We start from the raw sequence: 57671 nt of genomic DNA, 5'->3' as shown, positions 1-57671 counted from the left end.
TCACCTTCCCGGTGCACGACCCCTTCGACTCCGCGGCGAGCAGTCTGGGCACCGCCGTCGGCTCCGCCTCCTTCCAGAGCGGCGGCTGGCTCCGGCTCACCAGCGCGGCGGGAAACCAGTCCGGCGCCTGGGAGATGAACGACTCCTTCTCCACCGGCCTCGGCATCGTCGCCGAATTCACCTACGCCAGCTACGGCGGTGTCGCCTTCGACGGCAAGCGCGGCGACGGACTCGCCTTCTTCCTCGCCGACGGCACCGCCGCCAACGGCACCGGTGCCCCCGGCGGCAGCCTCGGCTACGCCTGCGGCGGCAACCCCTGCAATGTCAACGGCGTCCCCGGGGCCTTCCTCGGCATCGGCCTCGACGAATTCGGCAACTTCTCCTCCAACATGGTCGGCAACGGCGGCCCCGGCACCCAGGCCAACAAGATCGTGCTCCGCGGCGGCGGCAACGCGAGGACCGGCTACCGGTACGCCACCGGCGTCAACGGCCCCGGCGGCACCGTGGAGACCCAGGGGCGCGGCGACTACCGGACCGTGCGGGTGACCGTGGTGCCCAGCGGCGGCCAGCTGCTGGTGTCGATCTGGTCCGACACCGGCCCCGGCACCGTGATGAACAAGGTGGTCACCGACTTCAACGTCTCGACCATCGCCAACCAGCCCGCGCTCCCCGCCTCCCTGAAGGTCGGCTTCTCCGGCGGCACCGGCGGCGCCACCAACATCCATGAGATCGGCGATCTGACCATCAATGTCCCGGCGGATCTGTCGGTCACCAAGACCGCCAATGTCTCCACCGTCCCGGCGGGCGGCGGCCCGGTCACCTACACCGTCAAGGTCTCCAACAGCGCCGCCAACGATGTGATGGGCGCCCAGGTCACCGACACCGTGCCCGGACTGACCGGAGTGACCTGGACCTGCACCGCCACCACCGGATCGTCCTGCGGACAGGCGTCGGGGAGCGGGAACAACCTCAACACCTCCGTCAATCTGCTGCGCAGCGGCTCCGCCACGTACACCATCACCGGCACCGCGCCCGCCCAGCCGGCGACCCTCACCAACACGGCGACCGTCACCCCGCCGAGCGACCGCTCGGACACCGACAGGACCAACAACTCGGCCTCCGTCACCACCACGGTGACCGGACGCGCCGATGTGGCCGTGCTCAAGACCGGGCTGGGCACGGGACCGGTCTCCCCCGGCCAGCAGTTCGACTACCGGATCACCGCCCGGAACGCCGGACCGTCCGACACCACCAACGCACGGATCTCCGACACCCTCCCGGCGGGCCTCGCCTTCGTCTCCTCGCCCGACGGCTGCACCGCCTCCGGCCAGAACATCGGCTGCCCCGTCGCCACCAGTCTCCCGGCGGGGCAGTCCCGGTCCTGGACCATCCGCGTCAAGCTCAGCGACACCTACACCGGCAATGGCTCGGATCTGGGCAACACCGCCACCGTCGTCCACGATCTGCCCGACCCGAACACGGCCAACAACGTCAGCGCGGCGGCGTTCCCGCCCGGCGGGGTGACCGCGCCCAAGGCGGATCTGAGCACGGTCAAACGGACGGTGACCAGCACCCCCGTCGCTCCGGGCCAGTCCTTCGACTACACCGTCACGGTCACCAACAACGGCCCGTCGGCCGCCCGCCAGATCCGGATCACCGACCCGCTGCCGACCGGGCTCACCTTCGTCTCGTCGGCGAGCGGCTGCACCGCCGCCGGGACCACCGTGAGCTGCGGGCCGGCCGCGACGCTCGCGGTGGGGGCACAGGTGAGCTGGACCTTCCGGGTGCGGCTCGACGCCGGGTACGCGGGTGACGGCAGCGGGCTGCGCAACACCGCCACCGCCTCATCGGACACCGACGACCCCGACACCTCCAACAACAGCGGGACATCGGGGCCGCCCGGCGGACGGATCACCCCGCCCTCCGCCGACCTGGTGTTCACCAAGCGGGCCAACAGCTGATGCCGGTGGTCACGGTGCCGGCCGGTCCGCGGCCGGGCGCGCCCGCCCCTCAGACCTGTGGCCGCACAGCCGTTGTGCGGCCCCGGATCAGGAACGCGATCAGGAACGGAAACGATGCGAGATGAGATCGACAAAACGCCGGCCCCCCACGGTCCGGGCGGTGATCGTCGCGCTGGCCTGCGCCCTGCCCCTGTGCTCCGGTACGGCGCCCGCGGCCCTGGCCGCCCCCGCGCCCGCCGCCGTGTCCGCACCGGCGGCGGTGGTGACCCAGCTGACCCGGCAGGCCGCCGACACACCCCCCGGCGGCCTGGTCACCTTCACCCTCACCGCCAGGAACAACGGGCCGTCGGTGGCCCGTAACGTCACCGCCACCGACACCCTGCCCGAGGGGCTGGAGTTCATCTCGTCGGCCGACGGCTGCACGGCGCAGGGGCAGACCGTCACCTGCGGCCCGGAGCCCGAACTGACCGTGGGCCAGACCAAGGACTGGACCTTCGTCGCCCGGCTCGACCCCTCGTACCAGGGGGACGGAACCGACCTCGGCAACACCGTGGTCGGCACCTCCGACGCCACCGACCCGGACCCGGGCAACAACACCGGCGGCCCGGTCACCCCGACCGGCCCCTTCGACCCCGAGTCCAATCTGAACACCGTCAAGCGCGCGCTCGGCAGCGGCCCCACGGTCCCCGGAACGGAATTCGACTACGAGGTCACCACGGAGAACACCGGCCCCTCGGACGCCCGCAATGTGACGGTGACGGACAACCTCCCGCCCGGCATCACCTTCGTCTCGTCCGCCGACCCGTGCGCGGTCTCCGGACAGCGGGTGACCTGCGGACCGCTCGCCCGCCTCGCGCCGGACTCCAAGGTGACCTGGACCTTCCGGGTGAAGCTGGCCGCCACCTACAGCGGCGACGGCAGCGATCTGCGGAACACCGCCACCGGCACCTCGGACTCGACCGACCCGGACCCGACGGACAACACCTCGCCGCCGGTCCTGCCGCCCGGCGGGGTCACCGCGCCCCAGGCCGACCTGTGGACCATCAAGCGGCCGACCACGACCACCCCGATCTCACCCGGCCAGACCTTCGACTACGCGGTCACCATCACCAACGACGGGCCCTCCCAGGCGCTGGCCGTCCGCGCCACCGATGTGCTGCCCGCCCCGCTGGCCTTCGTCTCCTCGCCCGACGGCTGCACCGTCTCCGGCCAGACCGTCGGCTGCGGCCCGCAGGCCACCCTGGCCCCGGGCGCCGCCAGGACCTGGACCTTCAAGGTGCGGCTGGATCCGAACTACCGCGGTGACGGCTCCGACATCCAGAACACCGCCACCGCGACCTCCACCACCGAGGACCCGCTGCCCGGCAACAACACCAGCCCGCCGGCCGGACTCCCCGGCTCCGCGGTCAACCAGCCGTACGCGGACCTCGCGGTCACCAAGACACCGGTCGGCAACACCCCGCCCAAGCCGGGCGAGAGCTTCGACTACCTCATCACGGTGACCAACAACGGACCCTCGGCGGACGCGCTCAATGTCCGGCTCACGGACAGCCTGCCGACCGGTCTGATCTATGTCTCCTCCTCGCCCGCCGGGTGCACCGTCTCGGGGCAGGTCGTCAACTGCCGCCGGGCCACCCCGCTGCGGGTCGGCGAGACCATCGAGTACACCCTCACCGTGCGGGTCGACCCCGCCTACAGCGGCGACGGCAGCGATCTGAAGAACACCGCGAAGGTCACCGCCGACAACATCGACCCCAACAGCGGGAACGACACGGACACGGCGACGGTCCCCGGCGGCTCGGTCGACGCGGCCTCCGCCGACCTCGCCATCGCCAAGAAGCCGGTGACGAACACACCGATCGCCCCCGGCGAGTCCTTCGACTACTCGATCACCGTCACCAACAAGGGCCCCTCACAGGCCGCGCAGATCAAGGTGACCGACAGTCTGCCGACCGCACTGCGCTTCGTCTCGTCGGACGACGAGTGCGTGGTGCACGACACGGTGGTCTGCGGACCGCTCGACACCCTCGCTCCCGGGGCCTCCTACACCTGGGTCTTCCGGGTGAAGCTCGACCCGGAGTACGAGGGCGACGGCTCGGACATCAGGAACACGGCGAGTGTCGACGCCGCGACCGCCGACCCGGTCGAGGCCAACAACACCGTCACGGTGGCCGGCACCCCGGGCGGCACCGTCAAGGATCCGACGGCCGATCTCCAGGTGACCAAGAAGACCCCGTGACCGCGGGTCCGTCACGGACTCGCCACGGGTGACAGGGCAGGGGCGGACCGCTTCCGGCGGTCCGCCCCTCGCTGTGCGGCCGGGCTGTGCGGCCGGCGCTGTGACGATCACCGCTGTGTGCGGAAAGGCTGGTCAACACCCCTGCCACTGGCGCTACTCTGCCGCTGTGCCCATGACCTTTGATCGTGAACTGCCCCTCGCGCTGGCCGCCGCGGCCGAGGCCGAGTACGAGTACGACGACGGCGACGGAGTCGACTTCGAGCCGTACGAGGCGTTTCTCTCCGCCGACGACACCACCAGCTGGATCCGCTCCTGGACCGGCAACGGCGAACTGACCGGTGAGGAGTTCCTGGTCTTCGGCCAGGACGGCACCGGCGGCTTCGCTGCCCTCTGGCTGATCCGCCCCGGCGCCGACCTCGTCTCCCAGCCGGTCGTCTTCCTCGGCTCCGAGGGCGACACCGGAGTCGTCGCCCGCGATGTGGCCGCCTATCTGTGGCTGCTGGCCGACGGCTACGGCCCCTTCGAGGCGGTGGAGAGCCCGGGCGGCCGGAATCCCCGCCCGCACGAGGAGCTGCTCGCGATAGCCGAGCGGTACGCGCCGGGCGGGCGGCGCTCGGCGGAGGACGTGATCGCTGAGGCGGCGCGGGAATTCCCGGATTTCCAGGAGACGATTGAGGCGCTCTGTCGCTGAGGGGTTTCTCCCCGTTGTGGGGTGAAGTGGTTCTCGGTGCCGGCGGGAGTCGTGACGACTTCCGCCGGCATTGTCATGTCCGCGTTTATATTGAGGATTATCATGTGACTCGGTGCGGTCATCCTATTCACCCCGGAGGGTGAATTGAAGGGGCGGTCGCATCGGGGATTCAGCTTGAATAATTGCCCGATTTGAGTGTGATATGTCAGGGCGAATCTGGCGGTTGATTCATTCGAATCAGCGGATCTCGCATAAATGCGCGACGCTTGCGTGAGGTGTGCCGGGCGGGGATATGGTCGCTGCCAGTGACGACACCCGGGTGTGTGGTGTCGGTTTCCCGAAGGGAAGTGTTCGGTGACTTTATTGTTGGCTCCGCCCCAGCCGGTATACCGTGAGTATACTGTTCGGATGGCTGACACCACCGTCAAGGTTGACCCTGTCGTACGCGACCGTCTCATGGTTCTCGCCAGGGAGCGGGGACTGACCATGCGCGATCTGATCGCCGAGCTGGCCGGTGCGACTCCGACCAAGGCCGAGTTGGAGAGGCGCTACCGGGCGACCAAGGCTTACTGCGAGACGCACTTCGGCGTCACGCTCACCGATGAGGACCATGACCGGGCCGAGCAGGTCTGGAAGGACTTGGAGGCCGGCCGGCCCGTGGACAGTCTGTGAGCGGATCCGTGGCGGTGCTCTACGACGAGACCGCACTCCTCGCACTGGGCGCGGGCAACAGTCTGGCTTCCCAGTTCGTCGCCAACACCGAGCACGGCCCGACCAGGCATGTCTATGTGCCCGCGCTCTGCCTGCTGTCGGCGGACAGCCTCCGCAAGGGGCTGGCGGATCATGTCGGCGCGCTTCCGGCGGCGGAGATAGTCGAGCTCGATTTCTCCGGCCTCTCGGCCGTGGGCGCGCTGATGCGGGACGGGGTTGAGTGGCATCTGGGCCATGCGGTCCACCTGTCGCGCCCCACGATCGACTGGCCCGACGGCCGCCCCGTGGTGACTGTCCGGCCGGAGCTGTACGCGGACATGCCGCTGGTCCGGACTATCCGGCTGCCGGAGTAGCCGCAGGCCGGGTGTCCGGTAGGGGCCCGGGTCCTCGGACCCGGGCCCCGCGCCGGAGCCGGCCCGGCTCAGTGGTCCGTTCTCGTGTTCGTGAGCGGCGCGCCGCCCGAGCCCACCAGTTCGCGGACGATCGTCGCCTTGTCGTCCGAGATGGTGAGACGGCTCCTCTGGCCCGGGGAGCAGGACGCCGGGTCGCCGGAGGTCACCCGGGTCGGGCCCAGTTCGAGGGGTGGGCCGGGGGTGCGGAGGGTGGCCGTCCAGGAGCAGTCGTAGGAGGGGCCGGTGCCGGTCAGGGTCATCACCCGTTCTCCCGAGGCGCCCTGAGTGATCGTCATGGTGCGGCTGTTGGCGCCGCCCCCGGTGTCGAAGGAGGCCCGCCAGGTGCCGAGATACCGCTCGGGCACCTCGCCGGCCGGTTCCGGGCCGGGCGAGGGGCGGGTGGAGGCGGACGGGGAGCCGGACGGGGAGGCCGTCGTGCGGGCGGGCTCCGGGGCGCCGGCGGGTTCGGTGCCGTCGCCGCCGTCCAGCAGGGTGAAGGCCGTGGCGCCCGCGGCCACCGCGATCAGCAGGGCGGCGAGGGTCGGCACCACCGCCCGGCGGTCACCGCGACCGCCGCGCGCGGGAGCCGGGGCGGGCGCGGGTGCCGGCAGTGCCGGGGTCCGCACCGTCCGGGGGTAGGGCGCCGCCGCGCTGGGGCCCGGCGGGACCGGGGCCGGGCCCGGGGCCCGGTCGTATCCGCCGTACGCCGGAGTCTGCGGGGCCGACGGCCCGTACCCCGACGGCCCGTACGGCGGCGCGGCCGGAACCCGTGCCGGAGGCGGCCCGGGGACGGACGGCGTCCCGGCGGCACCCGGCTGTTCCGCCTCCAGGGACCGCACCGCCTGCCGCCCGAGCCGGGCGATGAGGGCCGCCGGCAGCCAGGGCTCCGCGCTCTCGCCCCGCTCCACCGCCGGTGCCGTGCGCGCCGCGATCTCCGCCGGTGACGGCCGCGCCCCGGGGTCCTTGCGCAGACAGTCGCGTACCAGCTCACCCAATTCCGGGGGCAGCGCGCTCAGATCGGGCTCACCCTGGGCGATCCGGAACATCACCGCATGGCGCCCGCTCTCCGCCGAGCCGAACGGAAGGCCGCCGGTCGCCGCGTACGCCAGTACCGAGCCCAGGCAGAAGACGTCGCAGGCGGCGGTGACCCGGGTGCCGAGCACCTGTTCCGGTGCCATGAAGCCCGGTGAGCCGATCACCGCGCCGGCCCGGGTGATCCCCGCCTCCGCCGCCGTACCGGTCTCCAGCGCGCGGGCGATCCCGAAGTCGATCACCCGGGGTCCGTCGATGGTGAGCAGCACATTCGACGGCTTGAGATCCCGGTGGATCAGCCCGGCCGTGTGGATGTCGGCCAGCGCATGCGCCAGCCCGGACGCGAGAATCAGTACGGAGCGCTCCGGCAGCGGCCCCCGGGGGATCACCTCGCTCAGCGGCGGCCCGGCGATGTAGCCGGTGGCGACCCAGGGCACCGGGGCCTCGGTGTCGGCGTCGAGCACCGGCGCCGTCCACTCGCCGCCGACCCGCCGGGCCGCCCGCACCTCGCTCCGGAACCGCTCGCGGAATTCCTGCTGTTCGGCGAGTTCCCGCCGGACCAGTTTCACCGCCACCGTGCGGCCCCGGTCGCTGCGGGCGAGAAAGACCTCGCCCATGCCGCCCGCACCGAGCCTGGCCAGCAGCCGATAGGCCCCGATGCGCTGCGGATCTCCGGTCGCCAGCTGTTCCATGGCCGCGTGTCCTCCCCCGATCGCGGCGGCCGTCGGCCCTCCCGGATCGCGCCGCCGCCCCCGCGAGGATAGTGCGCGCGGGGCGCTCCGGGGGCGGTCTCCTCCCGAACGGGGCGGCGGGGAAAGCGCGTTCGGGAATCGTGCGGCGCGCGAGGCCGGGGAGGCACCCCCGCTCACTCACCCAGCCTGGTCCGTGAGAGACGGCCTAGCCTTCCCCGTCCTCCCGCTGGATGGTCTCCATCGCGGTGATGAGCTCCTCCAGCACCCGCACCGTCTCCGCGAACCGCTCCGGCCCGAGGGCCCCCGCCAGCCGGCCCGCCAGCCGGGCGTGGCCCGGATCGAGCCGTTCGATCGTCTCCCGGCCCCGCTCGGTGGCGCGCAGCAGCTTGGCCCGGCGGTGGGCCGGATTGGGCTCGTACACCGCGAGTCCGTCCGTCACCAGCAGATCCGCGATCCGCTGCACGCTCTGCCGGGTGATGCCCATCGTCCGGGCGATCCCGGCGACCGGCTGCGGTTCCCGGTTGACCGCGCCGAGCACCTGCCACCAGGAGGCGGTGAGCCCGACCTCCCGGGCCAGTCCGTCGGAAACCGCGATGAACTGGCCGTTCAGCCGGAAGACACCGAGCGCGGTACGGGTGAGCAGATCCCGCTCCGCGCGGCTCACGCGCCGCCCTCCAGCACGGCGTACGCGCTCGCGTCCGAGTCGTGGAACAGCCGGTACCAGGCGTCCAGCCGCTCCCCCTCGTACACCCCCAGCCGGGCGAAGACCTCCCGGGCGAAGGCGACCGGCTCGGTCGGGCCCGCGGTGATCAGGTCGCCGTCGGTGACCGCGTCGGCCTCGCGGTAGCGGTCGCCGCCGGCGTATCCGGAGGCGGCGAGATAGAAGGAGACGGCGCTGGTGTGCGCGCGGTCGTCCAGCAGCCCCTCCCGGGCGAGTCCGAGCGTGGCGCCGCAGATCGCGGCGACCGGTGTCCCCGCGTCGAGGAAGGCGCGGGCCTTCGCGGCGAAGGGGGCGAGCTCGTCGCCGGTGTCCCAGGCGGACGCGCCGGTGAGGATCAGCAGACCGCTCTCTTCGGGGCCGACGTCGGCGAGTGCGAGATCGGGCCGGACACGCAGGCCGCCCATGGTGGTGACGGGGTCGGTGGTGAGGCCGACCGTGCGGACGGTCCAGCCGTTCTGCGCGAGATGGGCCGTGGTGTGGCCGGTCTCCCAGTCGGCGAAGGTGTCGTACACGGCGAGATGAACGGTCCTGGTCATCATGTGCTCTCTTCGTCGTTCCCGGCCGGTGATATGACAGCATACTGTCATTACGACAGAATGCTGTCAATCGAGGCGGGGTGCGGGCGACAGAACGATCAGGAAAGCGCCCCAGGACAGACAGGATGGTGATGTCGGCGTCCGGCCGCACCTTCCTACGCTGGGCCCATGACCTCTGCCGATGCCGTACACCCGCCCGCCGCCGGCCCCAGCTCCCCGGCCGCCCGCCCCGCCCCCGACCCGGCGGCCGGCGCCGCGGTGAAGGCCGCCGACCGGGACCATGTCTTCCACTCCTGGTCCGCCCAGAAGCTCATCGACCCGCTCGCCGTCGCCGGCGCCGAGGGCTCGTGGTTCTGGGACTACGACGGGAAGCGCTACCTCGACTTCACCAGCGGCCTCGTCCACACCAACATCGGCTATCAGCACCCGGAGGTGGTCGCCGCCATCCAGCAGCAGGCCGGGAAGCTGGCCACCTTCGCGCCCGCCTTCGCCGTGGAGCCGCGCTCCGAGGCGGCCCGGCTGATCGCCGAGCGCACCCCCGGCGACCTGGACAAGATCTTCTTCACCAATGGCGGTGCCGAGGCGATCGAGAACGCCCTCCGGATGGCCCGGCTCCACACCGGCCGCCCCAAGGTCCTCTCCGCGTACCGCTCGTACCACGGGGGCACCGCCGCCGCGATCAATGCCACCGGCGACCCGCGCCGCTGGCCCTCCGACAACGGCACCTCCGGGGTGGTCCGCTTCTGGGCACCCTTCCTCTACCGCTCGCCCTTCCACTCCGCCGGCGAGGCGGAGGAGGGCGAACGCGCGCTGCGCCACCTGGAGGAGACCATCGTCTTCGAGGGCCCCGGGACCATCGCCGCGATCCTGCTGGAGACCATTCCCGGCACCGCCGGGATCATGGTCCCGCCGCCCGGCTATCTCCCGGGCGTACGGGAGATCTGCGACCGGTACGGGATCGTTCTCATCCTGGACGAGGTGATGGCGGGTTTCGGCCGGACCGGCAAGTGGTTCGCGGCCGAGCACTTCGACGTGGTGCCCGATCTGCTCACCTTCGCCAAGGGCGTCAACTCCGGCTATGTGCCGCTCGGCGGTGTCGCCATCTCGGCGGAGATCGCGGCGACCTTCGACACCCGCCCCTACCCCGGCGGACTCACCTACTCCGGCCATCCGCTCGCCTGCGCCGCCGCGGTCGCCACCATCGGGGTCATGGACCGGGAGGACATCGTGGCCCGGGCCGCCCGCCTCGGCGAGACCGTACTCGGCCCCGGCCTGCGCGAACTGGCCGAACGCCACCCGAGCGTGGGCGAGGTGCGCGGCACGGGCGCCTTCTGGGCACTGGAGCTGGTACGCGACCGGGAGACCAGGGAACCCCTCGTCCCGTACAACGCCTCCGGTGAGGCGAACGCGCCCATGGCGGCCTTCGGCGCGGCCTGCAAGGAGCGCGGTCTCTGGCCCTTCGTGAACATGAACCGCACGCATGTGGTGCCGCCGTGCACCATCAGCGAGGCGGAGGCGAAGGAGGGCCTGGCCGTACTGGACGAGGCGCTGACGGTCGCCGACCGCTGGACGGTCTGATCCGTTCCGCCGGCCGGTACGGGTGCGCCCCCACCCGTACCGGCCCGGCCCGGCCGGTCAGACCGCGGGCGGGCGCAGGCGGGCCGTCCAGGGGCCGTCCGCCTCGACGCACAGCACCAGCGGGCCCTCGGGGACCGGCAGGGTCTGCCGGAACGGCGGCACCGCGGCGAAGAGCAGTTCGGACGGTTCGACCTGTCCCGTGGCCACGTCGGTGAAGAAGGGCAGGACATTGATGGTCATCCGCCCCTCCCGGTACTCGTCCCCCTCATAGGTCACCTCCAGGCCGGCGGCCGGCCCGGTGTACGCGATCACATCGGAGTTGGCGCTGCTGACATCCCGGCTCCCGAGCCGGCGAATGGACGGCAGCGGGTGCACCACGGCCGTCCATTCGTCCTCGGCGTCGACACTGAGGGTGAGCGGCCGGCCCGCGGGGACGACCTCCAGGGTCCGGCCCCGGAAATCCCGCACCACCGAACTGAAGAGCAGACCGGCCTGCTGATGGCGCTCGTCGAGGGTGTGGACGCCGAAGTAACCCTCGCCCCGGTGCCATGCCTCCACGATGACCCACTGCCCCGTCGGGAGGGGCTCGTCGAAGCGGACGATCCCCTTGCCGCGGCCCCGGCGGGTGACGGAGCTGAAACCCGTGAAGCCGGAGAAGTGGTCCGTGACCTGCGTCCGGTGCACGGGGGCCGGGGGAGCGGGGGCGTGGGCAGGGAAGGGCGCGGGCGGTGGCGGGGTGTACGCGAGCTGGGGGATGCGGGGGAGCGGCGCGGCGGGTACGGGAGCGGGTGCCGCGTACGGGACGGGAACGGGTGCCGGTGCCGGTGCCGGGGGCGGTGCGGGGGCCTGCGGCTCCTCCGCCACCGTGATCCCGAAGTCCGTCGCGAGTCCGGCCAGCCCGGACGCGTACCCCTGCCCCACGGCCCGGAACTTCCAGCCGCCCGCGCGCCGGTAGAACTCCCCGAGCACAAAGGCCGTCTCGGTGGTCGCGTCCGTCACCGCGAAGTGCACCACCGGCGCCCCGTCCGGCCCCAGCGCCTGGGTGTACAGCCCCGGCACCGAGCCGAAGACCCCGCCGTCGCAGGAGGCGGCTATCAGCACCCGCTGCACCTCCGCCTCCAGTAGCGGAAGTTCCACTTCCAGCCATTCGGCGCGCTGTCCGCCGCCCTCCGCCACGCCCGCGTGGCGCACCGCGCCCGACGGATGCCGGGGCTGGTTGTAAAACACCAGATCGGCGTCCCCGCGCACGGTTCCGCGCGCGTCGAGCAGCAGGGCCGAGGCATCGACGGCAGGGGTCCCGGGCGCCGTGCTCCGGCCCACGGCGACCCTCAGCAGGGTGGACGGAACAGGGGTGTTGGCGCCTTTGACGATGTGGGTCATGGCGCAATGCTGTCAGCGGCCCCCGCCGAAGTCGATGGCGGCGGACGGGTGGTCGGGGGCGGTCGCCGGGAGGGGAAGCGGTTCGTTTCCCGGCGGGGTGAGGGCGCCTCCGTCCCGGTGTCCGGTGGCCGGTGTCCGGGAACGCCGCCGCCCGCCGCCCCTCCGGAGCACTCCCGCGCCCCGGCCCGGCTCCTCCCGCGTCCGGCCGGACGGCGGGTGCCCGCGGCGGCCGTATCGCCCGGTGATTTCGGTGCCACCGGCCGCGGCGGGTCCGCGCCTCCCTCCTCGCCGGAGGCCGCGGACACGTCTCCGCCGTGTGCGCGATCAGGCGGCCGGAAAGAGGGGTGCGCACGGGGCGCGGCCGGGACCGGGCCGGTACGACACCGGGCGCGGCCGGGTCCATCCCGGATCCACGCCGGATCCACGCCGGTACGGCACCGGCAGGCCGGTACGACGCCGGGTCCATCCCGGGACCGCGCCGGGACGAGGCGTACGGGGGAGGCTCACCCCGCCCCCGGCTCCACCTCCAGGAAGCGGCGCCGGCGCGGCCCCCGGTAGAGCAGTGCCTCCCAGCCCGCCTCCGTCAGGGCCCGCGCGCAGGCGCGCAGCCGGTCCTCCTCCTCGTGCGCGGCGCCGCTGCCCGCCGGGCCCAGCCACTCCACCACCACCGCGCCGGGCCGGTCGGCGTCCCGCACCCGGTAGCCGGTGGCGGCCCGGGCGCCCGCCGGGTCCAGGGCCGACGGCGGGAGGCCCGCCGCCTCCAGCGCGAGGGCGACCGCCCGGACCATCCGGGCCACCTCCCAGGCGGCGGGCTTCCCGGCGGCCCCGCTGAGCCGGCGTATCTGCGACAGCCCCGCGAACGCCGCGCGCACCTCGGCGGCCCGCGCCCCTTCCGTACTCTCCGTGGTCTCCGCGTCCCCGGCGGCGGGCAACGGCCCGTCGCCGGTGGCCGCTTCGAAGACACCCTCGCCCCGATCGCGCTCCCCGTGTGTCATGAACCCCTCACCAATCGGTATCCGGCCTGCTCATCGACCCTGTAATCCACCTGCGCCGCAAGTGCTCGCACACACTGGCCTATCGTGTCCGGGACCCCCGGCAAAGGAGAAGCCATCGATGTCCGGCCCCGCCCCCGGCCCGCGCGGCACCGGTTCCGCTGTCACCCGCAGCACCCTGCGGCAGCAGATCGCGGACGCGCTGCGTGACGAGGTGCTGGCCGGGCGACTGCTGCCCGGACAGGAATTCACCGTCAAGGAGATCGCCGACCAGTACGGAGTCTCCGCCACTCCGGTGCGGGAGGCCCTGGTGGATCTCTCCGCGCAGGGGCTCCTCGACTCCGACCAGCACAAGGGATTCCGGGTCCACCGCTTCTCGGTGGGCGACTACCGGGCCATGGTCGAGTCCCGTTCCCTCGTCATCGACGGTGTCATCCGCCACGCCGAACGCCGGGGCCGCACCCGGGTGCGGCCCAAGGCCGCGGTGTCGGTGCGCCGCCGGGCCGAGGAGGCCGCACGGGCGGGGCGCTGCGGCGAGCTGGACATTCATATCGGGTACGACCTGCGTTTCTGGCACGAACTCGGATCCATCGTGGCCAATGCCTATATAGCCGGGTTTCTGCATCAGCTGCGGGTGCAGACCTGGGTCTTCGCCGTACCGCATCTGCGGACCGACCCGGACCGCCGCGAGTGGCTGTGGCACGGACACGAGGAACTGGTGGACGCCGTGACCCTCGGAGATCTCGCGGCGGCCCGTGCGGTGCTCGGCGCGTACAACAACCGGGCGCTCGCCTGGGCGGATCGACTGGAGCGGTGAGCGTGGACCCCGTCGCCGGACCGGCGGCCCGCCGGAACCCACCCGTCCGGGAGGAGACCGGCCCCCGGGCCGCCGAGGTCCCGGACACCGGCACCGGTAACGGCACCGGAACCGGAACCGGAACCGGCCGCGGCGCCGAGCCCACCGGCACCGGCACCGGCACCGGTCCCGACACCGGCGTCGGGCTGAGCGTCATCGTCCCGGCCTACAACGAGGAGACCAGGCTCCGCCCCACCCTCGACGCCATCTGCGCCCATCTGCGCGAGGATCCCGACCGCTGGGGCGAGTGGGAACTCCTCGTGGTGGACGACGGCTCCAGCGACGACACGGCGGAGGTGGCCAGGCTGGCCGCCGCCGAGGAACCCCGGATCCATCTCATCCCCGCCTCCGGCGGAGTCAACCGGGGCAAGGGCGACGCGCTGCGGCGCGGGGTGCTCGCCTCGTACGGCCGGCGGGTGCTGATCACCGACGCCGATCTCGCCACCCCCATCTCGGAGCTGGACCGGCTCGACGAACACGTCACACCCGGCGGCCCGGCGGCGGCGATCGGATCGCGCGCCCACCCCGACTCCCGTATCGAGGTCCATCAGTGGCGGGTCCGCGAATGGCTCGGGCGGATGGGGAACCGGCTCATACGCGCGGTCGCCGTGCCCGGGATCCATGACACCCAGTGCGGGTTCAAGCTCTTCGACGGCGACAAGGCGCGGGCGGCGTTCGCCGGTTCCCGGCTGGACGGGTGGGGGATCGATGTCGAGATACTGCGGCACTTCGGCCAGGCCGGGTGGCCGGTGACCGAAGTACCGGTGCGCTGGTCGCACCAGGACGGCTCCAAGGTCAGGCCGCTGGACTACGGCCGGGTGCTGCTGGAGGTGGCCCGGCTGCGGGTCCGCCCGCCGCGCCGGGCCGATCTGCTGGCGGGAGTCCTCTTCCTGCTCGCCTCCTTCCTCCTCTACAAGGACCTCTGGGCCGATCTCGACCGCGGCTATCTCGCGGACGCCGGCCAGGACCAGAACCAGTGGGAGTGGTTCTTCCGGGTCACCGCCGAGAACGTGGTCCAGCTGCGCAATCCGCTCTTCAGCACGCTCCAGGGATATCCCGAGGGCGTGAATCTGATGGCGAACACGGTGATGCTGGGGCTCTCCGTACCGCTCACCCCGGTCACCCTGCTCCTCGGCCCCACCGTGACCTGGGCGCTGGTCCTCACCGGCGGGCTCGCCGCGACGGCGGTGTGCTGGTACCTGCTGATCGCCCGGTGGGTGACGACCGGACGCCTCGCGGCGGCGGTCGGCGGGGGTCTCGCCGCCTTCGCGCCGCCGATGATCTCGCACGGCAACGCCCACCCCAACTTCATCGTCCTCTTCATGATCCCGGTGATCATCGACCGGGCGCTGCGGCTCTGCGAGGGCCGCCGGGTGGTGCGGGACGGGGTGCTGCTGGGGCTCTTCGCCACGTATCAGATCTTCCTCGGCGAGGAGTCGCTGCTGCTCGCCGCGATGGGAATGCTGTTCTTCGCGCTCGCCTACGCGGTGGCCGACCGGGAGGCCGCGCGCCGCGCCGCGCGGCCCCTGCTGCGCGGGATCCTGATCGGGCTCGCGGTCTGTCTGCCGCTGGTGGCGTTCCCGCTGAGCTGGCAGTTCTTCGGCCCGCAGAGCTATACGCACGTGATGCACGGCGCCGGCACCTGGAACAGCCCCCGGGCGTTCGTGGAGTTCGCCGGCCGCTCGCTGTTCGGCTCCGACGCGGGGGCCGATCCGCTGGCGATGAACCGCACCGAGCAGAACGCCTTCTTCGGCTGGCCGGTGCTCGTGGCGGCGACGGCGGTCGTGATCGTGTTCCGGCGGTCGGCGGCGGTCAAGGCGCTGGCCTTCACCGCGCTGGCCGCGGCGGCGCTCTCGCTGGGGGTGAAGTTCCGCATCCCCCACACGGACATCGTGCTCACCGGCCCCTGGCGGCTGCTCGCCCATCAGCCGCTCCTGGAGTCGGTCATCGAGTCCCGGGTGGCGATGATCTGCGCGCCGGTCCTCGGGATCCTGCTCGCCATGGCGGTGGACCGGCTGCTGCGCACCCCACCGGTGCCGGCCGGCCGGGCCTGGACCACCGGACCGGGGGCGCTGCGCGCCGCGGGGCTGCTGGCGGTCGCCGCGGCACTGCTCCCGATCGTGCCGACGCCCTATCCGGTACGGGAGAGGGCGGAGATCCCCGCCTTCATCACCCAGGGCACCTACCGCTCCTATCTCGCCGAGGGCGAGACGGTGATCACGGTCCCGCTCCCCGACCCGGGCATGGCGGACGCCCTGCACTGGCAGTCCTCCACCGGTCTCGACTTCACCCTGCCGGGCGGCTACTTCAACGGGCCGTGGGGGCCGGACCGGATCGGCATCTACGGTGCGACTCCCCGCCACACCTCCCATCTCCTCGGCGAGGTCCGCTCCACCGGCCGGGTGCCGGAGATCGGCCAGGGCTGGCGCGACCAGGCACGCGCCGATCTGAAGACCTGGCGGGCGGGGGTGGTGATCCTGACCCCGCAGCACAACGCGGAGGCGCTCTACCGGACGGTGGAGCTCCTGCTGGAACGGCCCGGCGAGCGGGTCGACGGGGTGTGGGTGTGGGACGTGGGCAAATCGAGCTCGCGCCGGTGACCCGCCGCGTCCGGCCCGCTCCGGCGTCCGGCCGGGTGCGTACCGGAGGAGGGTCCGTACCGGGGGCGGGTCCGTACCGGGGGCGGCTCCGGACGGTGACCGGCGCGGCCGGGCTCGCGTCCCGGCACCGGGCTCGCGGCGGTGTCGCGCGCCGTCCGGCCGCCGGGCTCGTACCGGAGCGATCGGGCCCGCCCCGCCGGCCCCGGGACCGCGCCGCGCGAACCCCGCCCGGCCCGCCGCACACCGGATTTCCCCCGGTGTGAACCCGGGGCGCGGGACGGGCGTGGTACCCGGTGCGGCACCGGCGCGGTTGCCGCGCCGCACGAGGCGCGGCGCGCGCCTCGGCGCGGAAGCCCCGGACCGGCCTCTAGGTCGTTTCTTACGGATCAGGCTGGGTGAGTGAGTGGGGGTACCTCCCACGCCCTTCGGGCGTAGGGGGAGGGTCTGGTGCCGTGGATCGCAAGGCGGAGGATTGAGCCACTGCGGTGGGGGCACCTCCCATGCCCGCAGGGCATAGGGGGCCATTGGTGATTGACGACAACGCGGCGAGGCGCGGTGCCAGGGCACGCGAGCCCAGCAAGATCCGTAAGAGACGGCCTACGCCTGAACCGGCCGTGGCACTACTCTGACCCGACCGTCGTACGACAGTGCCCCGACCCCGCCTGAGAGCGAGCCCTCCCTTGGCCTGTGACCTGTGGCTGGTCCCCCTCGTCGATGTGCTCTGCCACAGCCCCGACAACCCGTTCGCGGAAGAACTGGCCTCCTATGACCAGGCACTGACCGAAGCGGGACTACCGACCGTACCTGTATTCGCGTATATGCCTGGATTGTCGGGCGATGTCGCCCCGGTGGCGGGGTTCGACTACGACGCCCTGCACTTTCTGCGGCGCGCCTATCTCCTCCAGATCTGCGGACTCGCGGTCACGCCCGTCGATGAACTGGGCGGGGACTACGAGCAGTTGCTGGAGATGTTCGAGTCCACGGCGCAGCAGTCCCATCTGGTCTGGCACTACGACCACGCCGGAGCGTATGTCCCGGTCGATTTCGCCGCCCCGCTCTTCAATGACGAGCTGCTGGCCGGCGGCGGCCCGCTCGGCTCGACCCAGGGGCTGCTGCGGGAGCTGGAGTTCGTCGCGCCCTCGATAGGCATCGACCCGATGAATCCGCCCGCCGCCCCGCGCGCCCCGGAGCGCCCGACCTCGCTGGAGGAGCGGGCGGGGCCGCTTCCGTACGACGAGAGCCCCTTCGCTCGGGAGCGCCATGTCTGGCTGGGGCTGCACGCGGCGGCCACCCGCAGCCTGGGCCAGGGCTCGATGATCGTCTTCAGCTGACCCGGGGGAAGCCGCGCGGCCCGGCCGGGCCGCGCGGCTTCCCCGCGCACCTCGGGCCGGGGCGGAGTCAGCGGGGCGACTCCGGCGGACGCTGCCGCGGCATGTTCGGGCGGGTGCCCGGCGGCAGCGAGGAGCGGCCGGGGGCGGGCGGCTCGGGCAGCCGCATACCGGTTCCCGGCGGCAGCGGGGTCGACTGGAGCACCAGCGGCGCGGGGGAGCCGGAGAACTCCCGCATCCAGTCCTCGGTCTCCGAGCGGACCAGCTCCGTCATGTCCTCCGAGAACCGCCGCAGCACCCCCAGGCACCGCTCGGCCGCCTCGCTCGCGGTGCCCTCCGTCGGGCCCAGTACCTCCCGGACGCTCTCCGAGGCCCAGTCGAATTGCAGAGTCTGCAATCGCCGTTGCACGGCCTGTGCCGTCGCCATGTTCCTCATCCAGCCGGAGGTCACCCCGAAATACCGGTCGCACCCCAGGAACGCCACACCCAGCAGCAGCGACACATAGCCCCAGCCGGCCGCCCCGGGCAGCGCCCGGGTGAGATCCAGCAGCGGCAGCGCCGCCCCGGCGACAAACCCCAGCGCGGCCCCCACCCGCAGGGCCCGGCCCGTACGGCGCTTGCGGACCCGGTCCGCCAGATACCACTCCGTCGTGCGCAGCGCGCCCGCCTCGACCCACCGGTACAGCTCGTCGAGGCGCTCCGCCGGCTCCCCCCAGTCCCCCAGGGGGAACGGCCGTCCGGTCAGGTCGCCGCGCGGCACCTCACCGCGCTCCTCCCGGGCCGGCCCCCCGGGCTGCATCTCCGGCTGGCTCACCGGGGCACTCCTCTATGACGTTCTTGACGTCTGTGACGTTTTCCGACGGCGGGACGGTGTGACACTGCGTGACTGACGGCCGGCAGAGCCAGGCGCTGAAGTGCGTGCAACAGGTTGCTCATGCCCTTCATACCGCCAAATGGTGGTCCGTGTGGCGGAAATCCTGGTATTTCGGCACTCACCCGGGCCGTGATCAGGTAGCGGACCCGCAGGATACTCACTCGAAAGAGTTGTCACTCCGGAGTGCGGCATGCCGCACGGTGACCACGTAGGCTCGGCTTACCGAGCAACCGTTGTCGAAGTGCCAGGAGTGACCCGTGATCCCCGGTGGTGGCCAGCCCAATATGCAGCAGCTCCTCCAGCAGGCCCAGAAGATGCAGCAGGATCTCGCCCGCGCCCAGGAGGAGCTGGCGCGGACCGAGGTGGAGGGCCAGGCCGGCGGTGGTCTCGTGAAGGCCACCGTGAACGGCTCCGGCGAGCTGCGCGGCCTGGTCATCGACCCGAAGGCGGTCGACCCGGAGGACACCGAGACCCTCGCCGACCTGGTCGTCGCGGCGGTCCAGGCGGCCAATGAGAACGCCCAGCAGCTCCAGCAGCAGAAGCTCGGCCCGCTCGCCCAGGGACTGGGCGGAATGCCGGGCCTGCCCTTCTGACCGGGCCGTCCCGGCCCCGTCCGCCATTCCGGGCGGGCGTCCGAGGAACTACCGTACGAGCCGTGGGGCGACACCCGCTCCGGGGCGATGAGAAACCCCGGAGCGTGACGAGCCCCGGAGCGGGGCACAAGCCGGGGTGACAGGCCCCGGCGCCGCCGCCGGGGCACAAGGGAAGGCAGTCCGTTGTACGAAGGCGTGATCCAGGACCTTATCGACGAACTGGGCAGACTGCCCGGCGTCGGTCCCAAGAGCGCGCAGCGGATCGCCTTCCACATCCTCCAGTCGGAGCCCACCGACGTCCGCCGCCTCGCCCATGCCCTGCTGGAGGTGAAGGACAAGGTCCGGTTCTGTGTGGTCTGCGGCAATGTGGCGCAGCAGGAGCAGTGCAACATCTGCCGTGATCCCCGCCGCGACCCCGCCGTCATCTGTGTGGTGGAGGAGTCCAAGGACGTGGTGGCGATCGAGCGGACCCGGGAATTCCGGGGCCGCTATCACGTCCTCGGCGGGGCGATCAGCCCCATCGACGGCGTCGGCCCCGATGACCTGCGGATTCGTGAGCTGCTGACCCGGCTGGCGGATGGCGCGGTCACCGAGCTGATCCTCGCCACGGACCCGAATCTGGAGGGCGAGGCGACCGCCACCTACCTGGCTCGCATGATCAAGCCGATGGGCCTCAGGGTCACCCGGCTGGCCAGTGGTCTGCCCGTGGGGGGAGACTTGGAATACGCCGACGAGGTCACGCTGGGACGTGCCTTCGAGGGGAGACGACTTCTCGATGTCTGACGCCATGCTGCACGCAACGAACCAGGACCCGGCCGACTTCGCCGTACAGATCGCGGACTCGGTCGAATCCTTCATCGTCGCCACCACGGAGGTCGCGAAAGGCGACGAGCCCGACAGCGCCGTGCCCTTCCTCCTGCTGGAGGTCTCCCAACTGCTGCTGACCGGTGGCCGGCTGGGTGCCCATGAGGACATCCTTCCGGACGAGCGTTACGAACCGGACACCGGCCCGGAGCCGGACATGGACGACCTGCGCGAACGGTTCGCCCTGCTGCTCGACCCGGTGGACGTCTTCTCCGAGGTCTTCGACCCGTATGAGCCGCGCAAGGCTCCGGTGGCCTTCCGCATCTCCGACAACCTCGCCGACATGGTCACCGATCTGCGCCACGGCCTCGCCCACTACCGGGCCGGCCGGGTCACCGAGGCGCTCTGGTGGTGGCAGTTCTCGTACTTCTCCAACTGGGGACCGACCGCGTCCGCCACCCTGCGCGCCCTTCAGTCGCTGGTCGCCCATGTCCGGCTGGACCAGCCGCTCCAGGAGCTGGACGGGCTGGACACGGACGAGGACCTGGCGGAGGACGCGCTGGCCGAGGAGGCCGGGCGGGTGATGGCGGAGGAGATCGCCGTACCGCTGGGCCTGCGCACCGGCTGATCCGGCGCCCGCTCCCGCCCCGTACCTCCCGGTTCCCCGCCGCCCGCCGGTGTGTGAGCCGCGGCACACCCCGCGTACACCGCCGCCCACCGGGCAGTAGTCGGTCCGAGCGCGGCCGTGATCACCCACTGAACGCCACATCTCACGATGTGACTGCCCGGGGATCGAAAACGGCCGCTCGTTAGACTGAGCCGACCGCAGTACATGGCTGTGGTGGAGAACCGAGCGAGGAGCGCACGTGGGCCTTGTCGTGCAGAAGTACGGAGGCTCCTCCGTTGCCGATGCCGAGGGCATCAAGCGCGTCGCCAAGCGAATCGTCGATGCCAAGAAGAACGGCCATCAGGTGGTCGTCGTGGTATCCGCGATGGGCGACACGACGGACGAGCTGATCGATCTCGCCGAGCAGGTATCCCCGATCCCTGCCGGGCGCGAATTCGACATGCTGCTGACCGCTGGAGAGCGCATCTCCATGGCGCTGCTGGCCATGGCGATCAAAAACCTGGGCCATGAGGCCCAGTCCTTCACCGGCAGCCAGGCCGGTGTCATCACCGACTCGGTCCACAACAAGGCGCGCATCATCGATGTGACGCCCGGCCGGATCCGTACCGCGCTGGACGAGGGCAATATCGCCATCGTCGCCGGTTTCCAGGGTGTGTCCCAGGACAAGAAGGACATCACCACCCTCGGCCGGGGCGGCTCCGACACCACCGCGGTCGCGCTCGCCGCCGCGCTGGACGCCGAGGTCTGTGAGATCTACACCGATGTGGACGGCGTCTTCACCGCCGACCCCCGGGTGGTGCCCAAGGCCCGGAAGATCGACTGGATCTCCTCCGAGGACATGCTGGAGCTGGCCTCCTCCGGCTCCAAGGTGCTGCTGCACCGCTGCGTCGAGTACGCACGCCGATACGACATTCCGATCCATGTCCGCTCGTCCTTCTCCGGACTGCGCGGCACCTGGGTCAGCAACGAGCCGCAGGGAGACCAGCAGGTGGAGCACGCCATCATCTCCGGAGTCGCCCACGACGTCTCCGAGGCCAAGGTCACGGTCGTCGGGGTGCCCGACAAGCCGGGCGAGGCCGCGGCCATCTTCCGCACCATCGCCGATGCCGAGATCAATATCGACATGGTGGTCCAGAACGTCTCGGCGGCCACCACCGCGCTGACGGACATCTCCTTCACCCTCCCCAAGACGGACGGCGCCCGGGCGATCGACGCACTGGAGAAGGCCAAGGGGAAGATCGGCTTCGACTCGCTCCGCTACGACGACCAGATCGGCAAGATCTCGCTGGTCGGCGCGGGGATGAAGACCAACCCCGGCGTCACCGCCTCCTTCTTCGAGGCGCTCTCCAACGCGGGGGTGAACATCGAGCTGATCTCGACATCCGAGATCCGCATCTCGGTGGTGACCCGCGCCGACGATGTGAACGAAGCGGTGCGCGCCGTGCACACCGCCTTCGGCCTGGACAGCGACTCGGACGAAGCGGTCGTCTACGGCGGCACCGGGCGATGACCCGCAAACCGACGCTCGCGGTCGTGGGAGCGACCGGGGCCGTCGGTGCGGTGATGCTGCGGATCCTGTCGCAGCACGAGGACATCTGGGGCGAGATCAGACTCATCGCCTCCCCGCGCACGGCCGGCTCGCGGCCGGTCGTGCGCGGCGAGGAGTGCGAGGTGATCGCCCTCGGTGAGGACGCCCTGGCGGGCGCCGATGTCGCGCTCTTCCTGGTGCCCGCGGAGATCTCCGCGCGGTGGGCACCGATCGCCGCCGCCAAGGGTGTGGTGGTCGTGGACGCCTCCGCCGCCTTCCGGCTCGACCCGGATGTGCCGCTGGTGGTCCCCGAGATCAACCCCCATGCCGTACGGGTGCGTCCGCGCGGGATCGTGGCCGGGCCGCACGACACCACTCTCGCCATGCTCCCGGCGGTGGGCGCGCTGCATGCCGAATTCGGGCTGCGCGAGCTGGTCGTCTCCACCTATCAGGCCGCCAGCGGCGCGGGCCGGGACGCGGTGGCCGCACTGCGGGCGCAGCTCTCCCTGGTCGCCGGCACGGAACTGGGCACCGCCCCCTGCGATGTGCGCCGCGCCGTGGGCGACGGGACCGGGCCCTTCGCCGCCCCGCTCGCCCTCAATGTGGTGCCCTGGAGCGGCTCGCTCGCACAGGACGGCTGGTCCTCCGAGGAGCTGGGCCTGCGCGCGGAGACCCGGAAGATCCTCTCGCTGCCGTCGCTGCGGGTGGCGGCGACCTGCGTACGGGTGCCGGTGATCACCACCCACTCCCTGGCCGTGCATGCGCGCTTCGAGAGCGAGGTGACGGTGGCCCGGGCGCACGAGATCCTGGCGACCTCGCCGGGGGTGGTGCTCTACGACGATCCCGCGGCCGGCGACTTCCCCACCCCCGCCGATGTGGTCGGCACGGATCCCACCTGGGTGGGACGGGTCCGGCGGGCCCCGGACGACCCCTGCGCGCTGGAGCTCTTCATCTGCGGCGACAATCTCCGCAAGGGGGCCGCGCTGAACGCGGCGCAGATCGCCGAGTCGGTCGCGGCCGAGTTCACGCACTGAAACACCCGGCGCACCGGACACACCGCGCGCACCGCTCCCGGGAGAGCGCCCGGACCGCGCCGGCCGGCGGCGATCCGGCCGGTCCCGGATCGCGGTGATTGACGATCACCCCTGGTGGGGCGGCGAATCGGTTTGTAGGATCTGTGAACACCTCGTGGTTCAACTGTGAACAAATCGAAGGTCTGTGCCTTTTGGGCCGGACTGTCGGGGTGCTCGGAGAATTCGCTTCCCGGAACCGCAACCGGCCACGGGGTGAGCGGCGTCTTCGCGTTCACCTCTGTGCGGTGTCGCGAAAAATGGGCCATTGGGGAAGAGCGAGTACGCATGACGACAAAGGGAGCACCGTCAAAAGCGGTGGCGTACGCGTACAACCCTGATGGGGGGATGCGTGTCCAACAGTCGTGGCAGAGGTACTCGACATCTCAGAGGTGGTCCCGGTCGGAGGCGCTGTGGCGCGTCTGGTCCGCGGCGCCGGCTCGGCCGTTCCCGTCCGCAGAGCTTCCCCGGCGCGCGGCCGGCCGGCGGTTCCCGCCCGGCCACCCGCCGCTGACCCGGCCCGCGGCTCCGGCGCGACAGCGGTTCTCGCCGGCGAGCGAGCCGGGGTCGCGGCCCTGGTCGCCGTTCCGGTCCGGGCTCCCGGTCCCGTCCGGGGCGCGACCGCGCGTCCGGTGCGCAAGCCCCGTCCGTCCGGCGGTATGCCGGTGATCGCTCCCATGCCCAGCACGGGCACCACCCGTCTGCCCTCCCAGCGCGAGAGCGCCGAGGGGGCCGCGGCCGCCGGCACCACCGTCGACCACCTCACCGAGACCTACCGCGCGCACTACCGCTCGCTGCTCGGCCTCGCCGCGCTCCTGCTCGACGACACCGCCTCCTGCGAGGACGTCGTCCAGGAGGCGTTCATCCGCGTCCACTCCGCGCGCAAGCGCGTCCGCGACCCGGAGAAGACCCTCGCCTATCTGCGCCAGACCGTGGTCAACCTCTCCCGCTCCGCTCTGCGCCGCCGCATCCTCGGCCTCAAGCTGCTCTCCAAGCCGATGCCGGACATGGCGAGCGCGGAGGAGGGCGCCTACGACCAGCTGGAGCGCGACGCCCTCATCAAGGCGATGAAGGGCCTCCAGCGCCGCCAGCGCGAGGTCCTGGTGCTCCGCTACTTCGCGGACATGACGGAGGCCCAGGTCGCCGAGACGCTGGGAATATCGCTCGGGTCGGTGAAGGCGTACGGATCCAGGGGCATCGCGGCGCTCCGCGTCGCCATGGAGGCCACGGCATGAGTGCCGACAGGAACAGCTGTGAGCGGTACGGGCCGGACGGGCCGCCCGACGACCGGACTGGGAACGGAATTGTGAAGAACGGGCCGGAAAACGCTCCCCACGGCCACGACGGCACCCCCGCGGCGGAGTCCGCGGCTGCCCCGGAGCCGGCGCGGTCCGTGGACGCGGCGGCTCCGGCGGATCCGGTGACGGATTCCGCGGGACCGGGAGCGGGCCCCGCCGAGGGCGCGGCCGAGAGCGCGGCCGGCGGTCCCGCCGAGGAGGCGGCCGGCGGTGAGGCCGGTCCCGATCGCGGCGTTGATCCCGATCAAGACACCGGTCCCGATCGCGGTGCCGGTCCCGCAAGCGGTCCCGCCGGCGGGGAGGGGGCCCTGCTGAGCGCCCTCTTCGGCGGTTCGGCCGGCGGCGGTGGCGGCGGTGGCCGGGGCGCCGGCTTCGGTGCCGGTGGTGACGGCGGCGGCGACGGCCCGCACGGCGAGGAGGAGTCCCTGCGAAGGCTGCTCCAGGGCGCCGTGGGCGATCTGGCGCCCGCCGACGGCGCGCTCGACCATCTCCGCAAGGCGGTGCCCGCCCGCCGGGCCCGCAAGCGCCAGGCCCTGGTCGGCATGGCCGCCGCGGTGGTGCTGATCGGCACCGCCGTGCCCGCCTTCGTCCATGTGGCGAATTCCGGCGGCGGCACGAAGGCCGACCCCATCACCATGGGCAACACCCAGCATGCGACGGGCGGCAATCAGGCCGAGCCCGGCGCCGGTACGGAGTCGCGGGATCCGGCGGGTCCCACCGCCGGGGCCTCCGGCAAGCCGGGCGGCCCCGACAACCCGTCCGTCCCGCCCGGCGAGAAGCCCGGCCCCGGCCAGGGTGACGGCGACGGCGGCCGGCCGCACGACCGTCCCAACGGCGGGGCCCCGACCCCGCTGCTCTGCGCCCCCGATCAGCTCCAGACCGTCTCCGCGCAGTCCGGCGTCCCGGACGGCGAGGGCAAGGTCTACGGCAGTTTCCGGGTCTCCAATGTCTCCGGCAGCAGCTGCACGGTCAGCGGCGGCGGCACCGTCGACGTCCTGCCGATGGGCGCGGCCGACGCGGCCAAGATCAGTGTGGTGCACCAGTCGCCGGGCGACGCGGCGAGCGGCCTCCCCGACCCGTCGGAGTCCTCGTCCGATCTGCTGCTGGCGCCCTCCGCCTCCTATGAGGTGCGGTTCGCCTGGGTGCCGAGCGAGACCTGTCCGACCACCGGTGCCTCCCCCGAGCCCACCCCCTCGGGCGAGCCGCCCACCGGTGAGACGGGCGGCGGCTTCGGCACGGCGCCGGGCGGCATCACCACCCAGCTGGTCCGCGCGGACGGCCTTCAGGACGGCAGTATCTCGGTCTCCCACACGGCACCCGCGGGCTCCCCGACGGCCGCCACCGACATCGCGAACGCCTGCGCCGGCACGGTCTACCGCACCGGCCTGCTGGCCGCGGGCTGACACCACCGGAGACCCGGCCGCGCTCCCGCCGCCGGCCGGGATCCGGGCGGGCGGCGCCCCCGGCCCCGGCTGGTGACGGACCGGGTCAGACCGGGTCCGGTTCCAGCCCCAGCCGGCGGTCCCGCTCCGATTCCGCCTCGCGCCGCACCAGCCGGAACCACATGAAGAGCACAAAGGCCGCGAAGACAAACCATTCGCCGGTGTAGCCGAGGTTCTGGAACGCCTTCAGATCGAGCCCGCTGCCATCCGGGATGGAGGCGGGCACCGGCACCAGACCGCTCGCCGCGTCGGTCTCCGTGAGTGTGATCCACGCGTCGTGGACATCATCGGGGACGAGGTTCACCAGCGCGGCGGCGCTGATCATGCCCAGCTGCCCGCCGGGCAGCCCGCCCGCCCGCACCCCGTCGGTACCCGCGTTCTCGGACGCCTGGAGCGCTCCCGTCACGGTGACCTCACCGGCCGGGGCGTCCGGCACCGGCGCACCCGGGGCCAGCCAGCCGCGTACCACGGGCAGGGTCCGGCCGCCGTCGGTCCGCAGCAGGGTGAGCACATAGGAACCGCGCTCACCGTCCAGCTCGCGGCCGGGCACGATGAACTGCTCGTCATAGCTCCCGGTCACCGTCGCCGGACGGCCGGAGGTGTTCTTGTCCACCGGCAGCAGCTCCTCCAGCGGCGCGGCCCGCTGCTCACCGGGCGCGGGCGCCCGCTTGGCCGCCTGGTGGGTGTCCACCCGGTCCTCGAACTTCCCGAGCTGCCAGGAGCCCATGAAGATGCAGAACGGGATCGCCAGCACGACGAAGGCGTTGATGCCCCACCAGCGGGGTGTCAGCAGGAACCGGTACACCCCTCCACGGTACGGAACGCGCTCCGGCCGCTCCTGTCCGCCCCCTGTCCGGCCGCGCCCCGCCCGTACCCCGTCCGTACCCCGGGGCGCGGACCCGGCCGCCCCGGGGTACGGACCCGGCCGCCCCGGGGTACGGACCCGGCTCATCCGCCCAAGTGCGCGGCGGCGAAGGCGATCTCCATCCCCACCTGCTTGATCCGCTCCTCCACCACCAGCGAGCCGTGGCCGGCGTCGTACCGGTACACCTCGTGGACCGCGCCCCGGGCCGCCAGCCGGTCCACATAGTTCTCCACCTGCCGGATCGGGCAGCGCGGGTCGTTGACCCCCGCCGAGATGTGGACCGGCACCCGCACCGCGTCGACATGGGTCAGCGGCGAGGAGGCCGCGAACCGCTCCGGAACCTCCTCCGGAGTGCCGCCGAACAGGGTGCGGTCCAGCGCCTTCAGCGCCTCCATCTCGTCGTGATAGGCCGTGACATAGTCGGCGACCGGCACGCCCGCGATCCCCAGTGACCAGGACTCGGGCTGGGTGCCCAGCCCCAGCAGGGTCAGATAGCCGCCCCAGGAGCCGCCGGTGAGGACCAGCCGTGCCGGGTCGGCGAGACCGGAGGTCACCGCCCACTCGCGGACCGCCGCGATGTCCTCCAGCTCGATCAGCCCGACCCGGTGCTTGAGCGCGTCGGTCCAGGCCCGGCCGTACCCGGTCGAGCCCCGGTAATTGACCCGTACCACCGCATAGCCGTGGTCGACCCAGGCCGCCGGGCCGGCCGCGAAAGCGTCGCTGTCGTGCCAGGTCGGGCCGCCGTGGATCTCGAACACGGTCGGCAGCGGACCCGCTCCCGCCGATCCGGCGGGGCGCTGCACCAGTGCGTGGATCCGGCCGCCCGGCCCCTCCACCCAGACATCCTCCACCGGCACCGACCCGGGCGCCTTCGGTCCGGGCGGGTCGAGTACGGTCCCGCCCGCCGTGGAGCGCACCTGCGGCGGCAGCGCGGCGGACGACCAGAGGTACTCGACCGTCCCGTCGGGGCGGGCCGTCGCCCCGGAGACCGACCCCGCGGGGGTCTCCACGCGTTCCAGCCCGCCGCCGGCCAGGTCGTAACGCCACAGCTCGCCGCGGGCCTCGAAACTGTGCGCGATCAGCAGCCCCGAACCGTCCGGATACCACTCGGCGCTCACATCGCCCGGCAGCTCGATCGCGAGATCGCGCTCCTCGCCCGAGGCGACATCCCAGACCATCGGCTCCCAGCGGCCCCGCCGCTGATGCCCCACGAGCAGCCGGGTGTCCCCGTCCACCGGGGCGAAACCGAGCACCTCCAGGCCCAGCTCCTCCACACCCCCCCGGGTGTCGTCGAGCTCGGCCACCGGGGTGCCGTCGATCCGCACCACCCGCACCGCCGCATGCATCGCGTCGCCGTGCTCGGTGTGCTCGATCGCGATCAGGGTGCCGTCGTGGGACAGATCGCCGACCCCGGCCGACTCCCGGTGCCGGTAGATCTCCACCGGCTCGGCCCCGTCGCGCACGACATGGACGGTGGTGCCGTCGTCGTCGGTGGACCGGCCGACCACCGAGGCCCCGTGCCGCCCGATCGCCAGACCGGCCGGGTAGGAGGGGGCGAGCCCGGGTGCGGCGGGCACATCCGCGCCCCCGCCGAAGGGCTGCCGCAGCCATATCCCGAACTCGTCCCCGTCCGTGTCCGAGAACCACCAGATCGACTCGCCGTCCGGGGAGAGCACCCCGTCCGTCGTCCCGTTCGGCCGGTCGGTCGCCTGCCGCTGCCCGCCGGTCGCCCGGTCCCACGCGTAGAGCTCGTACGTCCCCGTCGCGTTCGACACGAAGAGCGAGCGGTCCGGCGCGTCCTCGGCCCAGTCGGGGAGAGAGACACGGGGAGCGCGGAATCGCTTCTCCCAGTCGGGCGTGATCCCGGCGGGGGCGGCCTTGTCGGGCGTGGCCTCGCTGGGGGTGACCTCTGCATCATTCATGCCCCCATCCAACCCGATCGCGCGGCCGGCTCCGGCGGCCCTCGCGGAGCGGCGGTCACGGGGCCGGCGGATAAACCGTTCGCGCCATCCGCGGCCTGTGGATAACTTCGGGGGCATGTCTTCCCCGATTCCGCGCGACGAGCCCGCCGACTGGCGCGACACCAACCGTTCCAACTGGGACGAGCGCGTCCCGATCCATGTCGCGAGCGACTTCTACAAGCTGGACGCCTTCCGCGCCGGCGCCGACCCGCTGCGGGACTTCGAGGTCGCGGAGGTCGGCGATGTCACCGGCCGTACGCTCCTCCACCTCCAGTGCCACTTCGGCCTGGACACCCTCTCCTGGGCCCGGCGGGGAGCGGCGCGGGTGGTGGGGCTCGACTTCTCCGAACCGGCCGTGGAGGCGGCGCGCGGGCTCGCCGCGGAGATCGGACTCGGACCGGAGCGGGCCGCTTTCGTGGCCGCCGATGTGTACGACGCGGCGCAGGCCGTGCCGGACTCGTCGTACGACATCGTCTACACCGGCTGCGGCGCGCTGTGCTGGCTGCCGGACATCACGCGCTGGGCGGAGACCGCCGCCTCTCTCGTCGCCCCCGGCGGCTTTCTCTATCTCGCCGAGTTCCATCCCGTCACCGATGTGCTCGACGACGAGACGGGCTCCCGGGTCGTCCACGACTACTTCTCGCGCGACGCCTGGATCGAGGAGATGTCCGGGACCTATGCCGACTTCACCGCGCCGACCGTGCACAACCGCACGGTGGAGTGGCAGCACCCGATCGGCGAGGTGGTCTCCGCGCTCTGCGCGGCCGGGCTGCGGCTGGAGTTCCTGCGCGAGCACGATGTCTCGCTCTTCGCGCGCTTCGACAACATGACCGCGGGTCCCGACGGCTACCACCGGCTGCCCGCGGACCGTCCCCGCTTCCCGTTGATGTACTCGCTCAAGGCGTCCCGGCCCGCCTGACCGGGGCTGTCCGGAGCCCCGGCCCGGGAGACCTCAGGAGGTCTCGGGTGCCCGGGGCAGCCGTACCACCGCGCGTCCGCTGTCCAGATCGACCGTGGAGCGGTTCGGCGGTGCGCCGTCCTCGTCGTCGTCCTTCAGCAGCAGCGCGCTCTGCCGCTCCTTCAGCTCGCTCTGCTTTCCCGGCGAGAAGGTGGCGTGCAGCTGCTCGAAGCCGGTCGCGGAGACCTGCCCCGTGCGCTTGCCGAGCCCGGTGGCCCGCATGATCTGATCGGCGAAGGCGATGATCAACAGCACGATCACCAGCCCCGGTATGGTCATGAATACGACGAACTCCATGAGTTCCGTCTCCCGTGCATCCGGTGGTTCGGCCGGGGTGCGGAAGGCCCGCGCCGGCCGGTCTGCCGATACGCCGCGGCCCCGGGTCAGTGCCCGGAGCCGGTGACCCGCACGGCCACGGCCGCCGCGTATCCCGGGTCGGTCGGTACGTCACTGAGCAGCCAGCCGCTGTCCGGCGCGGCCGGACGGGAGCCGGTGCCCACATAGAGATGGGCCGTGCCCTCGTTGAGCCCGGCGCCGGTGGCCTTCAGCACGGATTCCTTGCGGGTCCAGCAGCGGGTGAAGGCGGAGGACCGCTCGCCCGCCTCCAGGGCCGCCAGCTCCGCGCGCTCGCGGGGGTGCAGCTGACCGGTGATCTCGGTGATCGTCGCGTCGTCGGCGAGTGCTTCGACATCGACCCCGACGGGTGCCGCGGCCAGGGCGATCAGCACCATGCCGCCGGTGTGCGAGAGCGAGAAGTGAACGGTATTGCCGGGCACCACGGGCCGGCCGTGCGGTCCGCCGCAGTGGGTGCACGGGTCGCGCTCCAGCACCACGGCCTCGGGGGAGCGCCCGAGCCGCTCGCCGAGCAGGCGCCGCAGCGCCACATGGGCGACGGCATAGGCCTCGCGGGGGGCCGGGCGGAGGAAGGAATCCAGCCGTGCGGACTCCTCGGCATTGAGCAGCTGCCGGTGGGCGAGCGCGTCCGCCACGAGATCGGGGACACGGCCGAACCAGAGCTGCTCCACCCCCGGTGGCGGTGCCATCGGGTGCTGGCCGGTGGGGGCCTCGGTTGCCATGCGCTGACCTACTCCTCGGCTGCCTCGACTCCTCGGCTGGGAATCAAGGGTACCCAGGAGACACCCGGGCCCACCCGCCCATGGGCCGGAACCGGCCCGCGCATCCCGCGAGAGCCCGGCCCGCCCGGGCGGGCGCGGCCCCCGGGCGGGCCGATGCCCGCCCGGAGGCCCGCTCGCTTCACGGGTCCTAGATGTTGACGCCGAAGTCCTGCGCGATGCCGCGCAGCCCGGAGGCGTAACCCTGGCCCACGGCGCGGAACTTCCACTCCGCGCCATTGCGGTAGAGCTCACCGAAGACCATCGCGGTCTCGGTCGAGGCGTCCTCGCTGAGGTCGTAGCGCGCGAGCTCGGCGCCACCGGCCTGGTTCACGACGCGGATGAAGGCATTCCGCACCTGGCCGAAGGACTGGCCGCGGCTCTCGCCCTCGTGGATCGAGACCGGGAAGACGATCTTCTGCGCCTCGGCGGGCACGCCCGCCAGATTCACCTTGATCTGCTCGTCGTCGCCCTCGCCCTCACCGGTGAGGTTGTCACCGGTGTGCTCGACGGAGCCGTCGGGGCTCTTCAGGTTGTTGAAGAAGACGAAGTGCTGGTCGGAGACGACCTTGCCGTTCGCGTCCACCAGCAGGGCGCTGGCGTCCAGGTCGAAGTCGGTCCCGGTGGTGCTGCGTACATCCCAGCCCAGGCCCACGACCACCGCCGTCAGGCCCGGGGCCTCCTTGCTGAGTGAGACATTGCCGCCCTTGGACAGGCTGACACCCATGGAAATCCCCTGCGCAATCCGGCGCGGGCCGCGCCTTTCTTGACGTTTGCTGTGCCCAATGTGGCCAACGACTGGTGTGCCCCCTCAGTTCCCGGCCGATCGAGTGCCGATTATTCAGCTTTGCCTTATATAAGCCTCGGCTGTACCTTCGGTCCGTGCACGCACTCGATGTCCTGGGCGATCCCGTCCGCCGCCGCATCCTGGAGCTGCTCGCCGCGGGTGAGCGTCCCTCGGGCGCGGTCGCCGAGGTGATCCGCGCGGAGTTCGGCATCTCACAGCCCGCCGTCTCCCAGCATCTGCGGACTCTTCGCGAGGCCGGATTCGCCACCATGCGCCCCGAGGGCACCCGGCGCCTCTATTCCGTCGATCCCGCGCCCCTCGATGAAGTCGATCTTTGGCTGAAATGTGTGCGCGGCCCCATCGGCTGATCCGGCCGGGCGGCGCCGGGCGGGCCCGGGGTGTCCGTACGGCCCCGCCGTCGCCCGGCTGTCCCGGGCGTCCGCCCGGACCGCGCTCCGGCGTCCCGTCCCGCTTCCGTGTTCACGCCCGTGTCCATCAACATCAGCCGGCCGAATCAAGGCTCTTCATGACGAAATTGACAATCGCGAACTGATGGCCGCAATGCGGACAGCAGTGCTCGGTGCCCAGCGGCGGCAGCGGGGCCGGACGGCCGGCGTCGGCCCCGGCCGTCCCGTCCGCCCCGATCACTTCGACCGGCCGCACCAGTTCGACGGGCTCGGCCATCTTGACCGACCCGACCACCTCCAGTGATCCGGCCGGCGGATCCACCGCTTCGTCCGGCTCGACCATCTCGGCCGCGCACGCCGCGCCCGCGGAGGCCGGCCCGGGGATGATGCGCGGACCGTGGGTCCGCTCCCGGAGCGCACGGCAGGCGGCGGTGCAGAAGCGTGTGTCGGGGTGGCCCCGGCGCGGGGTCGCCGGGACGAACTCTGCGCCACATGTGACGCAGAGGCTGGTTGCGTTGCCCATGGAGCCTCCTGGGTGGAGTCGGGGAGTCGTCGCGATCCGTTGCTCAGTAGAGCGCGGAGGTGGTTACCGCGCCGGAACGCCTTCGTTTCCCCGGCTGTGACCCGACAGGTCGATGCGGCCGGGAACAGCGGTCGCCGAAGCGCTGTTACTTCGCTGAAACCCGGCCGGTGAGAGTATCGGGCGCCGGTGGCAAAGCGGGTTTGTTCGGATACCGGGGTTGCGTGTCCTTGATCGGCGGCCCTCTCGGGAGGGGCCGGTATTTCCGCTTCCGGGGGCTCGGCGCGCACTGCGGCGGGCCGTCGTTTTTCGGTGCCGAGTTGCCCCCTTACCCGACGGTGTCGTCGGGCGGCGACGAATGGGCGGTGAATAGCCGGAAGGTTAAGGGGAATGAAACATTCCGACTTCCGGGCCGCCGTGCACCTGCCTGTTCGGCGGAATTGACATGCCGTCTCAAAGGCTGACGGCCACCATGAAACTCGTTCCCTGGGCTGAGTGCTGCTGTTAGAGTGGATGCGCCAGAAGAAAAAGAACTCTTGTTCGCCTGGAGACTCGTGCGAAAAGCGAGTGCTTACCACTCGGCTTCTCGCCGGAGCGGACTCCACGACCCGGGGGCGGAAGCGACTCGGGCCCGACTGCGGCAGCGCAGTGGTGATGCGGCCGTACAGCGCCGACGATCAATTGTGACAAGCACCGATTGATCGATGCGAAGCAGCGGAATCGACGTGTGTCGGGTGCTGCCCGAAGGTGACACGTGAGGAAGGCGTTGGCCGAGCGAACGGAGATGCGGGTGCGACGGGGGGAAACCGGTGTCAGAGTTGTCGATGTTGATGTCGACATTCGATCATTGTCGACGGAGGGTTCACCAAGAAGAGCGGGCGAAGACCCCGACCATGTGGCGGCATTGGCGGAGTTGGACGTTCCCCTGCCGTCCATCATTGTGCACCGCGACTCGATGCGGGTGATCGACGGACTGCACCGACTGCGCGCCGCCCAGCTGCGCGGCGACCGCTCCATCGCGGTGACCTTCTACGACGGCACCGAGGCGGACGCCTTTGTGATCGCCGTCGAGTCGAATGTGCGGCACGGACTGCCGCTGTCACTGCGCGACCGCAAGCGGGCCGCCGCGCGGATCAGCACCACCCATCCGCAGTGGTCGGACCGGAAGATCGCCTCCGTGACGGGCATCGCCCCCCGCACGGTCGCCGAGGTGCGCCGGTCGCAGACGGTCGGTGCCCCGGAGGAGAACATCGCGAGGATCGGCCGGGACGGGCGGGTGCGCCGTGTCGACATCGCCGAGGGGCGCAAGCGGGCCTGCCAGCTGATATCCGAGAATCCCAATCTGTCGCTCCGTCAGATAGCGCGGGCCGCCGGCATCTCCCCGGAGACCGCGCGGGATGTGCGCAACCGGCTCAGCCGGGGGGAGGAGCCGCTGCTCCCGCCGAGGCAGAGGGGCGTCCGGCCCCGCACGCGCGGGGAATTGCTGAAGGTCGTACCGCAGCAGGGTCACGGTGAGACCCGGCCGGCCGGCCCCGCCGCCGGCGCGGACGGGCTCTCGGCGGTGAATCTGCTCAAGGCGGATCCCACACTCCGATTCAATGAGACAGGGCGTCAATTACTGCGCCTGCTCAGTGTGCACATGCTCCCGCCGGACGAGTGGAAGGGAATCGTCGACATCGTTCCGCCGCACTGGAGCGGGACCGTGGCACATCTGGCCCGCGAGTGTGCGCACATCTGGGAAGAGCTCGCGGCCCAAGTGGAGAAGAACACCGCCCAGGTCGGGGAATCCGCCGCTTCTCCCGCGGATTCCACGCCCTGTCCGACCGTTTGATTTCACCGGACTGTCCAACCGGCTTGTCCAACTGCGCAATGTGAGCGGTTGGACGCCGGAGCCGCCCATCATTCCCGCGGCGAGTGCAAGCCTTCCGGCCGAGCGGCATTGAGTGACGCCGCTCGGCCCGACGGCATGTCCGCGTGCTGATACGGCGCACTTTCGCGCGCCCGGCGCACCTCATTCACACGGGCTCGCACTTCCCTGCGCGCGCGACCCGCGTAAATCCCGCCCTGGGCTGCCTTTTTCGGTGATCGTTCCGGCATACCCGAAATCCCTGCCGGGGCGCGTGGTTGGCCCGAATTCAGACAGGTATCGTCGCCTCCCGGACCGCGGCGCCGGGATGTGTCCGAGGGCTTCTTCTCCCATTCACGGCCGCTGCTCCACCGAATCCCTACAGCAGGAGGTATTCGTCGACATGCTGGTCACTCAGACCCCCGGTGGGGTGATGATGAAGGGCGGCGATGATGCGGAGCCCTCCAAGATCAGACCGGGAACAGGGCGGCGGGTACTGGCCTTCCTCAGGCCGCACCGCCGAACCGTGGTCACCCTCATTCTCGTGACCCTCGTCGATTCCCTCATCATCGTCACCACTCCGCTGTTGCTGAAGGAGATCGTCGACGGCGGGATCATGAAGGACGATGCCGGAGTCGTCGTCACACTGGCGCTGATCGTCGCCGGACTCGCCCTCGTCGGCGCCCTGACCCAGTTCGCGCAGAGTGCCCTGTCCGGGCGCATCGGCCAGGGGGTGAGCCGCGATCTGCGGGTCCGGGCGTTCAGCCATGTACAGCGCATGCCGCTGGCCTTCTTCACCCGTACCCAGACCGGCGCCCTCTCCAGCCGCCTCAGCACCGATGTGGTCATGGCCCAGCAGGCCCTCACCACGGTGCTGCTGTCGGCCACCGGCGCCCTCACGGTGGTGCTGGTACTCGCCGAGATGTTCTATCTCTCCTGGCTCATCACCCTGATCGCGCTGGTGCTGCTGCCGGTGTTCTTCCTGCCCTGGCTCTATGTCGGCCGCCGGCTCCAGGCGTACTCCCGGAAGCAGATGGAGCTGCACGCCCAGCTCAGCGGGACGATTCACGAGCGTTTCAATGTGCAAGGCGCCATGCTGGCGAAGCTCTTCGGCCGCCCGGCGGAGGAACTGGGGAAGTACCGGAGCCAAGCGGAGAAGGTGCGCGACGTCGGCGTACGGCTGACCGTCTTCAGCCGCCTCGCCTTCATTCTCATGGCCCTGCTCACCGCGCTCACCACCGCGCTCGTGTACGGAGTCGGCGGCGGACTGGTCCTCGACGGGGTGATCGGACTCGGCACGCTGGTTGCCCTCGCCACACTGCTGGGCCGGCTGTTCGGCCCCATCACCCAGCTCTCCAGCATCCAGGCCAACGCCCTCACGGTGCTGATCAGTTTCGACCGGATCTTCGAACTGCTCGACATCAAGCCGCTCATCGAGGAACGCCCGGACGCCGTCGCGCTCCCCGCGCCCGGCAGCGGCGGCGATGGAAGCGGCGGCAGCGGCGGTGGCGGCCGGGGCCGGGAGATCCGCTTCGAGCAGGTCTCCTTCGGTTACCCCCGCCCCGAGGAAGTCTCGCCGGCCTCCCTGGAGAACCATCCCGCCACCGCCGACGAGCGCGCCAAGGCCGTGCCCGAAGTCCTGCACGGACTGGACTTCACCGTCGCCCCCGGCACGCTCACCGCACTCGTCGGCCCCTCCGGCGCCGGCAAGACCACGATCACCCATCTGGTGTCCCGGCTGTACGACGCGACCTCGGGAGCCGTCCGTATCGACGGCAAGGACGTCCGCGACCTCACCTTCGAGTCCCTGGCCGCGACCGTGGGCGTCGTCGCCCAGGACGCGTACCTCTTCCACGACACCATCCGCGCGAACCTCGCCTACGCCCGCCCCGGTGCCACCGAGGAGGAGCTGCTGGAGGCGTGCGAACAGGCCCGTATCCGGGACCTGATCAGCTCCCTGCCGGACGGGCTCGACACCGTCGTCGGCGACCGCGGCTTCCGGCTCTCCGGCGGCGAGAAGCAGCGGCTCGCGGTGGCCCGGCTTCTGCTGAAGGCACCGGCGATCGTCGTTCTCGACGAGGCCACCGCCCACCTGGACTCCGAATCGGAGGCCGCCGTGCAGCGCGCCCTGAGCGCGGCGCTGAGCAACCGCACCTCCCTGGTGATCGCGCACCGGCTCTCCACCATCCGCGAGGCCGACCAGATTCTCGTCATCGACGACGGCCGGGTCCGCGAACGCGGCACCCACGACGAACTCCTCGCCGCCGGCGGCCTCTACTCCAGCCTCTACAACACCCAGTTCAGCAAGTCCGAGACACTGCCCCCGCCCCGCGGCAACGGCCACCGCGAGCAGGCCCCGCCGCAGGGTCCGACCGGCCCGAAGATCAGGACCCGCGGTGGCGGAATGCCCGGAGGGATGGGCGGCGGAATGCCCGGCGGCATGGGAGGTGGCCTGGGCGGCGGCTTGGGAGGCGGGTTGGGAGGCGGGTTGGGCGGCGGCGGAATGCCCGGCCCCCGGAGGCGCGGCGACGGTTCCCCCTGAGCAGCGCCGGCAGCCCGAGCAGCGGTCGTCCGTCGAGTCGAAGGGGGAGACATGAACGACACGTCCGGGGCAGGTCCCATCTCGGTTCTGGAGTTGTTCCGGGGGTGGGTGGCGCGGTCGCCGGGTGCGGTGGCGGTGGTGGATGGCGAGCGGGTGGTGTCGTACGGGGAGTTGGACGGTGCGTCGGATCGGGTGGCCGGGTGGTTGCGTGGTCGTGGTGTGGGTCGGGGTGATCGGGTCGCGGTCCGGCTGGAGCGGTCGGCGGATCTGATCGCGGCGCTGCTGGGGGTGTGGAAGGCGGGGGCGGCCTATGTTCCGGTGGATGGGGCTTATCCGGCGGAACGGGTCGCCTTTGTCCTGGAGGACTCTGCGCCGGCGGTGGTGATCGACGACTTGTCGCTGGTGGACGGCGGGGATGGGCGGCTTTCTGTCCCGGTGTCCGGTGATGACGTGGCGTATGTGATGTACACGTCGGGCTCGACGGGCACCCCGAAGGGTGTCGCCGTTCCCCATGGGAGCGTGGCGGCTCTGGTGGGGGATGCCGGCTGGGGTGTGGGGCCTGGGGACGCGGTGCTGTTCCACGCGCCGCACGCTTTCGACATCTCGCTTTTCGAGGTGTGGGTTCCGCTGGCGTCCGGGGCGCGTGTGGTGGTGGCGGGCCCGGGTTCCGTGGACGTGGCTGAGGTGCGCGGCCATGTCGCCGCCGGAGTGACGCATGTGCATGTGACGGCCGGGCTGTTCCGGGTCATGGCGGAAGAGGCACCGGACTGTTTCGCGGGGGCCCGTGAAGTCCTCACCGGTGGTGATGTGGTTCCGCTGGGTGCGGTGGAGCGGGTGCGGGCGGCCTGCCCCGACATCCGCGTACGCCATCTGTACGGCCCCACCGAGACGTCCCTCTGCGCGACCTGGCATCTGCTGGAACCCGGTGACGACCTCGCCGGCGTACTGCCGCTGGGCCGGCCGCTCAGTGGCCGACAGGTGTTCGTACTGGACGGGCGCCTCCAGCCGGTGCCGCCGGGTGTGGTCGGTGAGTTGTACGTCGCCGGTGCCGGGCTGGCGCGCGGCTACCTCGGCCGGTCCGGGCTGACGGCCGGGCGGTTTGTGGCCTCGCCGTTCGCGGACGGAAAGCGGATGTACCGCACCGGTGACCAGGCCCTGTGGACGGATGACGGCGAACTGCTCTTCGCCGGGCGGGCGGACGACCAGGTGAAGATCCGGGGTTTCCGTGTGGAGCCGGGTGAGGTGGAGGCCGTGCTCGCCGCGCGGCCCGGTGTCCGGCAGGCTGTTGTCGTCACGCGTGAGGACCGTCCCGGTGAGCGGCGGCTGATCGGGTATGTCGTCGCGGACGGACCGGAGGTTGATACCGGTGTGCTGCGGGCGGGTCTCGCGGAGCTGCTGCCGGAGTACATGGTCCCGGCCGTGCTGATCGTCTTGGACGCGCTGCCGCTGACCGTCAACGGGAAAGTGGACCACCGGGCCCTGCCCGCGCCGGATCTCACCGCCCGGGTGACCGGGCGTGAGCCCCGTACGCCCGCCGAGAAGCTGATGTGTGAGCTCTTCGCCGATGTTCTTGGCCTGGAGCGTGTCGGCGTGGAGGACAGCTTCTTCGAGCTGGGTGGCGACTCCATCATGTCCATGCAGCTCGCCGCGCGAGGCAACCGGAAGGGCATCGTCTTCGGCGCGCAGGACGTCTTCGAACACGAGACCCCCGCCGCCATCGCCACCGTCGCGAAGCTCGACACGGGCGACGAGACCGCACCGCGGAACGACGCCCCCCTCTTCGACCTCACGGCGGAAGAGTCCGCCGAGCTGGCGGCCACGGTCCCCGGCCTCGCCGAGATCTGGCCGCTCACACCGCTCCAGGAGGGGTTGCTCTTCCACGCCGCCTACGACGAGCGGGGCCCCGACGTCTACAAGGGCCAGTGGATCCTGGAGCTGACCGGACGGCTCGACGCCGCCCGGCTGCGGGCGGCCTGGGAGGGCGTCGTGGCCCGGCACGCGACCCTGCGGGCCGGCTTCCACCGGCTCGCCTCGGGGCGGTTGGCCCAGGCCGTCGTGGACGGCGTACGCATACCGTGGCGGGAGGTCGACCTCTCCGGACTCGGCGCGGCGGAGACCGGGACCCGGCTCGCCGAGACGGCCGCGCAGGAGCAGGCGAAACGTTTCGACCCGGCCCGGCCGCCGCTGCTCCGGCTCGTTCTCGTCCGGCTCTCCGAAGAGCGGCACCGGCTCATCGTCGTCACCCACCACATCCTCTTCGACGGCTGGTCCATGTCCGTCGTCCTCGACGAGGTCTCCGCGCTGTACGTCTCCGGCGGCGACGGCACGGGCCTCGGCCCCGCGCCCTCCTTCCGGGACCATCTGGCGTGGCTGTCACGCCAGGACAAGGAGGCGGCCCGCGAGGCGTGGCGGGCCGAGCTCGCCGGGGTGGACGAGCCGACCCTCGTCGACCCCCTTGATCTGGCGAAGGACTCGGCCGACGCGGGTTGGCTGAGCCGCGATTTCCCCGAGGAGTTCACCGGCCGGCTGGTCGCCTTCGCGCGCGGCGCCGGGCTGACGGTCAACACCCTGCTGCAAGGGGCCTGGGCGCTGGTGCTCTCGCGCCTCACGGGCCGTACCGACATCGTCTTCGGCGCCCCGGTCGCGGCCCGCCCCACCGAACTGCCGGACGTCGAGAAAATGGTCGGGGTGTTCATGAACACCGTGCCCGTCCGGGTGCCGCTCGACGCCGGGCAGCCGGTGGGGGAGATGCTGACCGGCTTGCAGGCCCGCCAGTCCGCGCTGATCGGCTCCCACCACCTGGGACTCTCCGAACTCCAGAAGCTCACCGGGTCCCGCTCGGCCTTCGACTCCGTCCTCGTCTTCGAGAACTACCCCCGCGCGGCCGGCACCCCGGAATCCCCCGGCGCCCTCCGGACGGAGCATGTCTCCACCGTGGAGGGGACCCACTACCCGCTGACGCTGGGCGCCGTGCTCGGCGACCGCCTGCGGATCCGCCTCGCGCACCGTCTCGCCCGGTTCTCCGGCACGGACGCCGAAGGGCTGGCGCATGCCCTGACCCGGGTGCTGGAGCAGGTGATCGAGGACCCGTCGGTGCCGGTGGGACGGCTGGCCGTGCCCGGCGTCACCGAGGAACCGGCCCTGTCGCCCGAGGCGCACGGACCGTACGCGGACGGCTCCCCGCTCCCGCCCCGCCGCTTCACCGACCTGGCCGCCCGCACCCCCGGGGCCACCGCCCTCGTCGCCGCCGGCCGTGAGCTGACGTACGGAGAACTCGGCCGGCACGCCGAGCTCCTGGCGCGCCGGCTGGACGCGCACGGCGTCGGCCCCGACACCCGGGTGGCCGTCCTGGCGCCCCGCTCGGCGGAGCTGATCACCGGCCTGCTCGGCATCGCCCTCGCGGGCGGCGCGTACGTCCCGGTCGACCCCGGACATCCGGCGGACCGCATCGCCTTCGTACTCGCCGACGCCGCGCCCGGGGCGATCCTCTGCACGACCGAGACCCGGCCGATGGTGCCGCCGGAATTCGCGGGACCGGTGCTGATCCTGGACGGACCGCCACCGCCGGACGAACCCGGCGGGCGGGTCCGGGTGGCGCCCGACGCCGACCACACCGCGTATGTCATCTACACCTCCGGTTCCACCGGCACCCCCAAGGGCGCCGCCGTCACCTGGGGCGGCCTGCGGAATCTGGTCGCCGAGCGGACCCAGCGGTACGCCCTCGGCCCGGACACCCGGCTCGCGCAACTGGTCTCGCCGAGCTTCGACGTGTCGATGGCGGACATCTGGCCGACGCTCTGCGCGGGCGGCCGGCTGGTGCTCGCCCCGCCGGGCGGGCACACCACCGGGGACGAACTGGGCGATCTGCTGGCCGGTCACCACATCACGCATGCCGTGATGCCCGCCGTCCAGCTCACCCATCTCCCCGACCGGCCACTGCCCGCGCTGCGCGTACTGGTGAGCGGCGGTGACGCCCTCCCGGCGGACACCCGCCGGCTCTGGGCCGGCCGCTGCGACCTCCGCAATGAGTACGGAGTCACCGAGGCGAGCGTCGTCTCCACCGTCACCGCCCCGCTGGACGACTCGGGCCCGCTGACGATCGGCGGCCCCATCACCCGCGCCGGCGCGTATGTCCTGGACGGCCTTCTGCGCCCCGTGCCGCCGGATGTGACCGGCGAGCTGTATGTGACGGGCGCCGGGCTGGCGCGCGGCTACCTCGGCCGGTCCGGGCTGACGGCCGGGCGGTTCGTCGCCTCGCCGTTCGCGGACGGACAGCGGATGTACCGCACCGGCGACCTGGCCCGCCGCACCCGCGGCGGCGAGCTGGTGTTCGTCGGACGGGCCGACGAGCAGGTCAAACTGCGCGGGTACCGGATCGAGCCGGGCGAGGTGGAGGCCGCGCTCCTCGGCCATCCGGACGTGGGACAGGCGGTCGTCGCGATCCACGGAACCCGGCTGATCGGCTACGCGGTGCCCGCGGCCGGCCGTGCCCCGGACCCCTCGGACATACGCGCCCATGTCTCCCGGACGCTGCCCGACTACATGGTCCCCGCGGCCGTCGTGATCCTCGACGAGCCGCCCCTGACCCCGAACGGCAAGCTGGACCGTGAGTCCCTGCCCGCACCCGACTTCGCCGCCGGAGCCCTCGGCCGGGCGCCGCGCACCCCCGCCGAGGAGGCGCTCTGCACGGCCGTCGCCGAGATGTTCGGCCTCGACCGGGTCGGCGCCGACGACAGCTTCTTCGCGCTCGGCGGCGACTCCATCACCTCGCTCCAACTGGTCACCCGGGCCCGACGGGCCGGACTCGTCGTCACACCCCGGCAGATCTTCGACGAGAAGACCCCCGAACGGATCGCCGCCGTCGCCCGGCCGGTCGCCGGCGAGGGGCCGGAAGACCGCACCGACGACGGCGCGGGCGAGGTCATCTGGACACCCGCCGCACGCTTCCTCGGCGAGCGGGTCGCGGGCGGCTCCTTCGCGCAGTGGACGATCCTCACGGCCCCGCCCGGACTCGATCCCGACGCCCTCACCGCCGCGCTCACCGCCCTCGTCGGCACGCACGCCATGCTTCGCGCCCGGGTGATCGACGACGGTGACGACGACCACGGCGGCGGCGGGCCGAGGCTGGTCGCCGGCGCCCGGGATGCCATGGACACGGCCACCGCCGGTCTGCTGATCCGTGTGGACGCGACCGGCGGTACCGAGGACACGCCCCCGACGGGGGCCGGTGCCGAGGACGCGGCTGTGACGGGGGCCGGTGCCGAGGACACGCCCCCGACGGGATCCCGCACCTTGGGCGCGACCCCGACGGGACCCCGCACCTTGGGCGCGACCCCGACGGGACCCCGCACCTTGGGCGCGACCCCGACCGGAGCAGGCGCCACCACCCCGGCCGGGCTCACCGACGCCGCCGAACAGGCCGCCCGCGAGGCCGTCGACCGGCTCGACCCGGCGGCCGGGGTGATGGTGCGGGCCGTCTGGCTGGACGCGGGTCCCACCCGGGCCGGCCGGCTGATCCTCGCCGTGCACCATCTCGCCGTCGACGGCGTGTCGTGGCGGATCCTGGTGCCGGACCTGAGGGAGGCGTACGAGGCCGCCGCCGCCGGACGCACCCCGCGCCCCGCCCCGGTCGCCACCTCCTACCGGCGCTGGACACGGCGGCTGGCGGCGGAGGCGCACCGCGACCACCGGGTCGCCGAACTGGCCGCCTGGACCGCGGCGCTGCGGGACGTCACGCCGCTGCCCGGCGTACCGCCCCTCGACCCGGCCCGGGACACGGCGGCGACCGTGCGCCACGACACCTGGACCCTGCGCAACAACGACACCGGCACCCTCGTCGGCCGGACGGCCGCCCAGTTCCACTGCGGCGTCCACGACATCCTGCTCGCCACCCTGGCCGGCGCCGTCGCCCACTGGCGGCAGGACCCGTACCCGCCGGTGCTGGTGAATGTCGAGGGCCACGGCCGCGTGCAGCTCGACGGCGCCGATCTGTCCCGTACGGTCGGCTGGTTCACCAGCGCCCACCCCGTACGGCTCGACGTGAGCGGTGTGGACCTCCGCGCGGCGATGGCCGGCGAGGCGGCGGCGGGCCGGCTGCTGAAGACCGTCAAGGAGCAGATCCGGGCCGTGCCCGGCGACGGACTGGGCTACGGCCTGCTGCGCCACCTCAACGACGCGACCGCACCCGCCCTGGCCGGCCTGCCCGTACCCCAGATCGGCTTCAACTACCTGGGCCGGTTCGACGCCCGAGCCGGCGGCTTCGGGAAGGCCGCGCACTCCGTCCCGTGGGAGCCGGCCACCGCGCGGGCCCTGCACAGCTCGGACGACCCGCGCATGCCCGCACCCCACGCCCTGGAGGCCGGCGCCGTGGTCCGGGACACCCGCCACGGCCCCGAACTGACCCTCACCCTGGGCCGCCCGGTCCGGGTGCTGGCCGACGAGAGCGTGCACACCCTCGGCCGGGTCTGGCTGGCGCTGCTGCGCGGCCTGGCCGCCCACTCGAATCAGCCGGTGGTCGGCGGCCACACCCCGTCCGACTTCCCCCTGCTGGACCTGGACCAGGACGAGGTCGAGCAGCTCGAAGCGATCGCAGCGGATCTCGAAGGAGGGCTCTCCCGGTGACATCCACCACCCCGGTCGACGGCTCGGCGCTCGCCGAGGTCTGGCCCCTGTCCCCGTTGCAGGAAGGTCTGCTCTTTCACGCCGAGTACGGCGGCCAGGGCCCCGACCTCTACACCCTCCAGCGCACCGACCTGCTGGAAGGGTCCATCGACGCCGGCCGGCTGCGTACCTCCTGGCAGGCCCTGCTGAACAGACACCCCGCCCTGCGGGCCAGCTTCCACCGCCGCAAGTCGGGCGGGACCGTGCAGCTGATCCCGCGCGAGGCCGCCCTGCTCTGGCGCGAGGTCGATCTGTCGGACGCCGACCTGACCGAGGAGGAGACCCTCGCCGAGGTGCGGCGGCTGGCCGCCGAGGAGCGGGCGCAGCGGTTCGACCTCGCCAAGGCGCCTCTGCTGCGGCTGCTGCTGGTCCGGCGGTCGGCCGAACGGCACTGGGCCGTGATGACTTCCCACCACATCCTGCTGGACGGCTGGTCGATGCCGGTCATGCTCAGCGAACTCGCCACCGTCTACGCGGCCGGCGGGGACGCCTCCGGTCTCGGTCCCGCGCCCTCCTTCCGGGACCATCTGGCGTGGCTCGCCCGCCAGGACAAGGAGGCGGCCCGTGCGGCTTGGCGGGCCGAGCTGACGGACGCGGACGGGCCCACCCTGGTCGCCCCCGCCGATCCGGACCGCGCGGCCGTGCTGCCCGAGAAGCAGGTGCTGACCCTCTCCGGTGAGCTCTCCGACGCTCTGACGGGACTGGCCCGGGGGCACGGCCTGACGGTCAACACCGTGATGCAGGGCGCCTGGGCGATGCTCCTGGCCCGGCTGGCCGGCCGTATGGATGTCGTCTTCGGCGCGACCGTCGCCGGCCGCCCCGCCGAACTCCCCGGTGTGGAATCGATGGTGGGCCTGTTCATCAACAGTGTGCCGGTACGTGTCCGGCTGGATGCCGAACAGCCCGTGCTGCGGCTGCTGACCGAGCTCCAGGACCGCCGGTCCGCGCTCCTGCCCCACCAGCATCTGAGCCTTCCCGAGATCCAGCGGGTGGGCGGACCCGGCGCCCTGTTCGACACCATGCTGATGTTCGAGAACTACCCCCGGCCGCCGGCGACGGCGTCGGAGCCCGGAGCGCTCGCCTTCACCCATGTCGAGGGCCATCAGGCCACCCACTACGCGCTGACCCTGGGGGTGATGCCGGGCGACCGGCTGCGGGTGCACATCACCTACCGCCCCGACGCGATCGACGCGGATGTGGCCCGGGATCTGCTGGGGCGCCTGGAGTGGGTGCTGGAGCAGGTGGTGGCCGATCCGTCGGTGGCGGTGGGCCGGGTTGGTCTGGTGGGTCCGCTGGAGCGGGGTCTGGTGGTGGAGGGCTGGAATGCCACCGCTGGTGAGGTGCCGGCTGTTTCGTCGGTTCTGGAGTTGTTCCGGGGGTGGGTGGCGCGGTCGCCGGGTGCGGTGGCGGTGGTGGATGGCGAGCGGGTGGTGTCGTACGGGGAGTTGGACGGTGCGTCGGATCGGGTGGCCGGGTGGCTGCGTGGTCGTGGTGTGGGTCGGGGTGATCGGGTCGCTGTGAGGCTGGAGCGGTCGGCGGATCTGATCGCGGCGCTGCTGGGGGTGTGGAAGGCGGGGGCGGCCTACGTTCCGGTGGATGGGGCCTATCCGGCGGAACGGGTCGCGTTTGTCCTGGAGGACTCGGCGCCGGCGGTGACGATTGATGATCTGTCCGTCCTGGACGGTGCGGGCGGGACGCCGGTGGTGGAGACATCGGGCGAGGATGTGGCGTATGTGATGTACACGTCGGGCTCGACGGGCATCCCGAAGGGTGTCGCCGTTCCCCATGGGAGCGTGGCGGCTCTGGTGGGTGACGGTAGTTGGGGTGTGGGGCCGGGGGACGCGGTGCTGTTCCACGCGCCGCACGCTTTCGACATCTCGCTCTTCGAGGTGTGGGTTCCGCTGGCCTCCGGGGCCCGGGTGGTGGTGGCGGGTGAGGGCGCGGTGGATGTGGCGGGCGTACGGGAGTACGTCTCGGCCGGGGTGACTCATGTGCACATCACCGCCGGGCTGTTCCGGGTCATGGCGGAAGAGGCACCGGATTGCTTCGCGGGTGTGCGTGAGGTTCTGACCGGTGGTGATGTGGTTCCGCTGGGTGCGGTCGAGCGAGTGCGGTCGGCCTGCCCGGAGGTACGCGTACGGCATCTCTATGGGCCGACCGAGGTGTCTCTCTGCGCGACCTCGCATCTGCTGGAGCCAGGTGACCATCTCGCGGGTGCGTTGCCGCTGGGCCGGCCGCTCAGTGACCGGCAGGTCTTCGTACTGGACGGGTTTCTTCAGCCGGTGCCGCCGGGTGTGGTGGGTGAGTTGTATGTCTCCGGCGCCGGGCTGGCGCGTGGCTATCCGGGGCGGGCGGGGCTGAGTTCTGGGCGGTTTGTGGCCTCGCCGTTCGCGGACGGCGGGCGGATGTACCGGACCGGAGATCTGGCCCGCTGGACGGACGAGGGTGAGCTGCTCTTCGCCGGCCGGGCCGACGACCAGGTCAAAATCCGGGGTTTCCGTGTGGAGCCGGGTGAGGTGGAGGCCGTGCTCGCCGCGCGGCCCGGTGTCCGGCAGGCTGTTGTCGTTACGCGTGAGGACCGTCCAGGTGATCGGCGGCTGATCGGGTATGTCGTCGCGGACGGACCGGAGGTTGATACTGGTGTGCTGCGGGCGGGTCTCGCGGAGCTGCTGCCGGAGTACATGGTCCCGGCCGTGCTGATCGTCTTGGACGCGCTGCCGCTGACCGTCAACGGGAAAGTGGACCACCGGGCTCTGCCCGCCCCGGATCTCGCGGGCCGGGTGAGCGGGCGTGAGCCCCGTACGCCCGCCGAGAAGCTGATGTGCGAGCTCTTCGCCGACGTCCTCGGCCTGGAACGCGTCGGCGTGGAGGACAGCTTCTTCGAGCTGGGCGGCGACTCCATCATGTCCATGCAGCTCGCCGCACGCGGCAACCGGAAGGGCATCGTCTTCGGCGCGCAGGACGTCTTCGAACACGAGACCCCCGCCGCCATCGCCACCGTCGCAAGGCTGGAGACGGGAGACGAGGCGGCTCCGGACATCGACACGGGTCCCGTGGCGCCGACACCCGTCCTCGTGGCCTCCGGCACCGCCGCCACCCGCCCCGGATTCGCCCAGTGGATGGTGGTCGCCGCCCCGCCGGCGCTGGATGTGAAGACCCTCGCCGCCGGGCTGGGCAGTCTGCTCGACACCCACGACATGCTGCGCGCCCGCGTGGTGGACGGGCCGAGGCTCGTGGTGGGGGAGCGCGGCGGCCTCGACCCCGCCACGCTGATCTCCGTACTGCGGGTGACCGAACCCGACAAGCTGGATGCGGCTGTTGAGCGGGCTGCTCGGGATGTGGCGGGTGGGCTGGATCCGGTGGGTGGGGTGATGGTGCGGTTGGTGTGGGTGGATGCGGGTGCGGATCGGGTGGGGCGGTTGGTGTTGGTTGTTCATCATTTGGTGGTGGACGGGGTGTCGTGGCGGATTCTGTTGCCGGATCTGCGGGCGGCGTGTGAGGCGGCTGCCGGGGGGCGTTCCGCTGAGCGGGGTGTGGTGGGGGCGTCGTTCCGGGGGTGGGCGCGGCTGCTGGAGTCGGAGGCGCGGAGTGATGCGCGGGTCGCGGAGTTGGACGGCTGGCGGGCGGTGCTGGGTGATGGGGACGCGCTGATCGGTGCCAGAGCGCTCGACCCGACCCGCGACACCGCCGACACCCTCGAACGCCATGTCTGGACCGTGCCCGCCCCACACGCACAGGTCATCGTCGGGCGCACCCCCGGTGTCTTCCACTGCGGTGTCCATGAAGTACTCCTCGCCACGCTCGCCGCAGCCGTCGTAGAGTGGCGCACCAGTACAGACAATGACGTTCTGGTGGATATCGAAGGCCATGGCCGTCAGTCGGTGTCCGGGGTGGATCTGTCCCGTACGGTCGGCTGGTTCACCAGTGTCTATCCGGTGCGGATCGATCTGGCGGGCGTTGATGTGGCGGACGCGCTGGCCGGGGGTCCGGCGGCGGGGGCGCTGCTGAAGGCGGTGAAGGAGCAGGCGCGGGCGGTGCCCGGGGACGGGCTCGGCCACGGACTGCTGCGTCACCTCAACGCCGACACGGCACCCGTACTGGCACAACTCCCCATACCGCAGGTGGGCTTCAACTACCTCGGCCGCTTCCCGGCACCATCGCCCGAACCAGCGCCCTGGCAGCCCGCCGGCCCCTCCGCACTCGGCGGCTCTATCGACCCGCACACACCCGTCAAGCATGCCCTCGACGCCGGAGCGGTGATCCGCGACAGCGCCGAGGGCCCCGAACTCACCCTCCTGCTGAGCCACCCCTCCGGCCCGCTCGACGCCGGCTCGGTCGACCGGCTCGGCCGGATCTGGCTGGGGCTGCTGGACGGTCTGGCCCAGCACACCACCGACCCCTCGGCGGGCGGCCACACCGCATCCGATTTCCCTCTCCTCGACCTCGATCAGGACGAAGTCGACGCGCTCGAAGCCGAGTTCGCCGACGAGCACCCGTAGTCACCCACCCCGACACCGGCCTGTGGGCGGCCAATCGCCCGGCACCCGTCTGTCTGTGAGGAGTTACTCGATGACCCGTTCCCAGGTCGAGGACGTCTGGCCGCTGTCGCCGCTCCAGGAGGGCCTGCTCTTCCACGCGGCCTTCGACAGCGACGGGCCGGACGTCTACCAAGGGCAGCGGCTCCTGGACCTGGACGGCCCGGTCGACGCCGGACGGCTGCGGGCGTCGTGGGAGGCGCTGGTCGCCCGGCACCCGGTGCTGCGGGCGGGCTTCCGGCGCCGCAAGTCGGGCGAGGCCGTACAGGTCATCGCCCGTACCGCGGAACTTCCGTGGCGGGTGGAGGATCTCTCCGGACTGGACGAGGAGACGGCGGCGGCCCGGCTCGCGGAGCTGACCGCCGAGGACCGGGCACGGCGGATCGACCTGGTCAGCCCGCCCCTGCTCCGTCTGCTCCTGGTACGGCTGGCCGAGGACCGGCACCGGCTGGTCGTCACCAGCCACCACCTGATCATGGACGGCTGGTCGATGCCGGTCCTCCTCCACGAGCTGACCGAGGTCTACGCGGCGGGCGGCGACGCCGCGCGGCTTCCCCGGCCCAGCTCCTACCGCGACTACCTCGCCTGGATGAGCCGGCAGGACAAGGACGCCGCCCGCGAGGCATGGCGGTCCGAACTGAGCGGCACCCAGGAGCCGACGCTGGTCGTCCCCGCCGACCCGGGGCGTACGCCGGTCCTGCCCGAGAGCCTGATCGCCGACATCCCCGAGAAGCTGACGGGCGAGCTGGTCGGCCTGGCCCGGCAGCACGGCCTCACCGTCAACACGCTGATCCAGGGTGCCTGGGCCATGGTCCTGGCCCGGCTGGCCGGCCGTACGGACGTCGTCTTCGGCGCGACCGTCGCCGGCCGTCCCGCCGGGCTCGCGGGCGTCGAGTCGATGATCGGCATGTTCATCAACACCCTGCCCGTGCGCGTTGAACTCGATGGCGGACAGCCTGTGGTGGAGGCCCTGAAGGAGCTCCAGAAGCGCCAGTCCGCGCTCATCGCCCACCAGCACCTCGGCCTCGCCGAGATCCAGCGGCTCGGTGGCGCCGGCGCGGTCTTCGACACTCTTGTCGTCTTCGAGAACTACCCCCGCCCGCCGGAGGAGCCGGCCGCCCCCGACGCCTTCACCCTGCGCTTCGCCGCCGGCCAGGAGACGGCCCACTACCCGCTGACCCTGGTCGCCGTGCCCAAGGACCGGATGCTGTTCAAGCTCGACTACCGCCCCGACCTCTTCGACCGCTCGACCGCCGAGGCGATCTTCGGCCGCCTCGTGCGGGTGCTGGAACAGCTCGCGGCCGACCCGAGGCGGCCGGTGGGCCGTGTGGACGCGATACCGGAGGCCGAGCGGACCCGGGTCGTCGACCACTGGAACGCGACCGGGGCCGGAACACCGGGCGAATCCGTCCTGGAGCTCTTCGCCCGCCGGGCCGCGCGGACACCGGACGCCGTCGCGGTCTCGGACGGTGAGCGGGAGCTGACCTACGCCGAACTGGACACCGCGTCGGACCGGTTGGCCCGGCGGCTGGCCGGCCGAGGGGTGCGCGGGGGCGATCGGGTCGCGGTGGTCCTGGAGCGCTCGGCGGAGCTGCTGATCACCCTGCTCGCGGTGGGGAAGGCCGGGGCGGCGTACGTCCCGGTGGACACCGCGTACCCGCAGGAACGCGTCTCGTTCCTGCTCAAGGACTGCGAACCGGTGGTCGTGGTCTGCTCGGCGCGGACCCGCGCCGTCATACCCGACGGTGTGCCGGTCGGACTGGTCCGTGTCGATGATCCGTCGCTGCCGGACGGCGAGGGCGGACGGCTGTCCTTTGCGGTGTCCGGGGATGACGTGGCGTATGTGATGTACACGTCGGGCTCGACGGGCACCCCGAAGGGTGTCGCGGTGCCGCATGGGAGTGTGGCGGCTCTGGTGGGGGATGCCGGGTGGGGTGTGGGGCCGGGGGACGCGGTGTTGTTCCACGCGCCGCACGCTTTCGACATCTCGCTTTTCGAGGTGTGGGTTCCGCTGGCGTCCGGGGCTCGGGTGGTGGTGGCGGGTGAGGGCGCGGTGGATGTGGCGGGGGTGCGCGGCCATGTGGCTGCCGGGGTGACGCATGTGCACATCACGGCGGGGCTGTTCCGGGTGCTGGCGGAGGAGGCACCGGATTGCTTCGCGGGTGCGCGTGAGGTTCTGACCGGTGGTGATGTGGTTCCGGTGGGTGCGGTGGAGCGGGTCCGCGCGGCCTGCCCCGAGGTACGCGTACGGCATCTGTACGGGCCGACGGAAGCATCCCTGTGCGCGACCTGGCATGTACTGGAGCCCGGCGACGGCCTCACGGGCGCGCTGCCGGTCGGACGTCCTCTGGCGAACCGTCAGGTGTATGTACTGGACGCGTTTCTTCAGCCGGTGCCGCCCGGTGTGGTGGGGGAGTTGTACGTCGCCGGCGCCGGTCTGGCCCGTGGCTATCCGGGACGGACGGGGCTGACGGCCGGGCGGTTCGTCGCCTCGCCGTTCGCGGACGGCGGGCGGATGTACCGGACCGGAGATCTGGCGCGCTGGACGGACGAGGGTGAGCTGCTCTTCGCCGGGCGGGCGGACGACCAGGTGAAGATCCGGGGCTTCCGGGTCGAGCTGGGTGAGGTGGAGGCCGTACTCGCCGCGCGGCCCGGTGTCCGGCAGGCTGTTGTCGTCACGCGTGAGGACCGTCCAGGTGATCGGCGGCTGATCGGCTATGTCGTCGCCGAGGAACAGGGACTCGATCCCGAGCGAGTCCGGACAGACCTCGCGGAGCTGCTGCCGGAGTACATGGTCCCGGCCGTCCTGATTGTCCTGGACGCGCTGCCGCTGACCGCCAACGGGAAAGTGGACCACCGGGCCCTGCCGGCCCCGGATCTCGCGGGCCGGGTGAGCGGGCGTGAGCCCCGTACGCCCGCCGAGAAGCTGATGTGCGAGCTCTTCGCCGACGTCCTCGGCCTGGAACGCGTCGGTGCCGATGACGACTTCTTCCACCTCGGCGGGGACTCGATCACCTCGATGCAGGTCGTCGCCCGGACCGGACGGGCCGGTCTGACCCTCACACCGCGCCAGGTCTTCGATCTGCGGACCCCCGAAAGGCTCGCGCGCGCCGCCCGGCCCGCCGGGACCGAGCCCGTGGCCACGACCGATGGCGCGGTCGGCGAGCTGCCCTGGCCTCCTGTCGCGCAGGCCCTGGGACGCGCCGCCGCCCGCCCCGGATTCGCCCAGTGGACGGTCGTGGCGGCACCGCCGGCGCTGACCGAGGAAGTGCTGGTCACCGCCCTCGGAACCCTGTTGGACACGCATGACGTACTGCGCGCCGGGGTCGCGGCCGACGCGCCGGCTCTCGTGGTCGCGGAGCGTGGCGCCGTGGACCCCGCGCGACTGGTGACGCGGGTCCGCCCCCTGGCCGGTGAGGATGTGGATGCGGCTGTTGAGCGGGCTGCTCGGGATGTGGCGGGTGGGCTGGATCCGGTGGGTGGGGTGATGGTGCGGTTGGTGTGGGTGGATGCGGGTGCGGATCGGGTGGGGCGGTTGGTGCTGGTTGTTCATCATCTGGTGGTGGACGGGGTGTCGTGGCGGATTCTGCTGCCGGATCTGCGGGCGGCGTGTGAGGCGGCTGCCGGGGGGCGTCCCGCTGAGCGGGGTGTGGTGGGGGCGTCGTTCCGGGGGTGGGCGCGGCTGCTGGAGTCGGAGGCGCGGAGTGATGCGCGGGTCGCGGAGCTGGATGGCTGGCGGGCGGTGCTGGGTGATGGGGACGCGCTGATCGGCCGGCGGGCACTCGACCCGACCCGCGACACCGCCGCCACCCTCCGGCACCGCACCTGGACCCTGTCCGGCACACCGGCCCACGACCTCATCGGCCGGGTCGCCACGGCCTTCCACTGCGGTGTCCACGAGGTGCTGCTCGCCACGCTGGCGTGTGCCGTCACCCGCCTGCGGTCCGGGGCGGACGCGGCGGTTCTCATCGACGTCGAGGGCCACGGCCGTGAACCGCTCGCCGGGGTGGATCTGTCCCGTACGGTCGGCTGGTTCACCAGTGTCCATCCGGTGCGGATCGATCTGGCGGGCGTTGATGTGGCGGACGCGCTGGCCGGGGGTCCGGCGGCGGGGGCGCTGCTGAAGGCGGTGAAGGAGCAGGCGCGGGCGGTGCCCGGGGACGGGCTCGGCCACGGACTGCTGCGTCACCTCAACGCCGACACGGCACCCGTACTGGCACAACTCCCCATACCGCAGGTGGGCTTCAACTACCTCGGCCGCTTCCCGGCACCATCGCCCGAACCAGCGCCCTGGCAGCCCGCCGGCCCCTCCGCACTCGGCGGCTCCATCGACCCGGAAACCCCGCTGCTGCACACGATCGAGGCCGCCGCCGTGGTCCGGGACACCTCCCAGGGCCCGACGCTGACCCTCACACTGAACTGGGCCGAGAACATCCTGGACGCCACCGCCGCCGAATTCCTCGGCACATCGTGGCTCACCCTTCTCACCGGCCTGGCCGAGCACCTCGCCGACCCGGCGGCCGGCGGCCACACCCCGTCCGACTTCCCCCTCCTCGCCCTCACCCAGGCCGATGTGTCGGAGCTGGAGACCACGGTCCCCGGCCTCACCGACGTCTGGCCGCTCTCACCGCTCCAGGAAGGTCTCCTCTTCCACACGGCCTACGAGGGCCGGGGCCCCGACGTCTACGAGACCCAGCGGGTGCTCGACCTGACCGGCCCGCTGGACGCCGACCGGCTGCACCGGTCCTGGAACGCCCTCGTCCTCCGGCACGACATGCTGCGGGTGAGCTTCCACGAACTGGCCGACGGCCGCAGTGTCCAGGCCGTCACCCGCGCCGCCGAACCCCACTGGCGCCAGGTCGACCTCTCCGGGCACACGGAGACCGACGCGCTCGCGGAGGCCGAGAAGCTGGCGGAACGGGAGCGCGCGGAACGCTTCGACCTGGTCCGGGCCCCGCTGCTGCGGCTGCTCCTCGTCCGGCTCGGCGAGCACCGCCACCGCCTCGTGATGACCTCCCACCACATCCTGCTGGACGGCTGGTCCACCCCGATCGTCCTCGGCGAGGCTTCCCGGATCTACGCGGCGGACGGCGATGTCTCCGGTCTCGGTCCCGCGCCCTCCTTCCGGGACCATCTGGCGTGGCTGTCACGCCAGGACAGGGATGCGGCCCGTGCGGCCTGGCGGGCCGAGCTGGCGGGCGCCGACGAGCCCACACTGAGCGTCCCCGCCGCCGGCCGGGGAGCGGCGGCCACGGAGGGCGACTCGGTGCTGCTCTCCGAGGAGCTCACCCGCGCGCTGACCACCGTGGCCCGTGACCACGGACTGACCGTGAACACCATCGCCCAGGGCGCCTGGGCGATGGTGCTGAGCCGGCTGGCACGGCGTACGGATGTTGTCTTCGGCATCTCCGTCGCGGGCCGTCCGCCGGAGCTGGCGGGCGTGGAGTCGATGGTCGGGATGTTCCTCAACACGCTGCCGGTACGGGTGCGGCTCGACGGCGACGAGAGCGTGCTGGACATGCTGACGCGGCTTCAGGACCGGCAGTCGGCCCTCTTCGCCCATCAGCACGTCGGTCTCGCGGAGATCCAGTCGCTCTGCGGTGCGGGCGCCCTGTTCGACACCATGCTGATGTTCGAGAACTACCCCGGCGACCCGTCCGGCCTCACCGCCGGGGACGACGAGATCACCATCGACCGCGTCCACACCCGCGCCAGCACCAGCTATCCGCTCGCGGTCGGCGTGATGCCCGGCGACCGGATGCGGGTGCATGTCACCTACCGGCCCGATCTCCTCGACCGTGACGAGGCCCTGCACGTGGCCCGGCAGTTCGAACGGGTGCTGGAGCAGGTGGTCGCCGATCCGTCGGTGGCGGTGGGCCGGGTTGGTCTGGTGGGTCCGCTGGAGCGGGGTCTGGTGGTGGAGGGCTGGAATGCCACCGCTGGTGAGGTGCCGGCTGTTTCGTCGGTTCTGGAGTTGTTCCGGGGGTGGGTGGCGCGGTCGCCGGGTGCGGTGGCGGTGGTGGACGGCGAGCGGGTGGTGTCGTACGGGGAGTTGGACGGTGCGTCGGATCGGGTGGCCGGGTGGCTGCGTGGTCGTGGTGTGGGGCGGGGTGATCGGGTCGCGGTCCGGTTGGAGCGGTCGGCGGATCTGATCGCGGCGCTGCTGGGGGTGTGGAAGGCGGGGGCGGCCTACGTTCCGGTGGATGGGGCCTATCCGGCGGAACGGGTCGCGTTTGTCCTGGAGGACTCGGCGCCGGCGGTGACGATTGATGATCTGTCCCTCCTGGACGGTGCGGGCGGGCCGCCGGTGGTGGAGACATCGGGCGAGGACGTGGCGTATGTGATGTACACGTCGGGCTCGACGGGCATCCCGAAGGGTGTCGCGGTGCCGCATGGGAGTGTGGCGGCTCTGGTGGGGGATGCCGGGTGGGGTGTGGGGCCGGGGGACGCGGTGCTGTTCCACGCGCCGCACGCTTTCGACATCTCGCTCTTCGAGGTGTGGGTTCCGCTGGCCTCTGGCGCGCGTGTGGTGGTGGCGGGTGAGGGCGCGGTGGATGTGGCGGGCGTACGGGAGTACGTCTCGGCCGGGGTGACTCATGTGCACATCACCGCCGGGCTGTTCCGGGTCATGGCGGAAGAGGCACCAGACTGCTTTGCGGGGGCCCGTGAAGTCCTCACCGGTGGTGATGTGGTTCCGCTGGGTGCGGTGGAGCGGGTGCGGTCGGCCTGCCCGGAGGTACGCGTACGGCATCTGTACGGGCCGACGGAAGCATCCCTGTGCGCCACCTGGCATGTACTGGAGCCCGGCGACGAGCTCACCGGAGTCCTCCCTGTCGGGCACCCTCTGGCGAACCGTCAGGTGTATGTGCTCGACGGCTTCCTCCAGCCGGTGCCGTCCGGTGTGGTCGGTGAGTTGTACGTCGCCGGCGCCGGGCTGGCGCGCGGCTACCTCGGCCGGTCCGGGCTGACGGCCGGGCGGTTCGTCGCCTCGCCGTTCGCGGACGGACAGCGGATGTACCGCACCGGAGATCTGGCCCGCTGGACGGATGACGGCGAATTGCTCTTCGCCGGGCGGGCGGACTCTCAGGTGAAGATCCGGGGTTTCCGGGTCGAGCCGGGTGAGGTGGAGGCCGTGCTCGCCGCGCGGCCCGGTGTCCGGCAGGCCGTCGTCGTTACGCGTGAGGACGGCCCCGGCGAGCGGCGGCTGATCGGCTATGTCGTCGCCGAGGAACAGGGACTCGACCCCGAGCGGGTCCGTACACACCTCGCCGAGCTGCTGCCGGAGTACATGGTCCCGGCCGCCCTGATCGTCCTGGACACGCTGCCGCTCACCGTCAACGGCAAGGTCGACCACCGGGCCCTGCCCGCCCCGGACCTCACCGCCCGGGTGACCGGACGTGAGCCCCGTACGCCCGCCGAGAAGCTGATGTGCGAGCTCTTCGCCGACGTCCTCGGCCTGGAACGCGTCGGCGTGGAGGACAGCTTCTTCGAGCTGGGCGGCGACTCCATCATGTCCATGCAGCTCGCCGCACGCGGCAACCGCAAGGGCATCGTCTTCAGCGCCCAGCATGTCTTCGAACACGAGACCCCCGCCGCCATCGCCACCGTCGCGAAGCTCGCGGCCGACTCCGCCGTGGCCGAGCCCCCCGAGGCCGACTCCGCCGGTGAGGTGCCCTGGACGCCGGTCATGCTGGCCCTGCGCGACCGGGCCCCGCGTGCCCTGGAGACCGGGGGTCTCGCACAGACGGCGGTAGTCGCCGCCCCGCCCGCCCTCGGCGCGGAGACCCTGGCCGCCGGGCTGGGCAGTCTGCTCGACACCCACGACATGCTGCGCGCCCGCGTCGAACCGGGCGCGGAGCCGAAACTGTTCACGGCCGGGCGCGGCACCGTCGACGCCTCCGGTCTGGTCACCGTGATCAGCGCCGGCGACGCCGAGGGCCTGGACGCGCTCGCCGAGCGGGCCGCCCGCGAGGCGATCGGCCGGCTCGACCCCACCGCCGGCGTCATCGCACAGGCCGTGTGGATCGACGCGGGTTGGGAGACCGGCCGGCTGGTGCTGGCCGTGCACCACCTCGCCGTGGACGCCGTGTCCTGGCCGGTGCTCCTCACCGATCTGCGGGCCGCGTGCGAGGCCGTGGCCGCCGGGCGGGAACCGGAGCCGGCGCCCGCCGGGGTCTCCTTCCGGCGCTGGGCCGAGAGGCTTGCCGCCGAGGCCCGTACGGAGACCCGGATCGCCGAACTGCCCGCCTGGACCGCACTGCTCGGCGCGGCCGACGCACCGATCGGCGGCCGGCCGCTGGACCCCGCCCGGGACACCGTGTCGACCGTGCGCCGCGCCACCTGGACTCTGTCGCCCGCGCAGGCCCGGGAGCTGGTCAACCGCGCCCCGGGCGCCTTCCACTGCGGTGTGCACGAGGTGCTGCTCGCCACCCTCGCCGGAGGCGTCGCCCACTGGCGAGAGGGGGCCGGGGGCAGCGGCACCGACGTGCTCCTCGATGTCGAGGGGCACGGCCGCGAGGCGCTCGACGGCCTGGATCTGTCCCGTACGGCCGGCTGGTTCACCAGCGTCAGACCCCTGCGGCTGGACGCGGCGGGGGTGGACCTCGCGCAGGCACTCGCCGGCGGGCCGGCGGCGGGCGCGCTGCTGAAGGCCGTGAAGGAACAGGTGCGTTCCCTGCCCGGCGACGGAAGGGGCTTCGAGCTGCTGCGGCATCTCAACCCGGAGACCGCGCCGGTCCTCGCCGAACTCCCCGTACCGCAGATCGGTTTCAACTACCTCGGCCGGTCCCCCGTCCCCGCGGGGACGGACATCGAGCCGTGGCGGGCCGTGGGCGGCATCGGCGGATCCGCCGACCCGGCCACACCGGTCCGGCATGTCGTCGAGGCGGGCGCCGCCGTACGGGACACACCGGACGGCCCGGAACTCACCCTCAGCCTCAGCTGGGCCGGCGAGGTGCTGGACACCGCCGGCGCCGAGGCGCTCGGGCAGGCCTGGCTGGCGATGCTCGGCGGCCTCGCCGCCCATGTCACCGACCCCGCCGCCGGGGGCCACACCCCCTCCGACTTCCCGCTGCTCGACCTCACCCGGGAGGAGGTGGACGAGATCGAGGCGGCGGTGCCGTCGCTCGCCGACGTATGGCCGCTCTCGCCGCTCCAGGAAGGGCTCCTCTTCCACGCCGCGTACGACGAGCAGGGCCCCGACGTCTACGAAGGACAGCGCTGGCTGGAGCTGACCGGGCCGCTCGACCCGGCACGGCTGCGCGCCGCCTGGCAGGCGGTGGTGACCCGGCATGCCACCCTGCGGGCCGGATTCCGGCACCTGGATTCCGGGCGGTTCGTCCAGACCGTCGTCCGCGAGGCCGAGATCCCGTGGCGCGCGGAGGACGTCTCCGGCCTGCCGGAGGCGGAGGCACTGACGGCGTTCGAGCGGCTGGCCGCCGAGGACCAGGAGCACCGTTTCGACATCACCGGGGCACCGCTGCTGCGGGTGCTGCTGGTGCGGATCGCCGACGGGCGGCACCGGCTGGCGTTC

The 57671-nt window shown here is 72.2% G+C and carries 34 protein-coding genes and 1 pseudogene (2 of these 35 only partly in view); 23 read left to right on the top strand and 12 right to left on the bottom strand.

Features of this window, described 5'->3' with window-relative positions; translation table 11 throughout:
* The 5 genes from AAFN69_RS01085 to AAFN69_RS01065 form a co-directional block, all read left to right on the top strand.
* Positions 1–1961, top strand: the 3' portion of a protein-coding gene (locus AAFN69_RS01085; protein WP_347726292.1) for a hypothetical protein. The gene continues 175 nt to the left of window position 1, outside the view; the window shows 1961 of its 2136 coding nt (coding positions 176–2136); its start codon lies off the left edge, out of view; it ends in the stop codon at positions 1959–1961.
* Between the two features lie 121 nt (positions 1962–2082).
* Positions 2083–4200, top strand: a complete 2118-nt coding sequence (locus AAFN69_RS01080; protein ID WP_347726291.1) for a DUF11 domain-containing protein — start codon at positions 2083–2085, stop codon at positions 4198–4200.
* 172 nt (positions 4201–4372) lie between these two features.
* The gene (locus AAFN69_RS01075) at positions 4373–4891 is read left to right on the top strand and encodes an SMI1/KNR4 family protein (protein WP_347726290.1); all 519 of its coding nucleotides are present in this window, start codon (positions 4373–4375) and stop codon (positions 4889–4891) included.
* Positions 4892–5299: 408 nt separating this feature from the next.
* A complete protein-coding gene (locus tag AAFN69_RS01070; protein WP_347726289.1) occupies positions 5300–5563 on the top strand; it encodes a hypothetical protein in 264 nt (87 codons plus the stop codon).
* On the top strand, positions 5560–5955 hold the full coding sequence (locus tag AAFN69_RS01065) for a hypothetical protein (protein WP_347726288.1): 396 nt from the start codon (positions 5560–5562) through the stop codon (positions 5953–5955). The genes AAFN69_RS01070 and AAFN69_RS01065 overlap by 4 nt, the downstream gene beginning before the upstream one ends.
* A 68-nt stretch (positions 5956–6023) precedes the next feature.
* Here AAFN69_RS01065 and AAFN69_RS01060 read toward each other — a convergent pair whose 3' ends face one another.
* The 3 genes from AAFN69_RS01060 to AAFN69_RS01050 form a co-directional block, all read right to left on the bottom strand.
* Positions 6024–7718, bottom strand: a complete 1695-nt coding sequence (locus AAFN69_RS01060) for a serine/threonine-protein kinase (RefSeq protein ID WP_347726287.1) — start codon at positions 7716–7718, stop codon at positions 6024–6026.
* 205 nt (positions 7719–7923) lie between these two features.
* The gene (locus AAFN69_RS01055; RefSeq protein WP_347726286.1) at positions 7924–8382 is read right to left on the bottom strand and encodes a MarR family transcriptional regulator; all 459 of its coding nucleotides are present in this window, start codon (positions 8380–8382) and stop codon (positions 7924–7926) included.
* Positions 8379–8975: a DJ-1/PfpI family protein gene (locus AAFN69_RS01050; protein WP_347726285.1), complete on the bottom strand. Its 597-nt coding sequence runs from the start codon at positions 8973–8975 to the stop codon at positions 8379–8381. The genes AAFN69_RS01055 and AAFN69_RS01050 overlap by 4 nt, the downstream gene beginning before the upstream one ends.
* 168 nt (positions 8976–9143) lie before the next feature.
* On the opposite strand from AAFN69_RS01050, the gene AAFN69_RS01045 reads away from it, so the two are divergent.
* Positions 9144–10553: an aspartate aminotransferase family protein gene (locus AAFN69_RS01045; protein WP_347726284.1), complete on the top strand. Its 1410-nt coding sequence runs from the start codon at positions 9144–9146 to the stop codon at positions 10551–10553.
* Between the two features lie 57 nt (positions 10554–10610).
* Here AAFN69_RS01045 and AAFN69_RS01040 read toward each other — a convergent pair whose 3' ends face one another.
* Positions 10611–11933 (bottom strand): TerD family protein, encoded by a 1323-nt coding sequence (locus AAFN69_RS01040; RefSeq protein WP_347726283.1) that lies wholly within the window; start codon positions 11931–11933, stop codon positions 10611–10613.
* Between the two features lie 503 nt (positions 11934–12436).
* Positions 12437–12928: a hypothetical protein gene (locus tag AAFN69_RS01035; protein ID WP_347726282.1), complete on the bottom strand. Its 492-nt coding sequence runs from the start codon at positions 12926–12928 to the stop codon at positions 12437–12439.
* Positions 12929–13046: 118 nt separating this feature from the next.
* Here AAFN69_RS01035 and AAFN69_RS01030 point away from each other — a divergent pair, with 118 nt between their 5' ends.
* The 3 genes from AAFN69_RS01030 (at position 13047) to AAFN69_RS01020 (ending at position 17712) form a co-directional block, all read left to right on the top strand.
* On the top strand, positions 13047–13742 hold the full coding sequence (locus tag AAFN69_RS01030) for a GntR family transcriptional regulator (RefSeq protein ID WP_347726281.1): 696 nt from the start codon (positions 13047–13049) through the stop codon (positions 13740–13742).
* A 185-nt stretch (positions 13743–13927) separates the two neighbouring features.
* A complete protein-coding gene (locus AAFN69_RS01025; protein WP_347726756.1) occupies positions 13928–16381 on the top strand; it encodes a dolichyl-phosphate beta-glucosyltransferase in 2454 nt (817 codons plus the stop codon).
* Between the two features lie 680 nt (positions 16382–17061).
* Positions 17062–17712, top strand: coding sequence for a hypothetical protein (locus tag AAFN69_RS01020; RefSeq protein WP_347726280.1), 651 nt, complete (start codon positions 17062–17064; stop codon positions 17710–17712).
* Between the two features lie 67 nt (positions 17713–17779).
* Here AAFN69_RS01020 and AAFN69_RS01015 read toward each other — a convergent pair whose 3' ends face one another.
* A complete protein-coding gene (locus AAFN69_RS01015) occupies positions 17780–18523 on the bottom strand; it encodes an SLATT domain-containing protein (protein ID WP_347726279.1) in 744 nt (247 codons plus the stop codon).
* 317 nt (positions 18524–18840) lie between these two features.
* Here AAFN69_RS01015 and AAFN69_RS01010 point away from each other — a divergent pair, with 317 nt between their 5' ends.
* From AAFN69_RS01010 to AAFN69_RS00980, 7 genes are all read left to right on the top strand, one after another.
* On the top strand, positions 18841–19176 hold the full coding sequence (locus AAFN69_RS01010; RefSeq protein WP_347726278.1) for a YbaB/EbfC family nucleoid-associated protein: 336 nt from the start codon (positions 18841–18843) through the stop codon (positions 19174–19176).
* A gap of 183 nt (positions 19177–19359) precedes the next feature.
* Complete coding sequence (recR, locus tag AAFN69_RS01005) at positions 19360–19959, top strand: recombination mediator RecR (RefSeq protein WP_347726277.1); 600 nt, start codon at positions 19360–19362, stop codon at positions 19957–19959.
* Complete coding sequence (locus AAFN69_RS01000; RefSeq protein WP_347726276.1) at positions 19952–20608, top strand: DUF5063 domain-containing protein; 657 nt, start codon at positions 19952–19954, stop codon at positions 20606–20608. The genes recR and AAFN69_RS01000 overlap by 8 nt, the downstream gene beginning before the upstream one ends.
* Before the next feature lie 238 nt (positions 20609–20846).
* A complete protein-coding gene (locus AAFN69_RS00995; RefSeq protein ID WP_347726275.1) occupies positions 20847–22118 on the top strand; it encodes an aspartate kinase in 1272 nt (423 codons plus the stop codon).
* Positions 22115–23170, top strand: a complete 1056-nt coding sequence (locus tag AAFN69_RS00990) for an aspartate-semialdehyde dehydrogenase (RefSeq protein ID WP_347726274.1) — start codon at positions 22115–22117, stop codon at positions 23168–23170. Before AAFN69_RS00995 ends, AAFN69_RS00990 begins: the two co-directional genes overlap by 4 nt.
* A 695-nt stretch (positions 23171–23865) precedes the next feature.
* On the top strand, positions 23866–24441 hold the full coding sequence (locus AAFN69_RS00985) for a SigE family RNA polymerase sigma factor (protein WP_347726755.1): 576 nt from the start codon (positions 23866–23868) through the stop codon (positions 24439–24441).
* Positions 24438–25907 (top strand): hypothetical protein, encoded by a 1470-nt coding sequence (locus AAFN69_RS00980; RefSeq protein ID WP_347726273.1) that lies wholly within the window; start codon positions 24438–24440, stop codon positions 25905–25907. Before AAFN69_RS00985 ends, AAFN69_RS00980 begins: the two co-directional genes overlap by 4 nt.
* An 85-nt stretch (positions 25908–25992) precedes the next feature.
* On the opposite strand, the gene AAFN69_RS00975 is transcribed toward AAFN69_RS00980, so the two are convergent.
* Complete coding sequence (locus tag AAFN69_RS00975; RefSeq protein ID WP_347726272.1) at positions 25993–26751, bottom strand: SURF1 family protein; 759 nt, start codon at positions 26749–26751, stop codon at positions 25993–25995.
* A gap of 143 nt (positions 26752–26894) precedes the next feature.
* Positions 26895–28733, bottom strand: coding sequence for a prolyl oligopeptidase family serine peptidase (locus AAFN69_RS00970; protein WP_347726271.1), 1839 nt, complete (start codon positions 28731–28733; stop codon positions 26895–26897).
* A 115-nt stretch (positions 28734–28848) separates the two neighbouring features.
* On the opposite strand from AAFN69_RS00970, the gene AAFN69_RS00965 reads away from it, so the two are divergent.
* On the top strand, positions 28849–29691 hold the full coding sequence (locus AAFN69_RS00965) for a class I SAM-dependent methyltransferase (protein ID WP_347726270.1): 843 nt from the start codon (positions 28849–28851) through the stop codon (positions 29689–29691).
* Positions 29692–29724: 33 nt separating this feature from the next.
* On the opposite strand, the gene AAFN69_RS00960 is transcribed toward AAFN69_RS00965, so the two are convergent.
* From AAFN69_RS00960 to AAFN69_RS00950, 3 genes are all read right to left on the bottom strand, one after another.
* Positions 29725–30027, bottom strand: a complete 303-nt coding sequence (locus AAFN69_RS00960; protein ID WP_347726269.1) for a DUF6191 domain-containing protein — start codon at positions 30025–30027, stop codon at positions 29725–29727.
* Positions 30028–30113: 86 nt separating this feature from the next.
* Entirely contained in the window at positions 30114–30806 is a 693-nt protein-coding gene (locus AAFN69_RS00955; RefSeq protein ID WP_347726268.1) for a 4'-phosphopantetheinyl transferase superfamily protein, read from the bottom strand.
* A 187-nt stretch (positions 30807–30993) separates the two neighbouring features.
* Positions 30994–31569 carry a TerD family protein gene (locus tag AAFN69_RS00950; protein WP_347726267.1) on the bottom strand — a complete coding sequence of 192 codons (576 nt, stop codon included), beginning with the start codon at positions 31567–31569 and terminating at the stop codon, positions 30994–30996.
* A 155-nt stretch (positions 31570–31724) separates the two neighbouring features.
* On the opposite strand from AAFN69_RS00950, the pseudogene AAFN69_RS00945 reads away from it, so the two are divergent.
* Positions 31725–31985: pseudogene (locus AAFN69_RS00945) on the top strand (metalloregulator ArsR/SmtB family transcription factor); the annotation flags it as partial.
* Positions 31986–32130: 145 nt separating this feature from the next.
* Here AAFN69_RS00945 and AAFN69_RS00940 read toward each other — a convergent pair.
* Positions 32131–32559, bottom strand: a complete 429-nt coding sequence (locus AAFN69_RS00940) for a hypothetical protein (RefSeq protein ID WP_347726266.1) — start codon at positions 32557–32559, stop codon at positions 32131–32133.
* Positions 32560–33451: 892 nt separating this feature from the next.
* Here AAFN69_RS00940 and AAFN69_RS00935 point away from each other — a divergent pair.
* The 5 genes from AAFN69_RS00935 to AAFN69_RS00915 form a co-directional block, all read left to right on the top strand.
* Positions 33452–34387, top strand: a complete 936-nt coding sequence (locus AAFN69_RS00935; RefSeq protein ID WP_347726265.1) for a streptomycin biosynthesis protein — start codon at positions 33452–33454, stop codon at positions 34385–34387.
* A gap of 418 nt (positions 34388–34805) precedes the next feature.
* Positions 34806–36944 (top strand): ABC transporter ATP-binding protein, encoded by a 2139-nt coding sequence (locus AAFN69_RS00930; RefSeq protein WP_347726264.1) that lies wholly within the window; start codon positions 34806–34808, stop codon positions 36942–36944.
* A gap of 51 nt (positions 36945–36995) precedes the next feature.
* On the top strand, positions 36996–43565 hold the full coding sequence (locus AAFN69_RS00925) for an amino acid adenylation domain-containing protein (RefSeq protein WP_347726263.1): 6570 nt from the start codon (positions 36996–36998) through the stop codon (positions 43563–43565).
* Positions 43562–48103 (top strand): amino acid adenylation domain-containing protein, encoded by a 4542-nt coding sequence (locus AAFN69_RS00920; protein ID WP_347726262.1) that lies wholly within the window; start codon positions 43562–43564, stop codon positions 48101–48103. Before AAFN69_RS00925 ends, AAFN69_RS00920 begins: the two co-directional genes overlap by 4 nt.
* Before the next feature lie 70 nt (positions 48104–48173).
* A protein-coding gene (locus tag AAFN69_RS00915) for an amino acid adenylation domain-containing protein (protein WP_347726261.1) crosses the window boundary here: on the top strand, positions 48174–57671 show its 5' portion. Its footprint extends 5421 nt past the window's final position; only the first 9498 of its 14919 coding nucleotides appear in the window; the start codon lies at positions 48174–48176; the stop codon falls past the right edge of the window.

Source organism: Streptomyces sp. CAU 1734 (genome assembly GCF_039888735.1).
In the GTDB taxonomy this organism is placed as follows: Bacteria; Actinomycetota; Actinomycetes; order Streptomycetales; family Streptomycetaceae; genus Streptomyces.
The sequence above is the reverse complement of the archived record's forward strand: the minus strand, read 5'-3'. Positions and strand labels throughout refer to the sequence as shown.

Excerpts from the sequence above, each read along its gene's own strand:
- AAFN69_RS01080 (WP_347726291.1), top strand. The coding sequence starts at position 2,083 with ATGAGATCGACAAAACGCCGGCCCCCCACGGTCCGGGCGGTGATCGTC.
- AAFN69_RS01075 (WP_347726290.1), top strand. The coding sequence starts at position 4,373 with ATGACCTTTGATCGTGAACTGCCCCTCGCGCTGGCCGCCGCGGCCGAG.
- AAFN69_RS01070 (WP_347726289.1), top strand. The coding sequence starts at position 5,300 with ATGGCTGACACCACCGTCAAGGTTGACCCTGTCGTACGCGACCGTCTC.
- AAFN69_RS01060 (WP_347726287.1), bottom strand. The coding sequence starts at position 7,718 with ATGGAACAGCTGGCGACCGGAGATCCGCAGCGCATCGGGGCCTATCGG.
- AAFN69_RS01050 (WP_347726285.1), bottom strand. The coding sequence starts at position 8,975 with ATGACCAGGACCGTTCATCTCGCCGTGTACGACACCTTCGCCGACTGG.
- AAFN69_RS01045 (WP_347726284.1), top strand. The coding sequence starts at position 9,144 with ATGACCTCTGCCGATGCCGTACACCCGCCCGCCGCCGGCCCCAGCTCC.
- AAFN69_RS01040 (WP_347726283.1), bottom strand. The coding sequence starts at position 11,933 with ATGACCCACATCGTCAAAGGCGCCAACACCCCTGTTCCGTCCACCCTG.
- AAFN69_RS01035 (WP_347726282.1), bottom strand. The coding sequence starts at position 12,928 with ATGACACACGGGGAGCGCGATCGGGGCGAGGGTGTCTTCGAAGCGGCC.
- AAFN69_RS01030 (WP_347726281.1), top strand. The coding sequence starts at position 13,047 with ATGTCCGGCCCCGCCCCCGGCCCGCGCGGCACCGGTTCCGCTGTCACC.
- AAFN69_RS01000 (WP_347726276.1), top strand. The coding sequence starts at position 19,952 with ATGTCTGACGCCATGCTGCACGCAACGAACCAGGACCCGGCCGACTTC.
- AAFN69_RS00990 (WP_347726274.1), top strand. The coding sequence starts at position 22,115 with ATGACCCGCAAACCGACGCTCGCGGTCGTGGGAGCGACCGGGGCCGTC.
- AAFN69_RS00985 (WP_347726755.1), top strand. The coding sequence starts at position 23,866 with ATGCCGGTGATCGCTCCCATGCCCAGCACGGGCACCACCCGTCTGCCC.
- AAFN69_RS00980 (WP_347726273.1), top strand. The coding sequence starts at position 24,438 with ATGAGTGCCGACAGGAACAGCTGTGAGCGGTACGGGCCGGACGGGCCG.
- AAFN69_RS00970 (WP_347726271.1), bottom strand. The coding sequence starts at position 28,733 with ATGAATGATGCAGAGGTCACCCCCAGCGAGGCCACGCCCGACAAGGCC.
- AAFN69_RS00965 (WP_347726270.1), top strand. The coding sequence starts at position 28,849 with ATGTCTTCCCCGATTCCGCGCGACGAGCCCGCCGACTGGCGCGACACC.
- AAFN69_RS00960 (WP_347726269.1), bottom strand. The coding sequence starts at position 30,027 with ATGGAGTTCGTCGTATTCATGACCATACCGGGGCTGGTGATCGTGCTG.
- AAFN69_RS00955 (WP_347726268.1), bottom strand. The coding sequence starts at position 30,806 with ATGGCAACCGAGGCCCCCACCGGCCAGCACCCGATGGCACCGCCACCG.
- AAFN69_RS00950 (WP_347726267.1), bottom strand. The coding sequence starts at position 31,569 with ATGGGTGTCAGCCTGTCCAAGGGCGGCAATGTCTCACTCAGCAAGGAG.
- AAFN69_RS00940 (WP_347726266.1), bottom strand. The coding sequence starts at position 32,559 with ATGGGCAACGCAACCAGCCTCTGCGTCACATGTGGCGCAGAGTTCGTC.
- AAFN69_RS00930 (WP_347726264.1), top strand. The coding sequence starts at position 34,806 with ATGCTGGTCACTCAGACCCCCGGTGGGGTGATGATGAAGGGCGGCGAT.
- AAFN69_RS00925 (WP_347726263.1), top strand. The coding sequence starts at position 36,996 with ATGAACGACACGTCCGGGGCAGGTCCCATCTCGGTTCTGGAGTTGTTC.